Source organism: Stenotrophomonas maltophilia complex sp. Om-AH-Sm3 (genome assembly GCF_059337855.1).
Genome location: NZ_JBYBLQ010000023.1, coordinates 1 through 55,298 on the forward strand (window position 1 = coordinate 1; position 55,298 = coordinate 55,298).

Genomic DNA, 55,298 nt, shown 5'->3' on the forward strand with positions numbered 1-55,298 from the left:
AAAGCCTCCCTGGTGAAATTAGCGCTGTGGAACCACCCGATCCCATCCCGAACTCGGAAGTGAAACGCAGCTGCGCCGATGGTAGTGTGGCTCAAGCCATGCGAGAGTAGGTCATCGCCAGGGTTTACACCCAAAACCCCGCTGCTGACGCAGCGGGGTTTTTCTTATTAAGTGAAGGCATTGCTTTTCTGGATACCTTCCGCCCAAGGGCAAGATCGCGAAGCTGGCGCTGCAAGCGCTGCTGCAACCGTCTCCCTGGTGAAATTAGCGCTGTGGAACCACCCGATCCCATCCCGAACTCGGAAGTGAAACGCAGCTGCGCCGATGGTAGTGTGGCTCAAGCCATGCGAGAGTAGGTCATCGCCAGGGTTTACACCCAAAACCCCGCTGCTCGCGCAGCGGGGTTTTTCTTTGGGCGCAGTAATACAGGTAGTGCCAGCCGCTGGCCTGCAACCCGATGGCGTTACATCGCCCGGTAGATCCACGCCATGCGTGGATGCCGTCCACGAGGAAGCATTGCGCCAACCAAGGTTGGCCGCTACCAATCGATTGCCGGCCAGCGGCCGGCACTACCGGCAGATCCACACCAGTCATGGATCTGCCGCCGACGGTACGCAAAAGAAAAGCGGCGCCCCGTGGGGCGCCGCTCTGCTCTCAAGTGCTCAGTCGAGCATGGCCCGACTTTACTTGGCCGAAGCCTTGTCCTTCATCATCGCGTCGCGGGCCGCCTTGAACGGGTTGCCTGCATACCAGTTCGGCCAACGATCACCACCGGCCAGTTCCTTGCCCACGCCGTACATCAGCTGCAGGTCTTCAACGGTGCCGTCCAGTTTCCAGGTGGCCGCGTCGAACTCGTCCTTCGGGCCATGGTAGCGGTTGGCGCCGTAGTCCGCCGCGGCCTTGCGGCCCGCTTCCACGCCACCCTCGCGCAGGTCCTCGCCGCCATCGGCGTACAGGGCCGGCACACCGGCCTTGGCGAAGTTGAAGTGATCCGAGCGGAAGTAGAAGCCGCTTTGCACCGAGGTCTCACCGTGCAGCGTACGGTCCTGGGCGGCGGCCAACGGCTTGAGGATGTCCTCCAGCTCCGAGCTGCCGAAGCCGGTGACGGTCACGTCCTTGGCACGGCCGGCCACCGACATCGCATCGATGTTGATCACACCGGCGATCTTGTCCAGCGGGAAGGTCGGATGGGCGACGTAGTACTTCGAACCCAGCAGGCCGGATTCTTCCAGGGTCACCGCCAGGAACACCACCGAACGCTCCGGCTTCGGGTCCTGGTGCGCCATGGCTTCGGCCACTTCGAGAATGCCGGCCACGCCGGTCGCGTTGTCGACCGCGCCGTTGTAGATGTTGTCGCCGGTTTCACCCTCATGCTTGCCCAGGTGGTCCCAGTGCGCCATGTACAGCACGGCCTCGTCGGCACGCTTGCTGCCCGGCAGCACGCCGACCACATTGCGGGACTGCTTCTGTGCGATCTGGCTTTTCAGGTCGACCGCTGCGGTGGCCTTCAGCGGTACCGGCTTGAAGCCGCGCTTGCTGGCATCCTTGTAGGCCTGCGCCAGGTCCAGTCCGGCACCGGCAAACAGGGCCTTGGCCGCCTCGGCGCTCAGCCAGCCCTGCACTGGAATGCGGGCTTCCGGGTCATCCTTGGCCGGCAGGTCGTATTGCGGGCCCGCCCAGGAGTTCTTCACCACGTCCCAGCCGTAGGATGCGCCGGCCGTGTCGTGCACGATCAGTGCAGCAGCGGCGCCCTTGCGCGCGGCCTCCTCGAACTTGTAGGTCCAGCGCCCGTAGTAGGTCATGCGCTTGCCGTCGAACAGCTTCTCGTCGTCGACATGGAAGCCCGGGTCGTTGACGAACATGACGACCGTCTTGCCCTTCCAGTCCTGGCCGGCGTAATCGTTCCACTTCTGCTCCGGTGCATCGACGCCGTAGCCGACGAACACCAGGTCGCTGGCATCGACCTTCACCTCGGCCTGGCCGGTACGGGTACCCACCACCATGTCGGTGCCGAACTTCAGCTCGGTGGTCTTGCCGCCCTGGGTGATCTTCAGCACGGTCGATTCGTCGGCCGTGGTCTCGGTCATCGGCACATCCTGGAACCAGCTGTCGCCGTTGCCGGGCTGCAGGCCGATGCGCTGCATCTGGTCGCGGATGTAGTTGACCGTCAGCTCTTCACCCTTGCTGCCCGGGGCGCGGCCTTCGAACTCATCCGAGGCCAGCGTCTTGACCATCTCGGCGAAGTCGCCGGCATTGATCTCCGGGGAGAACGAATGGGCGGCCGGCTTCGCCGCAGCGGTGTCGGTGGCCGGCGCGGCGGCGGGCGTGTTTTCGCCTTTGCAGGCACTGAGCGCGGCCGCGGCGGCCAGGCACAGGAGGAGTTTGCGGGGCATCGTCGATTCCTGGAGAACAAAGGGCGGCCGCACCTGATGCGCGACCGGTAACAGTGAGTATCACCGAACCGGCAGGTCCGGCGGGTTCAGTCCGCCGGGGCGGTTTCGGTGTCGAACGGAATTGGCTCGGCGCCGGTCACCGGGCCGATGCGAGCGGAGCGATGCACGTACAGCACCACTTCGCGCTCGAACTGCAGGGGGCCGGTGACCACCGCATTCGGGCCGATGATCACGCGCGGCTTGCGGCTGGCGGTCAGCGAGACACTGAAGTTCGGCTTGCGCACATGCACACCGCCGTTGACCTGCGAACCGATACCGACGGTGATGTCACCATTGACGGTCTCCACGTCCTTGCCGACGCGGCTCTCGACCAGGCCGATGCCGCCGTTGACGGTCTCGACGCCGCCTTCGATCTGGCTGCCGCGATCAGTGAAGATGCTGCCGTTGACGGTGCTGACGCCGCCACTGGCGATCACTTCACGACCCAGGCGCACACCGCCGTTGACCGTTTCGATCTTGCCGGTGCGCGCGCGGTCGGCGACCTTCACCCCGCCGTTGACGGTGTCGATGCTGCCGGTCTCGACGCCTTCGCCGACGCGGATGCCGCCGTTGACGGTGTCGAGCTTGCCGTAGCGTTGACCGGGTTCGGCGCTGATGCTGCCGTTGACCTTGCTGATGTTCTCCTGCGCACAGACCGGCCCGGTGGCCAGCAGTACGCCCAACAGCAGCGGAATGGAAAGAGTTTTCATGGCGACCTCGATGGATGTGCGGCTGGCAGGCCGCGTGCGGAGATGTCACCATTCCCCGGTAGCCCCCGCAACTGCCTGAAGTCACTGGAAAGCCCTTGCGCGACAACGCCTTCCCATCACGCCGACATCACATCGCCGCTGCCCGCGGCGGTCGCTGCCTGCTGCTGGGGCTGGCGTTGGCGCTGGCCCTGCCGCTGCCCAGCGGTGCGCAGACCACCCGCGAGACCGAGCGCAAGCTGCAGAAACTGCGAACCGAACTGAAGGGCGTGGCGCAGGAGCGACGGCAGATCGAGGGCCAGCGCGGGCAGGCATCGCAACAACTGCGCGAGGCCGACGAGAAGGTAGCCCGCACCGGCCGTGCCCTTGCGCAGACGGAAGCCGCGCTGCGCGAGCAGGGCCGCGCCCTTGCCGAAGCCGAGCAGCGCCGCAGCACGCTGCAGGGCAACCTGGCCCAGCAGCACCGCGAACTGGCCGGGCTGTTGCGCGCGGCATATCAGCTGGGCAACCACGCACCGCTGAAGCTGCTGCTGTCGCAGGACACGGTGGCCGATGCCAACCGCGCCCTGGCCTACCATCGCTACCTGCAGCGCGAGCGTGCGCAGCGGATCACCACGCTGACCGCCGACCTGAAGGAACTGGAAGCGCTGCAGGCGCAGATCGCCGAGCGCAAGCAGAAGCTGCAGGGGACGCAGCAGGACCAGAAACAGCAGGCAGCCGCCCTGGAAGCGGACCGCCGCGATCGCGCAAAGACCGTTGCCTCGCTGGAAGAGCGCTTCAAGGACCAGCGTGAGAAGGAACAGGCACTGGGCCAGGACGCCAAGGCACTGGAAACGCTGCTGGCCAACCTGCGTGCCGCTGCCGCGCGGGCCGAAGCCGAGCGGCGCGCCGCTGCACGCCGGGCCGCCGCCGAGAAAGCCGCTGCCGAGCGCGCCGCACGCCAGGCCGCCGCGCAGGGCCGTCCACCGCCGCCCACCAAGGTTCCACCTGCGGTGGCGTCGGCACCGGCGCCGAAGGTCGGCGGCCTGGGTTGGCCGTTGTCCGGCAACCTGCTGGCCCGCTATGGCGGCAAGCTGCCCGATGGGCGCACCAGCAGCGGTGTGCTGATCGGCGCGCCAGCTGGCAGCACGGTCACGGCCGTGGCCGATGGCACCGTGGTGTTCTCCGACTGGATGACCGGCTACGGCATGATCCTGATCGTCGACCACGGCAACGGCTACATGAGCCTTTACGCGCATAACGACACCCTGCTGAAGGATGCTGGCGCGCGGGTCAGCCGCGGCGATGCGGTGGCCAAGGTCGGCAATTCCGGCGGCCAGGGCGTCACCGCGCTGTACTTCGAGCTGCGCCGTGGCGGGCAGCCGGTCAATCCGGACAGCTGGCTGCAGCGGCGCTGAATCCTGGCCCGCCGGATGCGGGCCGGATTCAACGGGAATTTAGCTGTGCTTCGCGCATAATCGGTGCATGTGCCTTGGGCACCATGCCACCGTCGACAGGAGTGATCCATGCGCGCAGCCCGTACCGCCACCCTCTTGCTGGCCCTGTTGCCAGCGCTGTCCTGGGCGCAGCAGACCGCGCCCGCCCCCAGCCCGGAAACCAGCGGGCAGGCAGCGAACAGCGAGGAGGCGGTGACCTCGAAGGTGCCGCTGGAGGAAATCCGCCGTTTCGTGGCCGTGTACAACGCGGTGCGCGCCGCCTATGTCGACCCGGTCGATGACAAGAAGCTGATGCAGTCAGCCGTGCGTGGCCTGCTGCTCGACCTTGATCCGCACAGCACCTACTTCAACAAGGAAGACGCGCAGGCCTTCGACGAGCAAGCCAACGGTGCCTACGAGGGCATCGGCGTGGAGCTGCAGCAGCAGCCGGACAATGCCAGCATGAAGGTGATCGCGCCGATCGACGACACGCCGGCAGCCAAGGCCGGCATCCTTGCCGGCGATTTGATCATCGCCATCGACGGCAAGCCGATCAGCGCGATCGATGCCAGCGAACCGCTGCGTGGCCCGGCCGGCAGCAAGGTGGTGCTGACCATCGTGCGTGATGGCAAGCCGAAGCCGTTCGATGTCAGCCTGACCCGCCAGACCATCCGCGTGACCAGCGTGCGCAGCCGCCTGCTCGAGCCGGGCTATGGCTATATCCGCCTGAGCACCTTCCAGGCCGATACCGGCTCGGACTTCCAGAAGCATGTGCAGCAGCTGCAGAAGCAGTCCGGTGGCCAGCTCAAGGGCCTGGTGCTGGATCTGCGCAGCAACCCGGGTGGCCTGCTGACGGCCGCCGTGCAGGTCGCCGACGATCTGCTCGACAAGGGCAACATCGTCAGCACCCGTGGCCGCATCAGCATCAGCGATGCCCGATTCGACGCGACCCCGGGCGACCTGCTGAAGGGCGCACCGGTGGTGGTACTGGCCGATGCCGGTTCGGCCAGCGCCTCGGAAGTGCTGGCTGGCGCGCTGCGCGACAACAAGCGCGCCCGCGTGGTGGGCAGCCGCACCTTCGGCAAGGGCTCGGTGCAGACCGTGCTGCCGCTGGACAACGGCGATTCGGTGAAGCTGACCACCGCGCGCTACTACACGCCCAGCGGCAAGTCGATCCAGGCCACCGGCATCGTGCCGGATGTTGAGTTGAAGCCCGCCGCCACTCCGGCGGAGGATGCCCTGCCGGCCAGCCTGAGCGATTACAGCGAAGCGACACTGCCGGGCCATCTGCGCGGCGATGACGAAGGCACCGAGGGCTACCACGCCGGTGCGGTGCTGCCGGGCGACGGCCCGATCAACGACGCGCTGGCCGAGCTGAAGAACCCGGGCTCGGTGGCCGCACGGTTGAAGGCCGAGGCCGCGAAGGCGGATGCCGCCAAGGCCGCGAAGGCCGCTGCGGTGAAGCCCGAAGCCAAGCCGGAGGCGAAGGTCGAACCGAAGGCAGACAGCACGCCGGAAGCCAAGCCCGCTCCTGTGCCGGCCAAGCCTTGATTCCTGGTCTGCGAACGAGCGGGTGAGCGTGGAGCCGGCCAGCGGCCGGCTCTACCTGGATCAGAAGCCGTGGCGCTTGCGCAGGCGGCGCGCGATCGCAGCCCGCACGTAGACCCCGTACACGACGCCGAACACGAAGCCACCGATGTGCGCCCACCAGGCCACCATGCCGAAGCTTGGGCCGATGTGGGCGAACACCACTTGCAGCGCCGCCCAGACGCCGATCAGCAGGTAGGCCGGGGCGCGCACGAACTCCAGGAACAGGCCGAGCGGGATCACCACGCCCAGCCGCGCGCCCGGGAACAGGGCCAGATACGCACCGATCAGGGCCGACACCGCGCCACTGGCGCCGATGATGATCTGGTCCGGGCTGCCCATGGTGTAGATCGCCACCAGGTTCGACACTGCGCCGCCGACCAGGAACAGCAGCAGCAGCCGCCACGGTCCCAGCACCCGCTCGGCGGGCAGGCCGAAGATCAACAGGAACACCAGGTTGCCCAGCAGGTGCGACCAGTCCGCGTGCAGGAACAGGGCGGTGAACAGCCGCAGCACGCTGCCGTCCTGCAGGGTCGCCCACCAGTCCAGCGGGTGGGTCAGACCGGTGGACAGCGCGCCCCAGTCCAGCCAGAGGCTGCCGCGGGCATCGTCCGGACGCGAGATCGACCACAGGAATGCCAGCCACAATGACGCGAACAGCACGGGCGTGGCCCAGCGCAGGGCCGCCTTCTTGCGGGACGGGAGCGAGACGAACATGCCAATAGCCTAGCGTGCGGCCACTTTCGGTGGGGATGGTCCTGTTCAGCTTTTGAGACGAAAAAACCGCCTGCGCTGTTATTGTTTCATTAACAGGTCTGGGTAATACTCGCATACGGCGTCGTATGTCGGGAGGGGAATCCGGCGCGCTCCGATGGGTCCCAGGACCCGGCGGGCGCAGGCGCACTCAGAGCACCATCACCGCTTACCGGAGAGAGAGAACTACGATGCAAACCGCTTCCACCATTGCCCGACTGACCCTGCTGGCCGTCGGCGTTGCCGGTGCGCTGGCCGCCGCCGATGCCAATGCTGCCGCCTTCCAGCTGAAGGAAAACAGCGCCAAGGGCCTGGGCCGCGCGTTCGCCGGCTCCACCTCGACCGAAGGTGACGCCTCGGTCATCGCCACCAACCCGGCCTCCATGCGCCTGCTCGACGGCACCCTGGTCCAGGGCGACGTCAGCGCCATCAGCTTCGGCGCCAAGTTCCGCGGCCAGGGCCAGTACGGCAACGGCGCGCCGATTTCCGGTGGCAACGGCGGCGACGCCGGCATGATCGCCCCGGTTCCGGCCGCGTACTTCCACGTGCCGTTCGGCGAGAACGACAACATGCACTTCGGTGCTTCGCTGACTGTGCCGTTCGGTTTCAAGACCGAATACGACCGCGACTGGGTCGGCCGCTACAACGGCGTCAAGACCGAGCTGCAGGCCATCGACCTGGGCGTGGCGTTCTCCTACGACGTCAACCCGTACCTGTCGTTCGGTGCTTCGGTGTTCGCCGAGCGCCTGAACGTCGACCTGACCAGCGCTGTCGATACCGGCACCGCGATCAACGCCACGGCCCAGCGCACCGCTGCGGCGCGTGTGCTGGCTGCAGGCGGCACCGCAGCCCAGGCTGCGGCGGCGTCGCAGGCCGCTGCACGCCAGGCCGCCCAGCTCGGCTTCTCGCCGGGCACCGCCGATGGCTACCTGCGCATCAAGGGCGACGAAGTGTCGGTCGGCTACACCCTGGGCATGACGGTCACCCCGGTGGAAGGCACCAACATCGCCTTCAGCTACCGCTCGAAGGTCGAGCACAAGATCACCGATGGCAAGGCCGACTTCACCATCCCGCAGAACGCTGCCGCCTTCCTGGCCACTGCTGCCCCGGGTACCTTCATCGACAGCAACGGCCGCGCCACCATCACCCTGCCGGCCAGCGCCACCGTGGGCTTCACCCACCGCGTGAACGACCAGTGGCAGATCATGGCCGAGGTCACGCGCACGGCGTGGAGCAAGTTCGACCAGGTCACCGTCGACTATGACTCCAACCAGCCGGACAGCGTGCTGCCGTTCCACTACCGCGACACCACCTTCGCGTCGATCGGTACCGATTTCCGCGTGAACGACAAGCTGACCCTGCGTGGCGGCCTGGCGTACGACCAGACCCCGACCACCGACGCCCACCGTGACGTGCGCGTGCCGGACACCACCCGCAAGTGGCTGTCGCTGGGCCTGACCTACGCCGCTTCGGACAAGATGGAATACAGCGTGGGTTACACCCACCTGTTCACCAAGGATCCGAACATCACCTCGACCTCGGCCACTGCCAACACCGTGACCGGCAAGTACAAGGTGAGCGGCGACGTGCTGGCGGCGTCGATGCAGTACAAGTTCTGATTCGGGCGATTGCCTGAAGCAGTACGAGGAGAGCCCCGCGCAAGCGGGGCTTTCTTTTTGCGGAGGGTATCCACGCATGGCATGGATCTGCTGGTCCGACGACGCAGGGCGTGGATCTACGCGACAATGGTGCGATGAACCTGTCCGACCCGAACTTCCAGCTGGAGCTGGCCGCCAACATCGCCGTCGCCGGCTCGATCCTGCTGGCTGGTCGCAACAACGTGCACACCTGGTGGCTGGGCATCGTCGGCTGCGCATTGTTTGCGGCCGTGTTCGAGCGCTCGCACCTGTATGCGGACATGGTGCTGCAGTTCTTCTTCATCGCCATCAGCGTGCTGGGCTGGTGGCAGTGGCTGCGCGGCGACCATGGCGCGCCGCTGCCGATCACTGCGCTGCGGCCGCGGGCATGGGCCTGGCTGGCGCCGCTGGCGGTGGTGGCCACGTTCGGCTACGGCTGGATGCTGACCCGACTGACCAACGCCTATGCGCCTTACATCGATTCGGCGGTGCTGGTGCTGAGCGTGATCGCGCAGATCCTGATGATGCGGCGCAAGCTGGAATCGTGGTGGGTGTGGCTGCTGGTGAACACCGTGGCAGTGCCGCTGTACTACAGCCGTGGCCTGCATCTGACCTCGATCCTCTACATCGGTTTCTGGATAAACGCGCTGGTCGCCCTGCGCCATTGGCGCCATCTGATGCGGACCGAGGCCAAGGCAGCCGATGCCGCCGCCTGAGCGCGTCGCGCGCGGCCTGGTGGTGGGCAAGTTCTGCCCGCTGCACCTCGGCCACGAACGCCTGATCGACTTCGCCGCCACGCGCTGCCGGCAGTTGCTGGTGATCGGCTGGTCACAGCCGGGTTTCCCAGGCTACAGCGCCGAGCGTCGCGAGCGCTGGCTGCGAGCGCGCTTCCCGCAGGCGACGGTGGCGGTGCTCGATGATGCGCGGCTGGCGGCATTGTGCACGCAGCACGGTTTGCCCGTGCGCACGCTGCCGCAGGACAGCGACAACGAGCACGTGCAGCGCGAGTTTACCGCCTGGCTGTGCCTGAGCCTGTTCGGCGGGCCGGTGCAGGCGGTGTACACCGGCGAGGACTACGGTGACGGCTTCGCGCAGGCGCTGGCCACGCACTTCGGTGCGCCGGTACGCCATGAGCGGCTCGAACGCGCATTGGACGCCGGGCAGGCGTGCGGCACCCAGCTGCGCGCCGATCCGCATGCGCACCGCCATGGTCTCGCACCGGAGGTGTACGCCGGATACGTGCAGCGCGTGGCCTTCATTGGTGGCGAGTCCAGTGGCAAGACCACGTTGGCGCGGGTGATGGCCGAGCGCCTGCAGACCGCCTGGGTGCCGGAGTATGGCCGCACGCTCTGGGAGCAGCAGGGCGGCGACCTGATGCCGGACGATCTGCTTCGTATCGCGATGACCCAGCCGCGGCATGAAGAAGAGGCTGCGCGGCGGGCACATCGCTGGCTGTTCTGCGATACCACGCCGCTGGTGACGCTGGGCTACAGCGGCTGGATGTCTGGTACGGCGCCGGAGGCACTGCGGCAGGCTGCATTGCGGCCATATGACCTGCTGTTCCTGTGCGCGCCGGATATTCCGTTCGACCAGGACGGCACACGGGTGGGGGAAGCATTCCGTGCGCAGCAGCATGCGTGGTACGTGCGCGAGCTGCAGGCGCGGGGCGTCGACCATGTGCTGCTGGAAGGCGATCTGGAGACGCGCATCGCGCGCGTACAGCGCGAGCTGGCGAAGCGTGCGGACAACCGGTTCAGTGTCGCCCTGCCTCTGTAGCGCCGAGCCCACGCTCGGCCGCGCCGGAAAAGCCGAGCGTGGGCTCGGCGCTACAGGAAGCAACGCATAAAAAAACCCCGCGTTCGCGGGGTTTTTCGTTCACTGCATGAGGCTGACGATCAGTCGCCCAGGGTCAGCAGCGAGGCGTTGCCGCCGGCGGCGGTGGTGTTCACCGTCACCGTCTTTTCGGTGGCAAAGCGCAGCAGGTAGTGCGGGCCGCCGGCCTTCGGGCCGGTGCCGGACAGGCCCTGGCCACCGAACGGCTGCACGCCGACCACTGCACCGATCTGGTTGCGGTTGACGTACACATTGCCGACGTGGACGCCGTTGCTGATGCGGTCAACGGTTTCGTCGATGCGCGAATGCACGCCCAGGGTCAGGCCGTAGCCAGTGGCGTTGATCTGGTCGATCACCGCGTCGAGCTGGTCGCCCTTCCAGCGGATCACGTGCAGGACCGGACCGAAGACTTCCTTGTGCAGCTGGCCCAGGTCCTTCAGTTCATACGCGCGCGGTGCGAAGAAGGTGCCGTTGGCGGTTTCAGCGGACAGCTCGGCGGCGGCGATCAGGCGCGCTTCGCGGTCCATGCGTTCGGCGTGTTCCTGCAGGATCTTCAGCGCGTCGGCGTCGATCACCGGGCCGACGTCGGTAGACAGCAGGCCCGGGTTGCCGACCTTCAGTTCCTTCATCGCACCGGCCAGCATGGTCATCACCTTGTCGGCGATGTCGTCCTGCACGAACAGCACGCGCGCGGCCGAGCAACGCTGGCCGGCGGAGGTGAAGGCCGAACCGATCGCGTCCTTGACCAGCTGTTCCGGCAGTGCCGAGGAGTCGGCGATGAAGGCGTTCTGGCCACCGGTCTCGGCGATCAGCACGCCGATGGCGGCGTCACGCGCGGCCATCGCACGGTTGATCGCACGGGCGGTCTCGGTGGAGCCGGTGAAGGCCACGCCGGCCACGCGTGGGTCGGCGGTCAGCGCCGCACCCACGGTGGCGCCGTCGCCCGGCAGGAACTGCACCACCTCGGCCGGCACGCCGGCATCGTGCAGCAGCTTCACCGCGTAGTAGCCGATCAGGTTGGTCTGCTCGGCCGGCTTGGCGATGACGCTGTTGCCGGCGGCCAGTGCGGCGGCGACCTGGCCCAGGAAGATCGCCAGCGGGAAGTTCCACGGGCTGATGCAGACGAACACGCCGCGGCCGTGCAGCTGCAGCTCGTTGGATTCACCGGTCGGGCTGGGCAGCTTCTCGGCGTGGCTGAACTGCTCGCGCGCCTGCTTGGCGTAGTAGCGCAGGAAATCCACGGCTTCGCGCACTTCGGCGATGCTGTCGGGCAGGCTCTTGCCGGCTTCCTTCACGCACAGCGCCATGAACTCCGGCATGCGCGCTTCCAGCTGGTCGGCGGCGTGTTCGAGGATGGCGGCGCGGCTGGCGGCCGGGGTGCGGTTCCAGGCCGGTTGTGCGGCCACGGCGTTGGCCAGGGCCTTCTGCACGGTGGCGGCATCGGCGGCCAGCCACTGGCCGACCACTTCGCGGGTGTCGGCCGGGTTGGTCACCGGCAGCGCGGCGCCGGCCGGGTTGGCACCCGGTACCAGCGGCGAGGCCTGCCACGGCTTCACGGCGGCGTTGAGCTGCTCGGCCAGGGCGCGCAGTTCGTTGTCGTTGGCGAGGTTGGCGCCCATGGAGTTCTTCCTGTCGTGGTTCTGGCTGCGCAGCAGGTCAACCGGCAGCGGGATCTTGGGATGCGGAATCGATTCGAACGAAGCGACCATCTCGACCGGATCGCGGATCAGGTCGGCGATCGGCACGCGCTCGTCGGTGATGCGGTTGACGAAGCTGGAGTTGGCACCGTTTTCCAGCAGGCGGCGCACCAGGTACGGCAGCAGGTCTTCGTGCGAACCGACCGGGGCGTACACGCGGCAGGGCAGGTTCAAGCGGTCGGCCGGCACCACTTCGGCGTACAGGTCGTCGCCCATGCCGTGCAGCTTCTGGTGCTCGTACACGCCGCCGTTGGCGATGCTGCGCACGGCCGCGATGGTGTGCGCGTTGTGCGTGGCGAACATCGGGTAGATCGCGTCCGCATGGGTGAACAGCCGCTTGGCGCAGGCCAGGTAGGACACATCGGTGTTCTGCTTGCGGGTGAACACCGGGTAGCCCGGGTAGCCTTCGATCTGCGCGCGCTTGATCTCGGCATCCCAGTAGGCGCCCTTGACCAGGCGCACCTGCAGGCGGCGACCGGCACGGCGTGCCATGTCGGCCAGGTGGTCGATCGTGTACGGCGTGCGCTTCTGGTAGGCCTGCACGACCACGCCGAAGCCATCCCAGCCAGCCAGCGAGGCGTCGGAGAACACCTGCTCGATGATGTCCAGCGACAGTTCCAGGCGGTCGGACTCTTCGGCGTCGACGGTGCAGCCGATGCCGTAGCTCTTGGCCAGCTGTGCCAGTTCCAGCACGCCCGGCACCAGGTCCTTCAGCACGCGCTCGCGCTTGGCGTGCTCGTAGCGCGGGTACAGCGCCGACAGCTTGATCGAGATGCCCGGCGCGTTGTTGACGTCGCCGTCCGGACGGCCACCGCGGGCCTTGTGATCGCCGCCGATGGCGTGGATCGCACGACGGTAGTCTTCCAGGTAGCGCAGCGCGTCCTTCATGGTCAGCGCGCCTTCGCCGAGCATGTCGAACGAGTAGCGGTAGCTGGCGTTGTCGCCCTTGTGCGAGCGCGCCAGCGCTTCGCTGATGGTGCGGCCCATGACGAACTGGTGGCCCATGATCTTCATCGCCTGGCGCACGGCCAGGCGCACCACCGGCTCACCGACGCGGCCGACCAGGCGCTTGAATGCGCTGGGCGCATCGGCGCGCGTGGCGTCGTTCATCTGCACCAGCTTGCCGGTCAGCATCAGGCCCCAGGTGGAGGCATTGACCAGCACCGAGTCGCTGCCGCCCAGGTGCTTTTCCCAGTCGGCATCGGCCAGCTTGTCGCGGATCAGCTTGTCGGCGGTGTCCTGGTCCGGAATACGCAGCAGCGCTTCGGCCACGCACATCAGCAGCACGCCTTCCTCGCTGCCCAGGTCGTACTGGCGCATGAAGGCTTCGATCGCGCCCTGGTCCTTGGCACGCACGCGCACGCGGCCGACCAGGTCGGCGGCCAGCGCCTGCACCCTGGCCTGTTCCTCGGCGGGCAGGCGCGCCTGCGCCAGCAGCTCGCGGACGTGGCTGGCCTCGTCCTTCAACCAGGCATCGGTGATGGCCTGGCGGAACGGGTTGGGGGGCGCCGGCAGTTCCGGCGACAGCAGCGCGCCCGGACGCGGGGCGTCGTGGGCGGCAGGGGAGGAGGAAGGTGCGTTCATGCCGGTCCGGCCAGTGGAAAACTTGGCGATTTTAATCATTTTTGAGGCCTTCGGAAGTGCCACGCAGACACCTTCATGAAGGGCTGATAGCCACTAACGGTGGTGGATTCGGCGTGTTCAGCAAACCCGGCGATGTTTGTGCTGAATTCGTCATCCGTGCCGCCGACCGCATGCTGTGTTGCAGCATCGGAAAAAGTGTGAATGCACCCTTGCTACCGGCGAGAGGGCGGGGCTACCATCGAGACGTTTCCCGCGGCAGGAACGCGGTTGCGACATGATCGAGGTGCTTCCAGCTCCGGATGGGTCAGGTACGCAGCTGCGGCTGCGTCCCCCACGGGCGCTCGATGCCCGGCAGTTCGTCCTGTTGTTCACCGTGTTGTCGGGTGCGATGTGGCTGGTGTCCGCCCTCGGGTGGTGGGCCGGCAATGCATTCGCCCCCCTGTTCGCGCTGCTGTACAGCCTGGTGCTGGCGGCGGCGCTGCGTGCCTTGTGGCGCAGCGGTGAACGACAGGAGGAGATCCGGGTAGTGCCGGCGTACGTGGAGGTCATTCCCGTACCCGGTGGATCGCCGGTGTTCCGGGCCCACCCGCATTGGGTGCGCCTGCTCACCGACGATGAGAGGGTCCGGCTGGCATCCAGCGGCCGGCAGGTGGAGGTGGGGAGTTTCCTCGCGCCGGCCGAACGTCAGACGCTCGCAGAGACACTTGAAAGCTTGCTCGCCGCCAGCGATGGCGGCAACCGACGACGCTAAGGGTCTAGGCAATGAAGCAAAGCAGCAGGTGGGGCACGAAGTGCGTGAACGCGGTTGCCGCAGTGCTGGCGACCGGGGGACTGATGCCGGCGTTGGCCTGGGCCCAGGCGGCCGATCCCAAGCCGTGGCAGCTGAACATGGGCAAGGGGGTGACCCAGACCTCGCGCCTGGCCTGGGAATCGAACAACCTTTCGTTGATCATCTGCACGGTGATCGGCGTCATCGTGTTCGGCGCGATGGCCTACGCCATCTTCAAGTTCCGCAAATCCAAGGGCGCGGTCGCCGCCACCTTCAGCCATAACACCAAGGCCGAGATCATCTGGACGGTGATCCCGGTGATCATCCTGATCGTGATGGCGTGGCCGGCCACGGCCAACCTGATCAAGATGTACGACACCCGCGATGCTGAGATGACGGTCAAGGTCACCGGCTACCAGTGGATGTGGAAGTACGAATACCTCGGGGAGAACGTCACCTTCACCAGTCGCCTGGACCGGGAATCCGACCGCGTGCGGCAAAGTGGCATCGTGCCGACCCGCGAAAGTCATCCGCACTACCTGCTGGACGTCGACAACCGGCTGGTGTTGCCGGTCGATACCAAGGTCCGCTTCGTCATCACTTCCGATGATGTGATCCACGCCTGGTGGGTGCCGGCGCTGGGCTGGAAGCAGGACGCGATCCCCGGTTTCATCAATGAAGCCTGGACCAGCATCGAGCAGCCCGGGGTGTATCGCGGCCAGTGCGCCGAGCTGTGCGGCAAGGACCACGGCTTCATGCCGATCGTGGTCGAGGCGGTGTCCAAGGAGGACTTCAAGCAGTGGCTGGCGCAGCGCAAGCCTGCACCGCCGGCCGAGCCCGCCCCCCCTGCGGCACCTGCAGAACCGGCTGCCCCTGCGGGCGAAGCACCGGCGGCACCTGCTGCTGCTGAAGCCGGCAATGCACCTGCGGTTGCGGCCAGCGGCGCGTGATGTAAAGCCCGCGGCCGCTCGCGGCCGTGGTGACAACCGATTCTGAGAGGTGTTTTGCAATGGCGCACTCGGCAGTTGGGCACGACGATCACCATCACCACCAGAGTTTCTTCGAGCGTTGGTTCTTCTCGACCAACCACAAGGACATCGGCACGCTGTACCTGGGTTTCAGCTTCATCATGTTCATCATCGGCGCGGCGATGAGCGTGGTGATCCGCGCCGAGCTGGCGCAGCCGGGCCTGCAGTTCGTCAAGCCCGAGTTCTTCAACCAGATGACGACCGTGCATGCGCTGGTGATGATCTTCGGCGGCGTGATGCCGGCGTTTGTCGGGCTTGCCAACTGGATGATCCCGCTGCAGATCGGTGCGCCGGACATGGCGCTGCCGCGCATGAACAACTGGTCGTTCTGGCTGCTGCCGGTAGCCTTCAGCCTGCTGCTGCTGACGCTGTTCCTGCCCGGTGGTGCACCGGCCGGTGGCTGGACGCTGTATCCGCCGCTGTCGCTGCAGGGCGGCTACAACGTGGCCTTCAGCGTGTTCGCCATCCACGTGGCCGGCATCAGCTCGATCATGGGTGCGATCAACATCATCGCCACCGTGCTCAACATGCGCGCGCCGGGCATCGACCTGCTGAAGATGCCGATCTTCTGCTGGGCGTGGCTGATCACCGCCTTCCTGCTGATCGCGGTGATGCCGGTGCTGGCCGGTGCGGTGACCATGCTGCTGACCGACAAGTTCTTCGGCACCAGCTTCTTCAATGCCGCCGGTGGCGGTGACCCGGTGATGTACCAGCACATCTTCTGGTTCTTCGGCCATCCCGAGGTCTACATCATGATCCTGCCCGCCTTCGGCGTGGTCAGCGAGATCATCCCGACCTTCAGCCGCAAGCCGCTGTTCGGCTACCAGGCGATGGTGTACGCCACCGCCGCGATCGCGTTCCTGTCGTTCATCGTCTGGGCCCACCACATGTTCACCGTGGGCATGCCGCTGGGCGGCGAGATCTACTTCATGTTCGCCACCATGCTGATCTCGATCCCGACCGGGGTGAAGGTGTTCAACTGGGTCAGCACCATGTGGCGGGGCTCGCTGACGTTCGAGGCGCCGATGCTGTGGTCGGTGGCCTTCGTCATCCTGTTCACCATCGGTGGCTTCTCCGGCCTGATGCTGGCCATCGTGGCGGCCGACTTCCAGTACCACGACACCTACTTCGTGGTTGCGCATTTCCACTACGTGCTGGTGACCGGCGCGGTGTTCGCGCTGATTGCAGCGGTGTACTACTGGTGGCCGAAGTGGACGGGGCGGATGTACAGCGAGAAGTGGGCCAAGGTGCACTTCTGGTGGTCGATCGTGTTCGTCAACCTGCTGTTCTTCCCGCAGCACTTCCTCGGCCTGGCCGGCATGCCGCGCCGCATTCCGGACTACAGCGTAGCGTTTGCCGACTGGAACCTGATCAGCTCGATCGGTGCGTTCGGCATGTTCGTCACGCCGTTCATGATGGCCGCGATCCTGCTGTCGTCGCTGCGCAACGGCGAGAAGGCCGAAGCACGCAGCTGGGAAGGTGCACGCGGGCTGGAGTGGACGCTGCCATCGCCGGCACCGGCGCACACCTTCACCACGCCGCCGACCATCCGTCCGGGGGATCTGGCGCATGACGACATCACGCATTGAGGTGGGGCATGCATAACGAGAGCCCACTGCAGACCTGTAGAGCCGAGCCATGCTCGGCTGACGGCGTGCTGGCCAACGGTAGAGTCGACTGTCAGTCGACTCGCGAAGTGCAGCCGACTAGCAGTCGGCTCTACCAGAACCAAAGCCAGAGCGAAGCCCAACACCACGGCATCGAACAGCAACGCCAGCGTGCCCGGCGCACGGCGATGTGGGTCGGCGCCATCGCGGTGCTGGTCTACGTCGGCTTCATCCTCAGCGGGGTGATCGGCCGATGAGCGAGGCACCGGCCAGCACGCGGTCACCCAGTGCCGGGCTGCCGCGCCTGATCGGCGTGGCAGTGGCGGTGTTCCTGCTGACCTTCTCGCTGGTGCCGCTGTACCGCATTGCCTGCGAGAAGGTATTCGGCGTGCGCCTGGAACGCGGCCCGGGTGGTGAAGCCAGTACGGGTGCTGCAGCTGGCAAGCGCACCGTGCGGGTGGAGTTCGATGGCGGCGTCAATTCGCGCCTGCCGTGGTCGTTCCATCCCGAGCAGCTGACCATGGATGTGGTGCCCGGCGAACTCAACGAGGCGCTGTACTTCGCCCGCAACGACAGCCAGCAGGCGGTGGTCGGCAGTGCGGTGCCTTCGGTGGCGCCGGCGCGTGCCTCGGGCTTCTTCAGCAAGACCGAATGTTTCTGTTTCACCGCGCAGACGCTGCAGGCCGGCGAGAAGCGCGACATGCCGGTGCGTTTCATCGTCGATCCGGACCTGCCGCCGGAGATCAAGACGATCACCTTGTCCTACACCTTCTACCGCAACGACGCGCTGTCCGATCGGCTGGCCCCGGCCGCCACCTCGGACGGCGCGCACGCCGCACCCTGACCCGGATACCGACATGGCCCAGACACCGACCGACGCCAACGTGTACTTCGTCCCGGCCCAGAGCAAATGGCCCTTCGTGGGGTCCATCGCGATGATGGTGACCATGGTGGGCGTGGCCAGCTGGCTCAACGATGCCAGCTGGGGGCGCTGGACGTTCTACATCGGCATCGCGATGCTGGTGTTGACCCTGTTCTGGTGGTTCAGCGACGTGGTGCGCGAATCGCAGGCCGGCAGCTACAACCACCAGGTCGATGGCTCGTTCCGGATGGGGATGATCTGGTTCATCTTCTCCGAGGTGATGTTCTTCGGCGCCTTCTTCGGCGCGCTGTTCTACACCCGCAACCTGGGCCTGTCGTGGCTCAGTGGCGAAGGCCGCGGGGTGATGACCAACGAGCTGCTCTGGCAGGGCTACTCCGCCGGATGGCCGACCAATGGCCCGGCGGCGATCGGTGGTGCCTTCCAGACCATCCCGGCGTGGGGCCTGCCGCTGATCAATACGCTGATCCTGCTCACCTCAGGCGTGACCCTGACCATCGCCCATCACGCGTTGAAGGCCGGCAACCGCCGCCAGCTGCTGATCTGGCTGGGCCTGACCGTGGTGCTCGGCCTCGGTTTCCTGACCCTGCAGGCGGAGGAGTACATCCACGCCTACAAGGAGCTGAACCTGACGCTGGGCTCGGGCATCTACGGTTCGACGTTCTTCATGCTGACCGGCTTCCACGGTGCGCACGTGCTGCTGGGCACGATCATGTTGATCGTGATGTGGCTGCGTTCGGCCAAGGGACACTTCACCCGCGACAACCATTTCGGTTTTGAAGCGGCCGCGTGGTACTGGCACTTCGTCGACGTGGTGTGGCTGATGCTGTTCCTGTTCGTCTACGTGCTTTGACCACGCACGCATCGGTGGCCTCAGCCGCCGACGCCGTGCGGCTTGATCCAGCCCATGTAGATGCTCACGATCACCAGTACGATCAACGCCACCGACACCGCGATGCGACGTGTCAGTGCGTTGACCGTGCGCTTGGTCTGGCCGCGGTCGACCAGCAGGTAATACAGGCCGGCGCCCAGGTTCCAGACGATGACGATCAGAAACGCGATTACCAGCAGGGTCTTCAGCGAATCACTCATGCGCGGCTCGAGGGCAGGGTGGATGCGCCTATCTGACCGCGTTTGTGCGGACTTGTCATGATGCGCCAGCACACACGCGTGCTCGGATGGTTGCTGGCCGTGCTGGCGATGGCCGGTTTCACTGCATTGGGGCTGTGGCAGCTGCAGCGCATGCATGCCAAACAGTCAATGTTGGATGCGCAGGGGCCAGCGGTGGCACAGGCGCTGCCGCTGGCCCAGGCTCTGGCAGCCCCCGGTGCGTTGCACGGTGTGGCCGATCACGGTCGCTTCCTGCCTGGCGTGGTGCTGCTGGACAACCAGACCCGGCATGGCCGTGCCGGCGTAAAGATCTATCGCCCGTTCCGCAGTGACGAAGGCAGCGTGCTGCTGGTCGATCTTGGCTGGCGCGCGCTGCCGCCGGATCGCACGCTGCCGGACATACCGGCGCCGCCTTCGCCGGTGGTGGTGCGCGGGTTGCTGGCGCCACCGCCTTCGGCGGGGCTGGTACTGGGTCCGCCGTTCTCCGCCACCGGTGAGGCGGGGCGCTGGCTGGCCAGCCGCTTGCCGGCCGAGGGCCTCGCCGCAGCGCTGGGCCTGCCAACACTGCCCGAGCGGGTCCTGCGACTGGACCCGGCGCTGCCCTTCGGCGACGAGCGTGACATGGACCTGCTGCCAAATACGCTGCCACCGCAGCGACACCTGGGCTACGCCGTGCAGTGGTTCGGCCTGGCCCTGACCGTGCTGGTGGTGGCGCTGGTGCTGGAGCGGCGCAGGAGACGGCCCATCGCCGGGTAGTGCCGGCCGCTGGCCGGCACGCACTCGGATTCCTGGATGCCGGCCAGCGGCCGGCACTACCGGCATCGTTTACCCAACCATGAGAAAATGCCCCACATGAACACTGCTACGTCCCCGCAGGCGCGCGGCTCCGGCCGCCGGACCCTGGTGCTGCTGTTTGCCGTGTTCTTCGGGGCGATGGCGCTGGCCGCGGTATTGCGCTTCTCCGGCTGGCAGCCCACCGGCCACCGCAATGCGGGACAGCTGCTGAAGCCGCCGGTCGATCTGCGCCTGCAGACGCCGACCCTGGCCAGTGGCCAGCCCTATCCTTGGAACCCCGAGGCCCGCACCTGGCGCCTGCTGGTGGCACCGGCCGGTGCCTGCGACGCGCAGTGCGTCACTTTGTCGCAGGGACTGGGCAAGGTGTGGCAGCTGTTCGGCCATAACGCCGATAATGTCGAGATCCTGTGGCTGGGTACGCCACCGGCGTCGATCGCCTCGCTGCCCGCGCTGCGGCCGCTGGCTCCGTCGCCAGCCCTGCGCGCGGCGTTGCCGGGCGTCGATGATCCGGCGGGACTGCCGGTCTACGTGATCGATCCGAACGGCTTCGTGATCATGCGCCATGCCCCGGGTTCCGACCTGGGTGGCCTGCGCAAGGACATGGCCACGTTGCTGAAACTGAAGTGAGTCCCGTTTGATGAGCCTTTCCGCGCGTCCGGCGCTGCACCGCAATTTCCACCGCCTGGCGTGGTTCGCCATGATCATGACCGCGAGCACGATCATGTTCGGCGCGTTCGTACGCCTGTCCGATGCCGGCCTGAGCTGTCCGGACTGGCCGACCTGCTATGGCCAGGCCACCTGGCCGCAGCACGTGGAAGAGACCATCGGCCACCCGGCGGCGGAGATCCGCCCGCTGGAGACCCACAAGGCCTGGCGTGAGCAGGTGCACCGCTTCCTGGCCGGCGCGCTGGGCATCGAGATCCTGACCCTGGCCCTGCTGGCCACGCGCAAGCGCCGCTTTGGAACCACGGCAGTGGTGACCGCCTGCGTGCTGGTGGCCGCTGGCATACCGCTGTACATGATGGGCTGGCATGGCACCGCCAGCGCATTGGCTCTGGTCGGCGAGGCGATCCTGCTGATCGCCGCGCTGCGCTGGAGCAACATCGACCTGGCACGCGCTGCACTGCTGACCCTGGCGGTGGTGATCTTCCAGGCCCTGCTGGGCATGTGGACGGTGACCCTGCTGCTCAAGCCCATCGTGGTGATGGGCCATCTGCTGGGCGGCATGCTGATGTTCGCGCTGCTGGCCTGGATGGCCTGGCGTGCGACGCACATGCCGATCACTCTGGCCGAGGCACCGAAGCTGAAGTGGCTGCTGCGCATCGGCCTGGCGGTGCTGGTCACCCAGATCGCACTCGGCGGCTGGGTCAGTGCCAACTACGCGGCGCTGGCCTGCGGCGGCGGCAGTGCATCGCTGGACAACTTCCCGCGCTGTGCCAACCAGTGGTGGCCGCAGCACAACTTCGTCGAAGGCTTCACCCTGTGGCGTGGCATCGGCGTGGACTACGAAGGCGGCGTGCTGGATGGCGCCTCGCGTATCGCCATCCAGATGGCGCACCGCCTGTTCGCGGCGGTGGTGGCCATCTACCTGCTGTGGCTGGGCGTGCGCCTGTTCCGGTTGCCGAGCATGCGCGGCTGGGCCAGCGCGCTGATCGCGCTGCTGGTGCTGCAGGTCACCCTCGGCATCCTCAATGTGAAGCTGGCGCTGCCACTGGAAGTGGCCGTGGCCCACAACGGCGTGGCCGTTGCCCTGTTGTTCGTGCTGGTCAGCCTGCTGGCCCGCCTGCGCGCCCCGGACTGATTCCATGTTTTCCAACTACCGCCAGTACTGGGACCTGACCAAGCCCAAGGTCGTCGCCCTCATTGTCTTCACTGCCCTGGTCGGCATGGTCCTGGCTGTCCCGGGCGTGCCCAGCTGGGAGCAGGTGCGCGCCGGCCTGCTCGGCTTCCTCGGCATCTGGCTGGCCGCTTCGGCGGCCGCTGCGATCAACCAGTTGCTGGATGCGCACATCGATGCGCAGATGGCACGCACGTCGTGGCGCCCGCTGGTGGTCGGCAAGGTCAAGCCATGGCAGGTGCTGGTGTTCGCCGGCGTGCTGATCGTGCTGTCGATGACCATCCTGGTGCTGTGGGTGAACCTGATCACTGCGGTGCTGACCTTCGCCTCGCTGATCGGCTACGCGGTGATCTACACCGTGTACCTGAAGCGTGCGACCTCGCAGAACATCGTCATCGGTGGCCTGGCCGGCGCGATGCCGCCGATGCTGGGCTGGGCTGCGGTGACCGGCATGCAGGGCTCGTCGGACTGGGCATACTCGTCGCTGCTGGTGCTGATCATCTTCATCTGGACGCCACCGCATTTCTGGGCGCTGGCGATCTTCCGCCGCGAGGACTATGCCAAGGCGGAGATCCCGATGCTGCCGGTGACCCACGGCGTGGCGCACACCCGCAAGCAGATCATGGTGTATTCGGTGGTGCTGGCGCTGGTCTGCCTGTTGCCCTACCTGGTGGGCATGAGCGGTGCGTTCTACCTGGGCGGCGCGATCGTGCTCAATGCCGTGTTCCTCTGGTACGCCTGGCGCATGCTCGACCCACCGGATGAGCTGTTCTCGATGAAGATGTTCTATTACTCCATCGTGTACCTGATGGCGCTGTTCGCCTTCCTGCTGGTCGACCACTGGATCCTGCCCTGGTTGTGAAGCACCACCTGTAGAGCCGAGCCCATGCTCGGCTGAGGGGAGATTGGAAGAGCAGCCGAGCGTGGGCTCGGCTCTACACTTGATCTCTTCCAGCGGCGTCGCCATTGCTGTTCCTGACCGCAAAGGAAAGGAAGGCGCAGGGATGCATTCGATCTTCCGTTGGACCGCTGCGCTGCTGCTGGCGCTGGGTGTGGCCCTCACCGCGCATGCCGATGACACCGCCGCGCAGATCCGCCAGCATGCCGGTGAGCACCGCCTGCTGGTACTGGGCGAATTCCACGGCACCCGCGAGACCCCATTGCTGGTACGCCAGCTGGTGGACGACTACAGCCGCAACGGCCCGGTCCTGCTGGCGCTGGAACTGCCACGCGCCGAGAACCCTGTGCTGCGCGGCTATCTGGAATCCGATGGCGGGGCCACGGCGCGCCGGCACCTGCGCGGGCGCGCGTTCTGGACCGTGCGCGATGACCAGCATGATGGTCGCCGCAGCCGTGACATGCTGGCGATGATCGAAGGCCTGCGTGTGCTGAAGGCGCAGGGGCGCGTGATAGAAGTGGTTGGCTATGACGTCAATGCCAGCAGTGGCGGCAACCAGGCGCGCGATGACTTCATGGCAGCCGAGTTGCGACGGCTCTATCGAGGGTTGCCAGACAATGCACGCATGCTGGTGCTGACTGGCAATGTCCACGCCATGCTGCGGCGGCCGGAAGGTATGCCGCCGGAAATGCAGAGGCGGCCGATGGCCTCCCAGCTGCGGGACCTGGATATCTACAGCGTGCGGTTGGGTGCGCAACGTGGTCAGACGTGGGGATGCGCGGGCGGTTGCATGGCGCGGCCACTTCGAGAGCAGGTTGCCACGGGGCCGCGGGTCGCTGCAGGGGCGGAACGGCCGTACGACCTGTGGGTATGGATGCCGGAACTGAGCGTCGGGACGCTGGTGGATCCGTAGCGTCAGGCAACCATCCACGCATGGCGTGGATCTACTCCGGATCACAGGTGTCAGCCGGGCGCGGGCTCGGCTCTACAACAGATCCACGCCATGCGTGGATGTCCTCCCGTCGGGTCAGGGCGCGCGCTTCGCGTACCGCTGCGCGATCACGCCGCAGACGATGAGCTGGATCTGGTGGTAGATCATCACCGGCAGCACGATGGCGCCGAGGCTGCCGCCGGCGAACAGCACCTTGGCAATCGGCACGCCGGTGGCCAGGCTCTTCTTCGAGCCGCAGAACACGATGGCGATCTCGTCCTCGCGGTTGAAGCGCAGGCGGCGGGCGATGAAGGTGATCAGCGGCATGGCGATGCCGAGCAGCACGGCGGCCACGACCGCCACGGCCAGCAACGACAGCAGCGGCGTTTTGCTCCACAGGCCTTCAGTCACCGCTTCACCGAACGCTGAATACACCACCAGCAGGATCGTGCCCTGGTCGGTGTAACGCAGCAGCGCGCGCTGCTTTTCCACCCAACCGGCAATCCACGGCCGCAGCAGGTGGCCGGCCACGAACGGCACCAGCAGCTGCAGCATGATGCCGCCGATCGCATGCAGCGGGTCGTGCACGCCGCCGGAGGTGCCGGCCAGTGCGGTCAGCAGCAGCGGGGTCAGGAATACGCCGAGAATGCTCGACAACGAGGCACTGCACACCGCTGCGGGCACGTTGCCATGCGCCATCGAGGTGAACGCGATGGACGACTGCACGGTGGAGGGCAGGGTGCACAGGAACAGCACGCCCAGGTACAGCTCCGGGGTCAGCAGCCAGCCCGATAGCGGCTTGAACATCAGCCCGAGCAGCGGGAACAGGAGGAAGGTGCAGGCGAGGATGGTCAGGTGCAGCCGCCAGTGCAGCATGCCGCCAATGATCGACTCACGTGGCAGGCGCGCGCCATGCAGGAAGAACAGTGCAGCGATGGCGACGGTGGTGACATCGTCCAGGACGATGGCGGCGGCGCCCTTCATCGGCAGCAGGGAGGCCAGGCCGACGGTGCACAGCAGGGCGAGGGTGAAGTTGTCCGGTCGCAGGCGCGACCACCAGCGGGTCATGGTGGGCAGAGTCCTTGGTGCGGAGGGTTCAGGGCGAGGTGACCGGCGTGGCCAGGCGTTGGCGGGTGGCGGCTTCCAGCGAGGTCAGGCCAGCACGCTGGCCCAGCTGAAGGGCCTGTTCGGGGCTGGCATGTTCGTAGCGTGCGTTGACCAGGCCGAGCACGGCGCCGGCGCGGTTGCCGGACGCACAGTGCAGCAGCACCGGCCCCTGGCTCTGCCGCAGGGCCTGGTGCACGGCGCGCACGTTGGCGGCATCGAGCCCCTCGGCACCGGCCACCGGAATGCGCACGTAGCGCAGGCCCAATGATTCGGCAACGCGCGTTTCGTCGAAACCCCGGTCCTCGCCGGGCTGGCGCAGGTCGATCACGGTGCGCACGCCCTGCGCGGCAAGTTCGCGCAGTTGTGCGGCGGAGGGCTGGCCACCGGCATACAGGCCCGGGCGGACTTCATTGAGCGGGCCATCTGCGGCCAGGGCCGCCAGTGGCAGGCAGAGCGACAACAACAGCAGGCAGGTCAGGCGCAGCAGCATGGTCCTCTCCGTGAAAACGTTCTGCCGCTACAGGCGCAGCCCGGCGCGGGCCTTCAGCAGCTCGCGCAGTTCGTATTTGTCAGTATCATCCAGGCCCTGCTGGCGCTGCTTTGCCAACAACTCTTCCAGACGTTGCACCAGCAGCTGTTTCTCCAGCTGTGCCACCGCGTCGTGCAGTTCCTGGGTCCAGCTGGCCTCGGTGCCGGGCAGGGTCTGTGCCGCCAGGGTGTGCAGCGACGCCTGTTCCTCGCGGCCGTCGAAGTGTTCCAGCAGGGCGCCGGTGCTGATGTCCGGGCGCTGTTCGACCAGCCCCAGCAGTTCCAGCAGCAGCTCCACGCCCGGCAGTCGCAGGCCCTGGAAGTGATGCTTTCCGCCCAGGGTCAGCGCCAGCGACGGCTGCTGCAGCAGCACGGCGATCGCGCCGCGCACCAGGCTGCGCTTGGCCACCGGCTGGATCGTCCGCTGTGGCTGGCGTTGCGGCATCGGCGCGCGCGTGGCCTGGGCAGTGCCGCCCAGGCCGGTCAGCTGCGCCAGCTGCTGCTTCATCAGGTCGCCGAAGGCACCGTCGGGAATCTGCGCCAGCATCGGCTTTGCGCGTTCGGCCAGGCGTGCCTTGCCGTCCAGCGTGCCCAGGTTGATCTCGCGGGTCAGTTCATCGAAGAAAAACTGCGACAGCGGCGTGGCCTGCTTCAGGCGCTCGTTGAAGGCCTCGGCGCCTTCCTTGCGCACGATGCTGTCCGGGTCCTCGCCATCGGGCAGGAACAGGAAGAACGCCTGGCGGCCATCCTTCATGCGCGGCAGCACCGACTCCAGGGCCTTCCAGCCGGCGCGGCGGCCGGCGGCATCGCCGTCGAAGCAGAAGAACACGTCCGGCGCGTTGCGGAACAGCAGCTCGGCGTGGTCCGGCGTGGTCGCCGTGCCCAGCGTCGCCACCGCCTGGGTGACCCCGAACTGGAACAGCGAGACCACGTCCATGTAGCCTTCGACCACGATCAACCGCTCGATCTTCTGGTTGGCCTGGCGCACCTGCCACAGGCCGTACAGTTCGCGGCCCTTGTGGAACAGCGCGGTCTCGGGCGAGTTGAGGTACTTGGGGCCGTCGTCCTTCTCGAACACGCGGCCGCCGAAGGCGATCACCCGGCCACGACGGTCGAAGATCGGGAACATCACCCGGTCGCGGAACTTGTCGTAGACGTGGCCGCGATCGTTCTTGGAGAACAGGCCGGCGCGGTCGAGCAGCTTCATGCGGCGCTCGTCCTTGCCCAGCGCATCGCGCAGGCCGCTGTAGCCATCCGGTGCGTAGCCGATCTGGAAGCGCGCGCGGTTCGCTTCGTCCACGCCACGGCTTTCCAGATACGCGCGTGCCTTCTCGCTGCCTTCCAGATTCTTCTGGAAGAACCTGGTGGCGGCGTCCAGCGCCGAGTACAGCTCGCGGCTGTCGTCCTGCTGCTGGGGGCTGCGCGGATTCTCGTTGCGCGGCACTTCCATGCCGGCGCGCTTGGCCAGTTCATCCACCGCGTCGAGGAACTCGAGGCGGTCGTAGTTCATCAGGAAGCTGATCGCGGTGCCGTGCGCGCCGCAGCCGAAGCAGTGATAGAACTGCTTGGTGGGCGAGACCGTGAACGAGGCCGAGCGCTCGTCATGGAACGGGCAGCGTGCGGCGTATTCCTTGCCCTGGCGCTTCAACGGCACGCGGCTGCCCACCACCTCGACGATGTCGGTGCGGGCCAGCAGGTCGTCGATGAAAGCGTCGGGGATACGGGCCATGGGCAACAGGGCAGGGCGCGGTACAGGACCACGCGACGGAACCGGGGGCGGTTGCCCTAGTTTACCCCCTGTCGGGCACCTGGCTGGCGGTGGCCGGATCGATGCCGGCGGCGGCCAGGTGATGGCGCGCGCGCAGGCGCTCATCGATCACCGCGGTCATCAGCGCGCCAACGAAGAAGACCACGGTCGCGTAATAGATCCAGACCAGTGAGATCACCAGCGCGCCCATCGAGCCGTAGGCACTGCCGGGGGCCACGGTGGCGATGTAGACGCCGATGCCGTAGCGGCCCAGTGCGAACAGTGCCGAGGTGATGACGCCGCCGATGAAGGCCTGGCGCCATGCCACGCGGCGGTCGGGCAGGTAGTGGTACATGAAGGCGAACCCCACCGCGTACAGCAGCAGGCTGGTGACGTACCCCAGCGCGGGGAGGATCGAGGGCAGTTGCGCGAAGGCCACCTGCAGTACCGTGGTGGCCGTCATCGACAGGATCAGCAGGAAGCCCAGGGCCAGCACCACGCCGAACGAGAACACACGCTTGCGCAGCCAGGCCTTGATGCCCTCCAGGCGCTCGCCACTGGTGCGGAAGATCAGGTTGAGCGCGTTCTGCAGCTGCGCGAACACGGCGGTGGCGCCGACGAACAGCAGCAGCGTGCTCCACAGCCCCGCCAACGAGCCGACGTCGGGCTGGTTGTCGGCGTTCTTCAAGACGGTTTCGGCCACCGTAGCCGCGCTGCTGCCAGCCACCGAGCTGATCTGGTCGATCAGCGCCTGCTGTGCCGGCGGGTACAGCGAAGCGGTCAACCACAGCAGCAGCACCAGCAGCGGGGCCATCGACAGCAGGGCGTAGAAGGAAACGGAGGCGGCCTGGGTCAGCACGTCGACGTCGATGAAGCGCTTGGCCACCGCCATCGGAAAGCTGTCCTGCAGGCGCTTGAGGTACTTGTGCAGGGACACGGGAACGTTGGGCTCGGGTTCAACCATGGGTGTGGTTGTAGCAGGCGGCCAACGAAGGCGCGGTGAAGCGGGTGCATCAATGGGGTCAGAGCCCTTTCGCGTTGCGAAAGGGATCCGACTCCGGTACCGGATTACGCCAGCTGCTGCTTGACCAGCTTGGACACCAGGCCCATGTCGGCCTGGCCAGCGAGCTTGGGCTTCAGTGCGCCCATCAGCTTGCCCATGTCGGCCGGGCCGGAGGCGCCGGTCTCGGCGATGGCGGCCTGGATGGCGGCCACGATCTCGGCTTCGCCCATCTTGGCCGGCAGATAGGCTTCGATGACCACGATCTCGGCGCGCTCGATCTCGGCCAGGTCTTCGCGGTTGGCCGCTTCGTACTGGCTGACCGAGTCCTTGCGCTGCTTGACCATCTTGTCGAGCACGGCGATCACGGCGGTGTCATCCAGCTCGATGCGCTCGTCCACTTCGCGCTGCTTGATGGCGGCATTGATCAGGCGGATCACGCCCAGCTTGTGCTTCTCGCCCGCCTTCATGGCGGCCTTCATGTCTTCGGTGAGCTGCTGCTTCATGCTCATGAGGAACCTCGTGGTGGTAGGTGGGGCGGGGCGGATGCCCGAACCCGGAAACGCAAAAAGCCGGCGACGCTCGCGCGTGCCGGCTTCGGCTCCATCGCGACGGGCAGGCCCGCCGCAATGAAGATGCGTCCGATCAGTACAGGCGCTGACGCTTGGTGACGTCGCGCGACGAGCGGCGCAGCTGACGCTTCACAGCAGCGGCGGCCTTGCGCTTGCGCTCCTGGGTCGGCTTTTCGTAGAACTCGCGCTTGCGGGTTTCGGCCAGCACACCGGCCTTTTCGCAAGTGCGCTTGAAGCGGCGAAGAGCAAACTCGAAGGGCTCGTTCTCGCGGACTTTGACGCTGGGCATGGAATCTCCGGGACACAGTAGAACCGGGTCACGCCCGGCGAGCCGCACATTATAGCGGCGAATCGACAAACTGCAAGCGGCCAACCCTGAATACGGGCCGGCGGTTCGAAAGCAGTGAGATCTGCACGTCCCCCGAGGGGGCGGCAGGGGCGTCATAATAGCAGGCATGCGAGTCCTTGGCATCGAATCTTCCTGTGATGAGACCGGCGTGGCGGTGTATGACACCGACCTGGCCGGCAGCGCGGCCCTGCGCGCCCATGCGGTCTACAGCCAGATCGCCCTGCACGCCGAATACGGTGGCGTGGTGCCCGAACTGGCCAGCCGCGACCACGTCCGCAAGCTGCTGCCACTGGTACGCCAGACCCTGGCCGACGCCGGTCTGGGTGTAGGCGATATCGATGGCGTCGCCTATACGGCCGGTCCCGGTCTGGTCGGCGCGTTGCTGGTCGGCGCCGGCGTGGCCCGATCGCTGGCCTGGGCGCTGGAGGTACCGGCCGTCGGCGTACACCATATGGAAGGCCACCTGCTGGCTCCGCTGATGGAAGACGACCCGCCGGAAGCGCCGTTCGTGGCGCTGCTGGTGTCCGGTGGCCATACCCAGCTGGTGGCGGTGGACGCGATCGGCCAATACCGCCTGCTGGGCGAAACCCTGGACGATGCGGCTGGCGAGGCCTTCGACAAGACCGCCAAGCTGATGGGCCTGCCGTACCCGGGCGGCTCGCAGCTGGCCAGGCTGGCCGAGCAGGGCACGCCGGGCGCGTACCGCTTCGCGCGGCCGATGACCGACCGCCCGGGGCTGGATTTCAGCTTCTCCGGCCTGAAGACCCAGGTCCTGATGGCCTGGCGCGACAGCGACCAGAGCGAGCAGACCCGCGCCAACATTGCCCGGGGCTTTGAGGACGCGGTGGTCGAGACCCTGTCAATCAAGTGCGAGCGCGCGCTGGAAGCGGCCGGGACCAACGTGATCGTGGTTGCCGGCGGTGTAGGTGCCAACAAGCGCCTGCGCGCCCGCCTGCAGCAGATGGCCGAGCGCCTCGGCGGCCGCGCCTGCTTCCCGCGGCCTGCACTGTGCACCGACAACGGCGCGATGATCGCCTTCGCTGGCGCACTGCGGCTGCAGGCTGGCCAGCACAGCCCGCCGAAGGTGGATGTGACCCCGCGCTGGGACATGGCGACCCTGCCGGCGGTCTGAGCCGGTAGCGCCGGGCCACGCCCGGCGGACGCTTTACGGACGCCCGGCCAACGGCGACGCCGCCCATACCGTCGTCGCCCGCTCATGGCGCTGCAGCCAGCCCAGCGTGTGTGGGCAGCGGGCATGGATCAGCCGCCCGATCGCGGCCAGGTCGGCGCCGATGTCGCGCTCGAGGATGGGCTCGTGATGGGCGATGCGGTTGCGCAGGTGGCGGATGCGGTCGAGGTCGGCATGGATGGACCGACGAAGGACGGACAGCGGCACCGAGGGTGCGTGTGGCAGCGCCAGGCCCATGGTCCCGGCCCAGATCGAATGCTCGAACCGTCGAGCGAACAATTGCTGCCAGAAGCCGAATCGCAGTTTGGCGATGACCTCCGGTACATCCCGCGGAACTCCGGCGCTGCCGCGGACTTTGCATAGCGAGGCAAGGGCGCCTTCGGCAGGAAGGCTGCGCAGCAGCGCTGGATGCCAGGGCCAGCATCGACCATAACGATGCACCAGCGCCGTAGCGGCTGCATTGCGGATCACAACTTCACAGATGTGCAACGGTGGCAGGAGAGCAGCACACATCTGCATGTTCCAGGCATAGAGCGTGGCGGGATCGGATACGCAACGAGAAGCGATGCGCTCGTAGGTCGACCATCTCTGCCGGGATAGTGCTGCCTGCAGGATCCTGCTTTTCTTCATCAACTCACTCCCAGGGAACGTGGTTTCACGTTGACCCTGGGAACGAGGCAGGAACATCAGAAAACGGCATCATGATCGTCAGTGTTATTTCGTGGATCGGCTCGGTTTTTCGGCCGGTCGTCTGCCGTGACGCATTTGCCAATTGACTGGTCTGGGGTGCACTCCTAACCTTGCGGCGTGTGCTCCGGGACTCGCGGCTGGATTCCAGCTTCCCCTGGGGACGTTGAGAGGTACCAAAGGGCCCCGCTAGCAGGGCCCTTTGTCTTTTGAGACACCGGCACAGTCGTAATCGCCTCTTGATCAGCAGGCCTGACCTGCTTCAATTTCAAAGCCTGCGCCACCGGACCCGCGGCTGTTCAACAGCTCCCCCCGGGGACAAACGGTAGTACCAAAGGGCCCTGCTAGTGGGGCCCTTTGTCTTTTCTGGAGCCGCGTCCCTGCCGGCCGCCCACCGCCCGTTCCGGGCAGGCTCACCGCCGTGCCGTTACCATGGCCGCCTGTATTCGTGCCGGTAAGCGCAATGGACAAGGTTTTCATCGAAGGGCTGACGATCGACGCCCTGATCGGTATCTACGATTGGGAACGACGGATCCGCCAGGACCTGGTGTTCGACCTGGAAATGGGCTTCGACAACCGTCGCCCCGCGGCCACCGATGACATCGCCCACACCCTGAACTACAAGGCGGTGAGCAAGCGCCTGGAGCAGTTCGTGCGCGAGTCGGAGTTCGGCCTGGTCGAGACACTGGCCGAGCGCTGCGCGCAGATCGTGCTGGACGAATTCGACGTGAAGTGGCTGCGCCTGAAGCTGAGCAAGCCCGGCGCGGTGCGCGGCGCGCGCGCGGTGGGCGTGATCATCGAACGCTCGCGGGACTGACCCGGTAAATCCGGCCGCCGGCCGGAAACCCCGGTAGTGCCGGCCGCTGGCCGGCAACCTTGGCAACAACGAAACAGACAGGAGACAACTGATGGTGGATGCGGTGGTGGCGGTACAGTGGCTGGGACGGCTGCAGAACACACTGGAACCCTATCCCGGCGCCTACCTGGCGTTGATGATCTCGGCGCTGCTGATCGCCGCCGGCCTGGCCAACTGGGTGACCAAGCGCATCCTGCTGCGTGGCCTGCGGCGCCTGTTGCAGCGCCTGCCAGGTGCCGAGTCCGGCCGCGGCAGCCACTTGATGCGGGTGATTTCGCGCCTGTCCAACGTGGTGCCCAGCCAGGTGATCGCTTCGGGCATCACCCTCATCCCCGACCTGCCGCCCAGCCTGGTCAACGTCATCATCAAGCTGTGCATCGTGTGGGCCGTACTGACGGTGTCGATGGCGTTCTCGCATGCGCTGGACGCGGCCAACAGCCTGTACGAGCGCAAGCCCGATGCGCGCAACAAGCCGATCAAGGGCTACCTGCAGGTGGTCAAGATCGTGGTGTTCGTGGCCGCCGGCCTGTCCATCGTCGCCACCCTGCTTGGGGTGAAGCTGGGCCCGCTGGTGACCGGCCTTGGCGCCGCCACGGCGGTGCTGATGTTGATCTTCCAGGACACCATCCTGTCGCTGGTGGCCAGCGTGCAGATCAGTGGCGATGGCCGCGTGCGCATCGGCGACTGGATCGAGATGCCCAGCCAGAACGCCGACGGTGACGTCATCGACATCGCCCTGCACACCATCACCGTGCAGAACTTCGACAAGACCATCACCACCATCCCGACCAAGAAGCTGGTGACCGAGTCGTTCAAGAACTGGCGCGGCATGCAGGAGGCCGGTGGCCGCCGGATCAAGCGCGCGCTGTACCTGGACCAGCACAGCGTCGGCTTCCTGGACGAGGGCGACCTGGCCTTCCTCGGCGAATTCGCGCTGCTGCGCGACTACCTGCGTGAGAAGGAACAGGAGCTGGGGCAGTGGAACGGGCGCCTGCGCGAGCAGGGCGTGGCCGAGGTCAACAGCCGCCGCGTGACCAACCTGGGCACCTTCCGCGCCTACGTGGAGCGCTACCTGCGCAGCCACCCGGGCATCCATACCGACATGACCCTGCTGGTGCGGCAGCTGCAGCCCACCACCGAAGGCCTGCCGCTGGAGCTGTACTGCTTCACCCGCAGCACCGCCTGGAGCGAGTACGAGGCCGTGCAGTCGGACATCTTCGACCACCTGCTGGCGATTCTGCCGGCGTTCGGCTTGCGGGTGTTCCAGGCCTCCAGCGATGCCATGTTGATGGCCGGGCAGCGCCAGATGGCCGGCTCGGAGTAAGCTGCGGTGCTCCCGGTGGGACCATACGGGCCCCGCTGTTGGCTGAAACTGAACGAAGAAACCTCTCGCCAAATGGCTCGGGATCGCTAGAATGCCGGGCTTGTAAACGTTTTCATCAAGGACTGCCGGTGGCCTCCGATCGCATCGAATCCCTCATTGCCCAGATGACCGTCGAGGAAAAGGTCGGCCAGCTGGGTGTCTTCGCGGACATGGTCCGCCCGTTCGCCCCGGACGTGAACCCGGAAGCCAACGTGCGCAATGCCGACCAGGTGCTGCAGCAGGTGCGCGAGGGCAAGGTCGGCTCGCTGTTCAATGGCGTGGGCGCCGAGCTGGGCCGCCGCATCCAGCAGGTCGCCACCGAGGAGAGCCGCCTGGGCATCCCGGTGATCCTGGCCGCCGACGTCATCCACGGCATGCGTACCGTGTTCCCGATTCCGTTGGGCGAGGCCGCCAGCTTCGAGCCGGACCTGGCCGAGCGCACCGCGCGCGCCACCGCCATCGAAGCCACCGCTGCCGGCCTGCACTGGACCTATGCCCCGGCCGTGGACATCGCCCGCGACCAGCGCTGGGGCCGGGGTGCCGAAGGTGCCGGTGAGGACGTGGTGCTGGGTTGTGCGTTCGCCGCCGCCCGCGTGCGTGGCTTCCAGGGCAGCGACCTGCGCGCCGCCGATTCGCTGCTGGCCACGCCGAAGCACTTCGCCGCCTACGGCGCGGTGATGGCCGGCATGGAATACAACATGGTGGACATCTCGCCGCAGACCCTGCGCGATGTGCATCTGCCGCCGTTCAAGGCCGCCTTCGAGGCCGGCGCGATCACCGTGATGTCCTCGTTCAATGACATCAACGGCGTGCCGGCCAGTGCCAACGCTGAACTGCTGACCGACATCCTGCGCGGCGAATGGAAGTTCCCGGGCGTGGTGATCTCCGACTACACCGCCGACATGGAGCTGGTCGCCCACGGCTATGCCGCCGACGACCGCGATGCCACCGCCAAGGCGTTCACCGCCGGCCTGGACCTGAGCATGCAGAGCGGCTTCTACGCCGAGCACCTGCCGGGCCTGGTCGAGAGCGGCGAAGTGCCGATGGCGGTGCTGGATGAAGGCGTGCGCCGCATCCTGTGGCTGAAGGAAACCATCGGCCTGTTCGACGACCCGTACCGTTCGCTGGACCCGGCGCGCGAAGCGGATACCTCGCATATCGCTGCGCATGATGAACTGTCGCGCGATGCCGCGCGCCGTTCGATCGTGCTGCTGAACAACCGCGACAACGTGCTGCCGCTGCAGAAGACCGGGCAGAAGATCGCGCTGATCGGCCCGTTCGTGCAGGACCGCGAAAACATCGAAGGCTGCTGGACGCTGTTCGGCGACAAGCAGCGTTACGTCGACCTGGAAACCGGCGTGCGTGCCGCCATCGGCGACGAAGCGCTGCTGGAAATCGTGCCGGGCTGCGAACTGGAAGCGGCCATTCCGGGCGGTACCGAAGCGGCGGTGGCTGCCGCGCTGCGCGCCGATGTGGTGGTGCTGGCGCTGGGCGAACCGCAGCGTTACAGCGGTGAAGCGCAATCGCGCGTGGAGATCACCCTGCCGCCGGCACAGCAGGCACTGGCCGAGGCCGTGGCGATGACCGGCAAGCCGCTGGTGGTGCTGCTGCGCAATGGCCGCGCGCTGGCGTTGCAGGGCGCGGTGCGCAATGCGCAGGCCGTGGCGGTGACCTGGTACCTGGGTACGCAGACCGGCCACGCCGTGGCCGATGTGCTGTTCGGCGACTACAGCCCGTCCGGCCGCCTGCCGGTCAGCTTCCCGCAGGTGTCCGGCCAGCAGCCGTACTTCTACAACCACCCGCGCACCGGTCGACCGGAGCTGCCGACCATGTCGGAGTTCAAGGCCCGCTGGCGCGAGATTCCGAACGAGCCGCTGTACCCGTTCGGCCACGGCATCGGCTACACCACCTTCGCCTACGGCGTGCCGCAGCTGAGTGCTGTGCAGCTTGGCTGGGACGACACCCTGACCATCACCACCACGCTGACCAACAGCGGTGATGTGGCCGGGGAGGAAGTGGTGCAGCTGTACATCCACGACCGCGTGGCCAGCCGTGTGCGTCCGGTGCGCGAACTGAAGGACTTCCGCAAGGTGGCACTGCAGCCGGGCGAGTCGACCGACGTGGTGTTCACCCTGACCCGCGAGCAGTTGGCGTTCACCGGCCGCGATGGCGTGCTGCGTGCCGAGCCGGGCCAGTTCGACCTGTGGGTCTGCGCCTCGTCGGCCGCCGGCGAAGCCGTGCAGTTCGAACTGCTGAAGGCCTGATCAGAAAAAGGGGACGGAGGGGATCAAGTCGTTTGTGCCACTAACGACTTGATCCCCTCCGTCCCCTTTTTGTTGCCGTCACTGCGGCGGCGCTACCATCGGGCTTCCTGTTTCGATGGAGTGCGCGTATGCGCCGGATGGCCTACCTGATTCCCGCTCTGCTGCTGGCGGCCTGTTCGCAGCCTGAGCCGCCGGCGCAGCCTGCGGCGGATGCGCCGCCGCCGATGGAAGCGAACGCGGCAGCGACGCCTGCCGCTGAACCGGCGGCACCGGCTGCCGAACCTGCCGCCGCCGCACCGGCCGCACCGGCCGCGGAGGCGCCCGACGAGGACGCGCGTGCGCGCATCGAATCGCTGCTCGGCGATGCCGCGCAGTTCGAGAAGGTCTTCAACGCGTTCAAGACCGCCGTGGTCGGCGGTGATCGTGCCGCGGTGGTCGAGCAAGTGCGCTTCCCGTTGAACATCAGCGACGGAAAGAAGATCACTGGCCCCGGTGAGTTCCAGCGGAACTACGAGAAGATCATTACCCCGGCGGTGGTCAAGGCAGTGTCCGAGCAGGACTTCGGCAAGGTCTTCGTCAACCAGCAGGGCGTGATGATTGGCGATGGACAGGTGTGGTTGAACGGAACGTGCCTGGACAAGGCCTGCACGCAGACCGAGGTGAAGGTCATCACCATCCAGTGAACGCAGACGGCCCCGCACGCGGGGCCGTCGCGGAGAAACGTGCCGGCCAGAGGCCGGCGGCACCTCATGCCTTCGGCGTCAGCTTCAGCAGGCGCGCCTTGCTGCCGTCTTCCAGCAGCCACAGGGCGCCATCCGGGCCCTGTTCCACTTCGCGGATGCGCTCGCCCATGTTGAAGCGTTCGGCTTCGCGCGCGCTGTCGCCATCAAAGGCCACGCGCACCAGCGAGGTGGACGACAGGCCGCCGATGAAGCCGCTGCCCTTCCACTGCGGGAACAGGCTGCCGCTGTAGATCACGAAGCCGGCCGGCGAGATCACCGGCGTCCAGGTCACCTTCGGGGCGGCGAATTCCGGGCGGGTGTCGTGGTCGGGAATCGGACGGCCGTCGTAGTGGTCACCGTTGGAAACGATCGGGTAGCCGTAGTTGGCGCCACGCACGATCAGGTTCAACTCGTCGCCACCGGCGGGTCCCATCTCATGCGCCCACAGCTTGCCGTTGGCGTCGAAGGCCATGCCCAGGATGTTGCGATGGCCCAGCGACCACACCTGTGCGGCAACCCCGCCCTGTGAGGCGAACGGGTTGTCGGCGGGCAGGCTGCCATCGTCGTTGAGGCGGATGATCTTGCCGAGGTTGCCGCCCATGTCCTGGGCCGGATCGAACTTCTGGCGCTCGCTGGAACTGATCCACAGCTTGCCGTCCGGGCCGAACGCGAGGCGATGCCCGTAGTGGCCCTCACCGCTGACCTTGGGGCTCTGCCGCCAGATCACTTTCAGGTTCTTCAGCTGGCCACCCCCGTCGGCATCCAGTGCCAGCGTGGCCCGGGCCACCGCGGCACCGCGGGTGTCGAGCGTGCCTTCCTCGGCGTAGCTGACGTAAACAACATGATTCCGGGCGAAGTCCGGGTGCAGGATGATGTCGCCGAAGCCACCCTGGCCACCATAGGCGACCTTGGGAACGCCGGTGATTTCGTGCTTCTGCCCGTTGGCCGGGTTCAGGTGCTGCAGCGTGCCGCGCTTTTCGGTGACCAGCAGGCTGCCGTCGGGCAGGAAGGTCATCGCCCAGGGCTGGTCGAAGCGGCTGACTTCGGTGGCGGTGAACGGCCGCTGGTCGGTGGCGGTGGCTGCAGGCGCTGTGGCCTGGGCGGTACCCGAAGCCGGATCGGCGGCGTTGCAGGCGGAGGTGGCGAGGATCGGCACGAGGCCGAGGGCGAGCAGCAGGGGCGTACGGGTCATGGGTATCTCCAGGGCGGGGATGCGGATGGCCGGGCTGCCCCTTGTATACCACCGCAGCCGTTACCGTCGTGGCCCGAAGGTCCTGCGCCCCCCTGTGCGGCAGCGGCGGGATCGTCTAGGGTGGGCACGCCCGGGCAAAGCATGCCCGTCTGCCTGCCAAGGACCTGCAATGAATACTGCCATGCCTCACAAGCCCTCCACCGCCTTCATCGCCGCCTCGTGGGTGGCCCTGCTGCTGGGTGCGGCGGCGTACCTGATCGGCCTGTTCAATGCCACGATGGCGCTCAACGAGAAGGGCTACTACCTGACCCTGCTGCTGTTCGGCCTGTTCGCGGCGGTGTCGCTGCAGAAGAGCGTGCGCGACCGCGTCGAAGGCATTCCGGTCAGCGGCCTGTATTACGCGCTGTGCTGGTTCGCGTTGCTGTCGGCACTGATGCTGCTGCTGGTCGGCCTGTGGAACGCCATGCTGGCACCGAGCGAGAAGGGCTTCTACGGCATGGCGTATGCGCTGTCGTTGTTCGGTGCGGTGGCTGTGCAGAAGAACACCCGCGACCTGATCGCCGCCGGTGGTGGCGAGAGCAAGCGCAGCGCGATCGTTCCGCCGCTGCCGGAACAGGAGTGATCGATCCGGTGTAGAGCCGGGCCATGCTCGGCTCAGTCGAGCGTGGCTCGACGTTACAGACGTGGTGCGAGAGCCGAGCGTAGGCTCGGCTCTGCAGAAGCCTGGCGCTATCGTGCCAGCCGCGGATCCGCCAGTTGTGCGTCTTCCCAGCCACGACGCACCGCATTGCGTGCCTGCGTCCATTCCAGGCGGCTGTGGCCACGCTCGTTGGCCCAGCGCGATTCCAGCTCGGCTTCGACCTGCTCGTAGGCGCGGATCATGTCCTGCGCGCGCGCGGCGTGGCCGATCCGGTAGGCCGGCTCGTAGTCCTCGAAGAACAGCTGGTCGTCGTAGTACGGTTCGGCGGTGTAGCGTTCGCGCCAGTAGTTGCTGACCGCATCGCGCGGCGTGCTGTCGTCCGGTACGCGGCCGGGAATCTGGTACTCGGTCATGGAAGGCTCCGTTATGGACGAAGCCCGATCGTGCCTGCGTGGCGGTTAACCGCCCGGTCCGGCAGCGTGATCGCCAAGTCAATCCCCCCGGCGTGGCCCGGCCCCATCGATCACCCGGCGCTGGCATCCTTGCGCGGCAGCCTGTAGATCACCGCGCCGATCGCAAACGCCACCAGTGCAGCGGCGATGTTCTGCCAGCTGGCACTGGCGAACAGGGCCAGGCACAGCAGCAGCGCCAGCACCGGAATCAGCGGTCCACCGGGCAGCTTCAACGCGCCTGGGCGATCCGCGTAGCGCTTGGCCAGCACCAAGACGGCGGCAGCGGTGCCGATGTAGGCGAACAACCGCGTGGTCATCGACAGCAGGGCGAGCTGCACGAACGAACCGGACAGCGCCAGTCCGAGCGCGATCAGGCCCTGGCACAGGATCGACGCGGCCGGGGTGTGGAAGCGTGGATGCACCTGCGCCAGGATCTTCGGCCCGTAGCCATCGCGGGCCAGCGCGAACAGGAAACGCGGGCCCATCATCATCGTGTTGCTGTTGGTACCGAGGATGGAGATGGTCGCGCCGATGGTCAGGATCAGCGCCAGCGCCTCGCCGCCGAAACCGGCGGCGGCATCGGCCAGCGGCGTGGCCGAGCTGGCCAGGCCGGCCAGCGTACCCTGCGCCACCACCTGCACCGCGCCATAGATGACGGTGACGGTGATGATCATGGTGATCAGCGCGAACGGAATATCGCGGCGCGGATTGCGGTACTCGCCGGCGGCGGCCGGGATGTTCTCGAAGCCGGCGTAGGCGTACAGCAGCAGCAAGGCGGCCTCGCCCATCCGTTGCAGATCATGCGGGTCCGGGCGCTGGCCGGAGAAGGCCAGCTGTGGGTCGATATAGAACGCGCCGATGGCCACGAACAGCAGCAACGGCAGCATCTTGCCGATCACCAGCACCACGCCGGTGCGCGCGGCCGAGCGCACGCCGATGATGTTGACGCCGGTCAGGAAGCCCAGCGACACCACGATCACCGCGATGCGGCCCATGCCGACGCCGGCCCATGGCCAGAAGCGCGCGACCGCATCGGCCAGCGCGTTGCTGAGTGCGGCCGCCGAGCTGATGCGGGTCAGCCAGATCATCCAGCCGATCTCGAATCCGGCGAAGCGGCCGAAGGCCTCGCGTGCGTAGAGGTAGCTGCCACCGGGTTCATCGAAGTAGCTGGCGGCCTGCGCGTAGCACAGCACCAGCAGCGCGACGACGATGCCAGCGGCGACCACGCCCCACAGGCTGAAGGGGCCGAGCAGGGCGACGGTGGCGGCCGGCAGCAGGTAGATGCCGCTACCGATCACATCGTTGATCGACAGGCCGACGATCTGCCAGCGGCTGACCGCGCGCTGCAGCTGTGGTTCGTCCTGCGCGCTCAACGGGCGCCTCCGCTCAGCGCGGGCAGCTGCCACTGCACCTGCAGCCGCTGGTACTCGGTGCGCGGCAGCAGCACGAAGCGCGGCATATCCTGCGGCCGGAGCCAGTCCAGCAGCGCCTGCATGCGTGCTTGTGGCATGGCGGTACAGCCGGCGGTGGCCTCGCCGGGCGTGCGCCACAGATGGGCGAAGATGCAGCTGCCCTTGCCAGGCTGGTTGTCCGGGTTGTGGGCGATGACGAAGCCCTCCCGGTAGCGCACGTCGCCCTTGTTGTGCAGATCCAGCCGCATCGGCTCGGTGGAGCCCTTGACCGCTGCGCTGCCGACCTTCTTTTCATCAACGATGCGGTTATAGAACGGCGAGCTGGGCACGTCCATGCAGTAACTGCTGTCCAGCATCGGTTGGTAGGGCATCGCGGTGCCGGGGCGTGTGACCGCATAGCCGAACGCAGTGCCGAGCGCGAATATGCCGGCCGGGCTGCGGCCATCGCCTTCCTGCTTCTGCGGGCCATCGGCCTGTGCCGGATGCAGGCCCAGGCCCCAGGCGCTGCCGGTACGGCCCAGTGCCACCGGGAACGCCTGTCCATGCGCGTGCCAGCCCTTGCCGTCGCGCACATAGGCCTGCAGCTGCCCCTGGGTACTGTCCCAGCCATCGCTGGTGACCACGATCAGCTGGCGCGCGCCATCCAGCGGCGCCGCGTGAACGGACACCGTCGCAGCAAGCAGCAGCGCAGCGGTAGCAAGGCGAACCAGCGATTTCATCAACAGGTGCTCCGGTCAGGAATCCAGCAGGTGGTCGATCCGCTCCAGGTTCACCGCCAGCTGCTGCCGGCGGTCCGGATTGGTGTGGCAGAGCAGCACGAACAGGAAATCGAGCAGGGCGTGCATGGCGCTACGGTACAGCAGCTGCGCGACCTGCGGCGTGCGGTCGTGCGCGCAGACCGCCAGTGCCGCATCAGCATGCGCGCGCAGCGGGTTGGCAGTGTGGCGGGTAATGGAAATCACCTTGCCCCCCATGTCCTGGAACTGCCGCGACAGCTGCGAAAGCTGTGGCAGGTTGCCGAATTCGGAGAACACCAGCAGCGCATCGCCGGGACGGGCGGCCGACAGGTTGGCCAGCATCAGGATCGGGTCGGTGTGCGGCACGACCAGCAGGCCGAGCAGCGACAGCCGCATGGCGAACTCGCGGGCGAACAGGCCGTCGTCACCCAGGCCATGGACGAACAGCTTGGGTGCGCCGTCGAGCAGCTGCACGATGCGCTCGATCTCCTCGCGTGGATTGGCCTGGCGTGTTTCCTCCTCGGCTTGGGCCTTGCTGCGGCGCAGGGCCTCGCCCAGGCGCAGGTAGTCATCGCCGCCGTCGGGTTCGCTGGGCGCCTGCTGCGGGTCGGTACCGGCGCGGGCCACGTCCTGGCCGATGGAGTACTTCAGGTCCGGGTAGCCCTTGAAACCGAGCTTCTGGCTGAACTTCACCACGCTGGACTGGCTGATGCCCAACGCGCTGGCCAGCTGCTGCGACGAGTAGTCGCGCAGCAGGTGGGCGTTGTCGAGGATGAAGTCGGCGATGCGGCGCTCGATGGCCGACATCTGCCCACGCTCGGTGCGGATCTTCAGCAGGGGCGGCATGCGGGGTGTCCGGGCATGTGTGGGCGTGTTGCGGCTGGCTGCGTAGAGCGTGTCATGGAATGGGTCGAGCGGGTTCCAGCCTCGAAGAGGTTACGGAGCGCAGTTGTTGCTTTTGACGTTGAGTCCGCCTTCAAGCGAGCCGAGCACCGCAGGTCCGGCGAGGGCGAAGAGGCGCGGGCGTCTGAGCGTAGCGAGTTCCCGCGCCGTCCCTCGACGGGCCGAGGAGCGCAGGGAACCGGTGCGTAGCACCGGCGCGCGGTCGGCGGAGCGTTTCTTTTGGTTACTTTTCTTTTCGCGAAAAGAAAAGTAACGCCCGACCCAACGTCAGTGGCACGCCAGGCCAACCGCAAGGCAGAAATCACCCCAGCATCTCCAGCCCACGCACTTCGGTGATACCCAGCCCCGGCACGTCGCTGATGCTGATCTCCGATTCGTTGAAATGCACGCCGCCGCTGACCGGATCGAACTGGCCCAGCGAGGGACCGTCGAGGTCGACCTTGGTGATCACATCGCTCTTGGCCACGGCCAGGTGCACGGCCGCGGCCACGCTGATGCTCGATTCGATCATGCAGCCGATCATGCACGGCACGCCGTAGATGCCGGCGATGTCGGCGATGCGGATCGCGTTGGACAGGCCGCCGGTCTTCATCAGCTTGATGTTGATGATGTCGGCCGCGCGCTGCTGGATCAGGTCCATCACCTGGCTCGGGCTGAACACGCTCTCGTCGGCCATGACCGGCGTGTTGACGCGGTCGGTGACGTACTTCAGGCCGCTGATGTCGGCGGCCTTCACCGGCTGCTCCAGCAGCTCCAGTACCACGCCGGCTTCCTCCAGCGTGCGCATCGCATGCACCGCCTGCTTGGCGGTCCAGCCCTGGTTGGCGTCCAGGCGCAGCAGGGCGCGGCCCTCCACGGCGGCGTGGATGGCCTTGACCCGTTCGATGTCCAGTCCGATGTCCTTGCCGACCTTGATCTTCAACGACTCGAAGCCGCGTTCGATCGCCGACAACGAATCGGCCACCATCTTGTCGATGTAGTCCACGCTGATGGTGATGTCAGTGGTGATCACCGGGTCGCCGCCACCGAGCATCTGGTACAGCGGGGCACCGTGCAGCTGCGCCCACAGGTCGTACAGCGCGATCTCCACCGCGGCCTTGGCGCTGGTGTTGCGCTCCATCGCGGTCTGCACCAGCGTGCACAGGTGGTTGAGGTTGACCATGTCCTGGCCGATCAGGCGCGGGGCGATGAAGTGGCGGATCGCTTCGATGATCGAGCCGTGCGTATCGCCGGTGATCACCGCTGTAGCCGGTGCCTCGCCGTAACCGGTGTGACCGGTGTCGGTGCGGATCAGCACCACCAAGTCTTCCACGGTCTCCACCGTGCGCAGCGCGGTCTTGAACGGTGTCTTCAACGGCACGCGCAGCATGCCCAGTTCGATGGCGGTGATCTTCATTCAGGAGTCTTGGCCCGCAGGCGCTGGATGTTGGTGATGCGGTCGATGTAGCGGACGGTGTCGCTGGCCATCATCGGCTCCAGCGGCGTGACCGAAACACCATTGAGATGGGCCTGCACACGTCTGCCGTCGGCACCGAACCAGCTGCCGCCCGCCGTATCGTGGATCACCCAGGTGCGGCCGTCGACGTGGCCGATGGCCATCATCACATGACCGGGAATGTAGACCAGGTCGCCCACCTGCAGGCGGGTGACGGCACGGTCGCGCACCGCCTTGCCGTCCTTGCCGGTGAACGGCAGGCGATCCAGCGCCGGACTGACCGCCTGCGCGCTGGTATTGCGTGGCAGCAGCACGCCGAAGCTGCGGTAGATCTCGGAGACGAAACCGCTGCAGTCGCGGGTGTCGTAGTCGTGACCCCAGCCGTAGCGCTCGCCCAGGAACTTGAAGGCCTGCTGCAGCAGCAGGCGCGGGGTCAGCGGCAGGTAATCGGCGGCGGTGTCCTGCGAGCGCGGCAGCAGCGCCGGCACCAGCTTCAATCGACCATCGGCTTCGCGTACCGGCAACTGCACCACCCACGAGGCGTGGGCCTGCTGGCCGTTCACCGGTTCGGCGGCGGGCCAGTCGGCCAGCACCGGCAGGCGCACGCCCATGTCCAGCTGCAGGCGCGAGACGCGCGGCTCCTCCGGGGTATAGGCGGTCTGCGCGGTGGCACCGGTGACGATCCGGTACGGTCCCTTCGCGCCGTAGCCGAGCACCGTGGCCTTGTCGCCGCGGGCAATGGCGTCGGCTTCGATCCACGCGCTGTAGCGCTCGCTGTGCACGAACAGCCAGCGGCCGTCGGCACTGCGATGGACCACGGCGACCTTGTCACCGGGGAACAGTGCCGATTCCTGGAAGCGGTCGATGTCGGTGTCACCGACGCTGCTGAAGACGCGCACGCGGGTGGGGAAGGTGCGCAGCGCGGCACGCTTCACCACCAGCCCATACTGCGCTGCCACCTGTGTGGGAATCGCATCGAGGCCGAGGTTGGCTTCGATCGCGCTGCGCAGCGCGGGTGCGATCGCCTGGCCCTTGTCGTTGTAGAGAGCGCGGGTGGGCCAGCTCGACAGCGCGGCGATGCTGGCACGCACCGCCGCCGCATCAAGCTGGGCGGGCAGTGCGGCGATGTCCTGGATGTGGCTGTCCTGCGCCCGCATCCGCGCGTTCTGTGCTTCGATCTGCGCGCGATCCAGAATCGGCGCGTCGGCGTTGTCCAGGCGCGCGGCCCAGTACTGCGGGGTCAGATAGGCCTCGTGCAGGCCGATCACATAGGGCAGCGGCGCACCCGGGTCGGGCGGTGGGGCCGCCTGTGCAAAGGCCGGGGCGGCCAGCAGGCACAGGGCCAGGGTCAAGCGGCGCGGCCAATGCCGGCGCCGTTCGCGGAAAGCCAGGCTCATGCGGTGCACACCCTCCTCGAATGCCTGTTGGAATATTTATTCCTTTTGGCCCCGAAAGCAAGAATAAATTATTGACCAACATCCCGGCCCGTGTTACACAGCCGTTACCACCCGCGCTGGGGAAGTGTCGCTGTGGATCCTGCCGTTCGCAAACCGCGTCTGACTGCCGCCGCCGGCCTGGGTGCCGTGTTGCTGCTGTGGATGTCGGCCACGCACGCAGCAGGCGAGCGCAGCAGCCAGCAGCAGGCGCGTCAGGCGCAGGTGATCGACCTGATCGACAGCGGCCGTTTCCGCGACGCCGACGCGCTGCTGGCCACTACACCCGCCGCCACTGACGAAGCGTTCCAGCGCGAGCGCATGCGCCGCATCCGCCTGGATTTCGCCCTCGACGAAAACGCCGCCAAGGACGCCGTACGGCGCGGCATTCCCGATCTGACCGACGAGGAATTTGCGCGCTGGGACCAACTCGGCCTGATCGAGCATCTCGATATCGATGGCGAGCGTTGGTACTTCAAGCGCGCACCCTCCAACCTGTTCCTGCTCAGCGACGAAGCACGCGCGCGCCGCCGCACGGATGCACCGGTGCCGCCTCCGGGCCCCAACGAAGTGCTCAATGCCCACCACGCAGGCGTGGTTGCTGCGGCCGAACAGAGTGGCCAGGCGTCGGTTCTGCCGCAGCGCTATGAATTCACCCAGTCGCTCACGGTGAAAGCCGATGTGGTGCCTGCCGGTGAAACGATCCGCGCGTGGATTCCGTACCCGCGCGAGATCCCCGGCCAGCAGGAGCAGGTGCAATGGCTGGGCAGCACCCCGGGCAAGGCGCGCGTGGCTCCGGCCCATACCCAGCAACGCACCGCCTACCTCGAAGCCAAAGTGGTTGCCGGGCAGCCGACCCGCTTCGAGATCCGCTACGCGGTCACGATCTTCGCCCGGCATACCGCGATCGATCCGGCCAGGGTGCAAGCCACACCGGAAGATTCCTCGTTGAAGCCCTATCTGGCCGAGCAGCTGCCGCATGTGCGCTTCACCCCTGCGCTGAAGCTGTTCTCCGACCAGGTGCTGCAGGGTGAAACGCGCCCGTATGAAGTGGTGCGCAGGCTGTTTGCTGCAGTCGATCGCATTCCCTGGGCCGGTGCGCGCGAATATTCCACGCTCAGCAACATCAGCGATTACGCGCTGCGGGCCGGCCATGCCGACTGCGGGCAGCAGACCCTGCTGCTGATCGCGCTGCTGCGCCTGAACGGCATTCCCGCGCGCTGGCAGTCGGGCATGGTGTTCTCCGGCGACGGCAGCGGCTACAACAACCTGCATGACTGGGGGCAGGTCTACCTGGCGCCGTATGGCTGGCTGCCGATGGACGTGACCACCGGCGCACTGGCCAGTGATGTGCCGGCCCTCCGTGACTTCTACCTGGGTGGCCTCGACGGCTACCGCATCGCATTCAACGACGATTTCGGCCAGCCCTTCGTGCCGGCCAAGCAGCACTTCCGCTCGGAAACGGTCGACTCGCAGCGCGGCGAGGCCGAGTGGGCAGGCGGCAACCTGTACTTCGACCAATGGAGCTACGACTTCCAGTGGCGGGTACTGCCAGCCAGGCAACGCTAGCGCGACACATCGCATTCCACACCATTCAATTCTTGCAGGAGAGAGCAGGGGATGAAGGCTTACAGCATCAAGCGGGCGGCGTTGTGCGTCGCCCTTGGGGCGTGTCTGGGCATGATCGCGCCCAACGCATTCGCACAGGATGGTTCGGTGGTCGGTCGGCTGGTCAGCGATGCCGGCCAGGTACCGGCCGGTGCCACGGTGACCGTACGCAATCCGGCAACGGGCTTCGTGCGCTCCGTGCAGGCCGAAGCCAACGGCAGCTACCGCATTCCGTTGCTGCCGGTCGGCACCTATGAGATGGAGGTGAGCCTGCCCGGCGGAGGGGCCAGCCGCGTCGGCCAGGTAACGGTCAGTCTCGGCAGCGCAACTACGGTGAACGTGCCGCTCGGCGCGGTCAGCACGCTGGGCACGGTTGAAGTACGGGCACCGCAGGTAGTGTCGATGGTGGATGTGAAGTCCACCGAGTCGGCCACCAACATCACCCGCGAGGAACTCTCGCGCCTGCCGGTGGACCGTGACATCACCGCCGTGGCGCTGCTGGCGCCGGGTGCGGTGAAGGGCAAGGGCTCGCTGGGTGGCCAAGGCATTTCCTTCGGGGGTTCGTCGGTGGCCGAGAACACCGTCTACATCAATGGCCTGAACGTCACCGACTTCTACAACCGGGTCGGCTTCTCGTCGGTACCGTTCTCGTTCTATCAGGAATTCCAGGTCAAGACCGGCGGCTACTCGGTGGAGTTCGGGCGCAGCACCGGCGGTGTCATCAACGCGGTGACCCGCTCGGGCAGCAATGATTTCAAGGCCGGTGCCGAGCTGGTGTTCGAGCCGCGCGCGTGGCAGTCGCAGGCCCGCGACCGATACGACGGCAACGGCAGCCGCTACATCACCGCCAGCCGCGACGACTACAGCCGCAGCGCGCTGAATGTGTTCGCTTCCGGTGCGCTGGTGCAGGATCGACTGTTCTTCTTCGGAATGTACGAGGCGCGCGACTACCGCCCGACCTCGACCAACGACGCCGGTACGCGCCTGAGCCAGGGCAAGGCTGATGATCCGTTCTGGGGCGGCAAGATCGACTGGCAGATCACCGACAACCAGATGCTGTCGCTGTTCGGTTTCTCGGACAAGAGCAAGACGCTCACCGATGTCTACGCCTACGACTACGCCACTGGGCAGACCGTGGGCGAGCGCAGCAACCAGATCTACAACACGGTGGGCGGCAAGAACTGGTCCGGCACCTACAGCTGGCAGGTGAACAACGACCTGACCATGAAACTGATGTATGGCGAGAACAAGCGCAACCGTGTGCAGAGCTCGTTGATGGACCAGAACTGCAACCGCGTGTTCGACAACCGAACCGCCAGCCAGGGCGTGCCGCCCTCGCTGCAGGGTGACCGCAGCTGCACCAGCAGTTCGCAGCTCGAATCCGCATTGGACACCCGCAAGGCCGCGCGCGCCGATTTCGAATGGACGCTGGGCAACCACCTGCTTCGCTTCGGCCTGGATCGGGAGGAGAACACGTCCGACTACAGTCGCGCCTATCCCGGGCCGGGCGGCCTGCGCTACGACGTCTACGCCCGCACGCCCGGCAGCTCGCTCAACGGCGGTGTCGTGCCGGCCAGCGGCCTGGTGGCGCGCACCCGTCGCTATGAAGTGGAGGGTGCATTCGAGACGATCAACTCGGCCTACTACCTGGAAGACAACTGGCAAGTGACGCCGAACCTCCTGCTGAACATGGGTCTGCGCCTGGAAGCCTTTAACAACAAGGGTGGCGATGGCAGCAGCTACATCAAGATCGACGACATGCTGGCCCCGCGCCTGGGCTTCTCCTGGGACGTGCGCGGCGATGGCACGACCAAGGTCTTCGGCAACCTGGGCCGCTACTTCCTGCCGGTGGCCAACGTCATCAACATCAAGCAGGCCGGTGGCTTCCTCGACGAGCGGACCTGGTATGAGTTCCTCGGCTACAGCGGCGCAGCCAACAACATCCCGAACCTGGGCGCGCAGATCGGCCCGGTGGACAACTCGCAGGGCGACGGCAGCGTGCCGGACCTGCGTGCCGAAGTGAACCGGGACATGGACCCGGTGTACCAGGACGAGGCGATCCTCGGCTTCCAGCAGATGATCAACGAAGCCTGGTCGGTCGGTGCCAGCGTGACCTATCGCCGGCTGCACAACGCCATCGATGACATGAACATCACCGCGACCGGGCAATGTGGTGCCATCGACGGGGTGTGGATCATGGGCAATCCGGGCCGCACCAACACCGTATGGGGTGACACCAACTGTGACGGCAGCAACGATGGCTGGATCAGCATCGATACGTCGAAGGAAGGCTGGGCGCTGTACGACGACAATGGCAACTACGTCGGCCAGCGCGGCTGGGTGAAGCCCAAGCGTGACTACAAGGCACTGGAGCTGCAAGTCGACCGGGCCTGGGACGGCAAGTGGGGCTTCAACGCGTCCTACACCCTCGCATACGGCCGCGGCAATGCAGAAGGCCCGGTCAACTCCGATACCGACTTCGCCGATGCCGGGCGTACCGAGAACTTCGACAATCCGTGGGTGAACTACCGCGGCTACGGCTATCTGGCCAACGACCGCCGACACCAGTTCAAGTTCCGTGGCAGCTATGCATTGACCGAGAACCTGAGCGTAGCCGCTACGCTGGGCGTGCAGTCGGGCAGCCCGATCACGCGCTTCGGCGCCGGTAATCCATTCGACGCCACCGATTTCCACAGCTACTACGTGTGCGTGTCCAACTGCCAGGCCACGGTGCCCTCCGAACGCGTGTTCGTGCATTCCCCGCGCGGTGGCGATGGCCGCACGCCGTGGACCTACGACCTGGACGTGAGCGTGTCGTACAAGGTGCCGATCCCCACCGACCTGCGTCTCAAGCTGGCGGTGTACAACGTGCTCAACCAGCAGCGCGTGGTGACCGTGGATCAGGACTACGAACCGCAGGACAGCATCGGTACGCCGAATCCGCTGTACCGCTACGGTACCGGGTTCCAGTCGCCGCGTTATGCGCAGCTGACCGTCACATGGGCCTACTGAGACCCGCCCAGCACGCTCGACGCTGCATCTGCGTGGCCGTGTTGGCGGTGTTTCCGGTTGCGGCGGCGCAGACCAGCGCGACCGCCTCGATCGATGCCGACGTCGCCGCCGTGGTCCAGCACGAGCACCTGCCCGGGCTGGCCATGGCGGTGGTCGAGCAGGGGCGTGTGGTGTACCAGCATGCCGAGGGCGCGCGCGGCGACGGCGGCCGCATCGACCAGGACACGCTGTTCAAGATCGCCTCCAACAGCAAGGCGATGACCGCCGCGCTACTGGCGCGGCTGGTGCAGCAGGGCAAGCTGCGCTGGGAGGATCCGGTGCGGCGGCATCTACCGGGCTTCCGCATGCACGATGCGTGGGTGGGCGAGCAGATGCAGGTGCGCGACCTGCTGATCCACAACAGCGGTCTCGGCCTGGGCGCCGGTGACCTGATGCTGTGGCCGGAGCCGAACGCGTTCACCCGTGCCGACATCATCGCGGGGCTGGCGCACCTGAAGCCGGTCAGCAGTTTCCGCAGCCGCTACGCCTACGACAACCTGATGTACGTGGTGGCCGGCGAACTGGCCGCTGCGACGGGTGGCAAACCGTATGACCAGTTGATGCGCGAGCAGGTGTTCGAGCCGCTGGGCATGACCCGCTGCCAAGTGGGGACGTGGTCGGTGAAGCGGGTCGGCAACGTGGCGCAGCCACATGCCTGGCGTGGCGACCACAATACGGTGGTGAACGCCGATGGTGCGATCAGCCCGGACCTGCCGTCGATGGCCGCCGGCGGCATCCGTTGTTCGCTGCGCGACATGACGCGCTGGATGCAGGTGCTGCTCGATCCCGCCCTGGCACCTGGCTGGTTGGATGCTGAGCAGCGCCGTACGCTGTGGACCCTGCACATGCCGATGCCGCTGGGTGAACGCCAGCGGCGTTGGGACAACGCGCATTTCTACGGTTATGGGTATGGCTGGCGGGTGTCGGACATGGACGGGCAGTGGAAGGTGGCGCACACCGGCACCCTGTCGGGCATGTACTCGTCGCTGGCGCTGCTGCCTGACCGCAAGGTGGGCGTGGTGATGCTGATCAACGGTGAAGGCGAGGATGCGCGCACCGCATTGATGCAGGCCGCGCTGAAGCGCTTCACCGCCCCCGATGAGGCGCGTCCGGCACTGGCGTACCTGGCCGAACTGAAGGCAGACCAGGCTACGCGCGCGGCAAGCGGCCATCAGCGGCCGGCGACGTCGGAGGCACGGCCGACATCGGACGCCGATCTGCCGCGCTGGCAGGGCCGCTACACCGATCCGTGGCTGGGGCCGGCCTCGCTGTGCCCGGGCAAGGACGGCCTGCGCTTCAGCGTGGACAAGTCGCCCCGGCTGGAAGGGGCTGTGCTGCAGCTGCAGGGGCGCTGGCTGCTGCGCTGGGATACGCTGGGCGAAGACGCGCAGGCGTGGCTGCAGCCGGGTGAAGGCCTGGCACCGACACTGGACCTGCGCGCCATCGATCCGGACATCGACTTCAGCTATGACTTCCAGGACCTGCATTTCACTCGTACTGGCGATTGCCCTGGCAGCGACCACCAGCGCCGCTGAGCCACCGCGCGTTTCACCGGCCACCGACGCGGCCAGCGCCGGGCTGGTGGAGATCCGTACGTTGTCGCCGCGCATCGACCTGGACATCCGCTATGCGGGCGCCAACAACTTCACCGGCGCGCGCGTGCCCGGCTACGAGGCGCCTTCGTGCTACCTGCTGGCGCCGGTGGCGAAGGCGCTGGCCGAGGTGGAACAGGACCTGCGCGCCGATGGCTTCGGCCTGCGCCTCTACGACTGCTACCGGCCGGTGCGTTCGGTGCAGGCCTTCATGGCCTGGGTGAACGATCCGCGCGAGCTCTCGCGCAAGGCACAGCAGTATCCGGACCTGGACAAGCCGCGCCTGCTGGCCGATGGCTACATCGCCGAACGCTCCGGCCACAGCCGCGGTGCCACGGTGGATCTGGGCCTGCTGGATTGCCGAAGCGGTGCATGTGCGCCGTTGGACATGGGCACTGACTTCGACTTCTTCGGGCCACGTGCGCATACGCAGACGAGCGGGCTGAGTGAGACGCAGCAGGCGAACCGGCGGCAACTGGTGCAGGCAATGGCACGGCGTGGTTTCGTGAACTATCCGCAGGAGTGGTGGCACTACACGTTCCAGCCGGAACCGGATCCCGGCTCCGCGTACGACGTCCCGGTACGGTAGGGGTATCGGCAGGGCTGCGCCCTGCACCCGCAGTAGTGCCGGCCGCTGGCCGGCAACATCAGACGCAACAGCAACAGCGTGCGTTCCGTGGGTTGGCTGGGCGGTGCCGGAGTGCGGGGACGCCGTAAATCCGTCCATGGAGGCTTGGCAGCCGCATCCATGCGGCTGACACCCCGCACTCCGGCACCGCCCAGCCTCTGACAGTTTCCCGCGCGGTCCGTTGTAGGGCCGAGCCCATGCTCGGCTGCTCCTTGTTCAATCGTCGAATTATTCGATCTCGATGGAGACTCATCCACGCACGGCGTGGATCTACCGTGGCTGCCGGATTGGGTCCGAAGCAGATCCCTTACACTGGCCGCCTCTTCATCCCTGCCAACCCGATGAACCTTCCCCTGCACTTCGGCCTGCTCGGTACCCTGGAAGCCGGCGCCATCGCCATGCTGGTTGGGCTGCTGGTGTACTTCCTGTGGTCGCAGCTGTGCCGCCTGCTGCGGTGGTCGATGGGGCACGCGATCGGCTGGTCCTGCGTCATCGCCGTGATCATCGCCGCCGGCATCGATGCGTGGAAGCTGTTCTACATGGGCATCGTGCGGCTGGAATCGCCGCTGTACGCGCGCATCTTCCTGGCCACCATCCACGATCCGAACGAACTTGGCAGCCGTGTGGTGCTGGAAATCGCCGGTGCGCTCGCCGGTGTTGCTCTTGCATGGGTGTTGTTCAGTTCGCGGTCATCGGAAAAAACCGTCGACTGACGCAGGTTTTTCGTTGCCTGCCGGTTAAATGCAGAGGCGCTGAATGCGCATCTTATGAGCCACTCACTTCACCCTAACCACCGCGCTAAAGCATGCGTGGAGGCGAGTGGTTAATCGCATGTGTGCGGGCCGGTCGCGACGCAAAATCGATTCAGAAACGCGGTGGCAGGGTAGGTGCCGTGCGGAATCAACACGCCGCGCAACACCACCCAATTGGCAGGAGACACCCCTGATGACTATTCGCAACCGCAAGCCCCTGATCGCCCTGATCGTCGCCGCCGGCAGCGTGCTGGCCATCCCGGCGATGGCCCAGTCGGCCAAGCAGCAGGCCGCGCAGGCACAGAACGAGGCCGCCCAGGCGCAGCAGGCAGCGGCACAGGCGGGCCAGGCGGCTGACCAGGCAACCAATGCGGCCGCAGCGGCCTCGGCCCAGGCCAACGGCGGTGGCCAGACCTGGGCCAGCATCGATACCGATGGCAACGGCACCATCAGCAAGACCGAGGCGCAGGTGAACGCCGGCCTGGCCCAGGTGTTCGACCAGGCCGATACCAACAAGGACGGTGAGCTGAGCGCCGATGAGTACAAGGCCTATGTGGCCGCCCAGCAGGCCGGCGCCGGCGGCGCAGCGCAGGGTGCGCAGGGCAGGTAAGACCCGTATCGGGGCGTATGGGAACCCGGGCGGCTTCGGCCGCCCGGGTTTTTTTCGTCACCACGGCCCCTGTATCCTTGCGCGATGAACACCTCCACGCCTGCGCCGTCGAGCGCCATCGGCCTGGTCGGTTTTGACGGTGACGATACGCTGTGGAAGAGCGAGGACTACTACCGCAAGGCCGAGCAGGATTATCTTGACCTGCTGTCGCGCTACGTCGACGTGCATGACACCCAGACCGCGCGCCACCTGCTGGAAGTGCAGCAGCGCCACCTGGGCACCTTCGGCTACGGCGTCAAGAGCATGACCCTGTCGATGATCGAAGCGGCCATCGACATCACCGGCCAGCGCATCGAGGCCAAGGACATCCAGCGCATCCTGGAGATTGGCCACGACACCCTGCGCCACCCGGTCGAGCTGATCGACGGTGTGCGCGAAGCGGTGGCGGCCATCGCCGAGCACTACCCGGTGGTGCTGATCACCAAGGGCGACCTGTTCCACCAGGAAGCCAAGATCAAGGTCGCCAACCTGGCCGAGCTGTTCCCGCGCATCGAGATCGTTTCCGAGAAGGACCCGGAGACCTACGCCCGCGTGCTGGCCGAATTCGACCTGCCGATGGAGCGCTTCGTGATGGTCGGCAACTCGCTGCGCTCGGACATCGAGCCGGTGGTGACGCTGGGTGGCTGGGGCGTGCATACCCCATACGCAGTGACCTGGGCGCACGAGACCCAGCATGGCGTGGCCGACGACGAGCCGCGCATGGTCACCGCCGATACCGCCCACGACTGGCCGGCCGCACTGGCGGCGATCGAGGCAAAGGCCGCTGCGGCCTGACAGGGCCCGTCGGCTGCGGCAGAATCGGGGCATGAACCACCGACTGCGCGCGCTGATGTTGTTCCTGTTGCTGGCGCCGGCCACCGTGCTGGCCCAGCAGACCGCCGAGCGCTCAAGCGCCTACGACGTGGACACCGGCGACAGCTGGGTCGATGCCCAGCTGCAGGACATCAACCATTACGCCGAACGCTACCCCGACGCCTTCCTCGACGAAGTATCGCGCTATGCCGACGTGCCGCGCGGCTACATCAGCGCGCTGTTCACCACCCACGGCTGGCAGGCCGGAGACATCTATTTCGCCTGCTTCTGGGCCAAGGCCAGTGGCCAGACCTGCCGCGACAGCGTGCGTGCCTTCAGCCAGGACCCGGAGGGCGGCTGGGAGGCGGTGGTCAAGCGCATGCCCACCAAGCCGGACAATCTGCACTACCGGGCTGTGCGCCATGCCATCGTGGCCAGCTACCAGCACTGGGACCGGCCGATCACCCTGGATGCCACGCTGAAGCGCCAGTTGAAGCGGTAGTGCCGGCCGCTGGCCGGCAATTGCATCCTTTCCAGGCATCCGGGGTTGCCGGCCAGCGGCCGGCACTACCCGGTCATGTTGCTCTGCGTATCGCCGCCGCCGGGCGCTCCGGCGACAATACGGGTCCGAGCTGTTCCCCGTTCCCGTAATCGAGTGACTGATGAGCGCCTCTTTCGTTTCGCCTGATGTGATCCGCCGCCTGTTCGCGCAGGCCATGTCCCGCATGTACCGCACCGAAGTGCCGCTGTACGGCACGCTGGTGGAACTGGTGGAGCGGATCAACGCGCAGGTGCTTGCCCAGGACCCGGCGCTGGCCGCGCAGCTGCAGCGCAACGACGAGCGTGCGCGCCTGGATGAAGAGCGTCATGGCGCGATCCGCGTCGGTACCGTGCAGGAGCTGGCCACGCTGCGCCGCCTGTTCGCGGTGATGGGCATGTACCCGGTCGGCTACTACGACCTGTCGGTGGCCGGCGTGCCGGTGCACTCCACCGCGTTCCGCCCGCTGACCGGCGCGTCGCTGGCGCAGAATCCGTTCCGCGTGTTCACCTCGCTGCTGCGCCTGGAGCTGATCGAAGACGAAGCGCTGCGTGCCGAGTCGGCGAAGATCCTGGCACGCCGCCGCATCTTCACCGACGGCGCGCTGGCACTGATCGACCAGGCCGAGCGGGACGGTGGCCTGTCGCAGGCCGATGCCGAGCGCTTCGTCGATGAAGCACTGGAAACCTTCCGCTGGCATGGTGACGCCACGGTCGACCTGCCGACCTACCGCGCGCTGCACAACGCGCACCGGCTGGTGGCTGACGTGGTCAGTTTCCGCGGCCCGCACATCAACCACCTGACCCCGCGCACGCTGGACATCGACGCTGCACAGGCGGCAATGATCGAGCATGGCATGGCGGCCAAGGCCGTGATCGAAGGCCCGCCGCGCCGTGCCTGCCCGATCCTGCTGCGCCAGACCAGCTTCAAGGCGCTGGAAGAAGCCGTGCATTTCCCGGATGCCGAAGGTGGTGATGCCGGCACCCATACCGCGCGCTTCGGCGAGATCGAACAACGCGGCCTGGCGCTGACCCCGAAGGGCCGCGCGCTGTACGACCAGCTGTTGTCGCAGGCCCGCGACGCCGGTGGTGAAGGCAGCACCGGCGGCGACTACGGCCAGCGCCTGCAGGCGGTGTTCGCCAGCTTCCCGGATGACCATGACACCCTGCGCCAGGAAGGCCTGGGGTATTACCGCTACCAGCTGACCGACGCTGGCCGCGCCGCGCCGGAGCGCGTGGCCGATCTGCCCGCTGAAGTGCTGGTGGCCGCCGGCCTGGCCACGGCTGACCCGATCGTCTACGAGGATTTCCTGCCGGTCAGTGCCGCGGGCATCTTCCAGTCGAACCTGGGCGGCGAAGAACAGCGCGCCTATGCCGCGCATGCCAACCGCGAAGCCTTCGAGCAGGCCTTGGGCGTGGCGGTGAACGACGAGTTCGAGATCTACGAGCGGCTGCAGGCCGAATCGCTGGCGGCGTTGCGCGGGTAAACCGCTTGCCGTGGAGCCGAGCGTGGGCTCGGCTCTACAGGGATTCTGCGGAGCGGCCCCTTTGTAGAGCCGGCCGCTGGCCGGCTGTTGGGG

General features: G+C 66.8%; 50 protein-coding genes and 2 rRNA genes. 33 read left to right on the plus strand and 19 right to left on the minus strand.

Translation table 11 applies throughout. The annotated features are described in order from the left end of the window. The first annotated feature begins 8 nt into the window (after positions 1-8). Together rrf (AC10QF_RS18795) and rrf (AC10QF_RS18800) are read left to right on the plus strand one after the other, a co-directional pair. Positions 9-123, plus strand: a 5S ribosomal RNA gene (gene rrf / locus AC10QF_RS18795). 131 nt (positions 124-254) lie between these two features. Continuing rightward, positions 255-369 (plus strand): 5S ribosomal RNA (gene rrf / locus AC10QF_RS18800). A 314-nt stretch (positions 370-683) separates the two neighbouring features. Here rrf (AC10QF_RS18800) and AC10QF_RS18805 read toward each other — a convergent pair. Together AC10QF_RS18805 and AC10QF_RS18810 are read right to left on the minus strand one after the other, a co-directional pair. Continuing rightward, positions 684-2,393: a M28 family metallopeptidase gene (locus tag AC10QF_RS18805; protein WP_069140026.1), complete on the minus strand. Its 1,710-nt coding sequence runs from the start codon at positions 2,391-2,393 to the stop codon at positions 684-686. An 86-nt stretch (positions 2,394-2,479) separates the two neighbouring features. Beyond that, the gene (locus AC10QF_RS18810) at positions 2,480-3,142 is read right to left on the minus strand and encodes a DUF4097 family beta strand repeat-containing protein (protein ID WP_494542676.1); all 663 of its coding nucleotides are present in this window, start codon (positions 3,140-3,142) and stop codon (positions 2,480-2,482) included. A gap of 95 nt (positions 3,143-3,237) precedes the next feature. Here AC10QF_RS18810 and AC10QF_RS18815 point away from each other — a divergent pair, with 95 nt between their 5' ends. Beyond that, entirely contained in the window at positions 3,238-4,536 is a 1,299-nt protein-coding gene (locus AC10QF_RS18815; protein WP_033834985.1) for a murein hydrolase activator EnvC family protein, read from the plus strand. Positions 4,537-4,644: 108 nt separating this feature from the next. Then, positions 4,645-6,105: a S41 family peptidase gene (locus AC10QF_RS18820; RefSeq protein WP_065197303.1), complete on the plus strand. Its 1,461-nt coding sequence runs from the start codon at positions 4,645-4,647 to the stop codon at positions 6,103-6,105. Between the two features lie 60 nt (positions 6,106-6,165). Here the strand turns inward: AC10QF_RS18820 and AC10QF_RS18825 are convergent, their stop codons facing one another. Further along, the gene (locus tag AC10QF_RS18825) at positions 6,166-6,858 is read right to left on the minus strand and encodes a rhomboid family intramembrane serine protease (RefSeq protein WP_053498727.1); all 693 of its coding nucleotides are present in this window, start codon (positions 6,856-6,858) and stop codon (positions 6,166-6,168) included. 227 nt (positions 6,859-7,085) lie between these two features. On the opposite strand from AC10QF_RS18825, the gene AC10QF_RS18830 reads away from it, so the two are divergent. The 3 genes from AC10QF_RS18830 to AC10QF_RS18840 all read left to right on the plus strand — a co-directional run bounded on the left by AC10QF_RS18830 (position 7,086) and on the right by AC10QF_RS18840 (position 10,307). Next, entirely contained in the window at positions 7,086-8,513 is a 1,428-nt protein-coding gene (locus AC10QF_RS18830; protein ID WP_005414995.1) for an outer membrane protein transport protein, read from the plus strand. Between the two features lie 134 nt (positions 8,514-8,647). Further along, positions 8,648-9,247, plus strand: coding sequence for a nicotinamide riboside transporter PnuC (gene pnuC, locus AC10QF_RS18835; protein WP_061480368.1), 600 nt, complete (start codon positions 8,648-8,650; stop codon positions 9,245-9,247). Further along, complete coding sequence (locus AC10QF_RS18840) at positions 9,234-10,307, plus strand: AAA family ATPase (RefSeq protein WP_494542677.1); 1,074 nt, start codon at positions 9,234-9,236, stop codon at positions 10,305-10,307. The genes pnuC and AC10QF_RS18840 overlap by 14 nt, the downstream gene beginning before the upstream one ends. 119 nt (positions 10,308-10,426) lie before the next feature. Here the strand turns inward: AC10QF_RS18840 and putA are convergent, their stop codons facing one another. Next, complete coding sequence (gene putA, locus AC10QF_RS18845) at positions 10,427-13,645, minus strand: bifunctional proline dehydrogenase/L-glutamate gamma-semialdehyde dehydrogenase PutA (protein WP_065186705.1); 3,219 nt, start codon at positions 13,643-13,645, stop codon at positions 10,427-10,429. A gap of 274 nt (positions 13,646-13,919) precedes the next feature. Between putA and AC10QF_RS18850 the strand changes: the two genes are divergently transcribed. The 6 genes from AC10QF_RS18850 to AC10QF_RS18875 are packed head-to-tail and all read left to right on the plus strand — an operon-like array spanning position 13,920 to position 18,782. Further along, positions 13,920-14,396, plus strand: a complete 477-nt coding sequence (locus AC10QF_RS18850; RefSeq protein ID WP_021202927.1) for a DUF2244 domain-containing protein — start codon at positions 13,920-13,922, stop codon at positions 14,394-14,396. A gap of 11 nt (positions 14,397-14,407) precedes the next feature. Continuing rightward, on the plus strand, positions 14,408-15,364 hold the full coding sequence (gene coxB / locus AC10QF_RS18855; protein ID WP_053498721.1) for a cytochrome c oxidase subunit II: 957 nt from the start codon (positions 14,408-14,410) through the stop codon (positions 15,362-15,364). Positions 15,365-15,423: 59 nt separating this feature from the next. After that, a complete protein-coding gene (gene ctaD / locus AC10QF_RS18860; protein ID WP_005407790.1) occupies positions 15,424-17,031 on the plus strand; it encodes a cytochrome c oxidase subunit I in 1,608 nt (535 codons plus the stop codon). Between the two features lie 8 nt (positions 17,032-17,039). Then, positions 17,040-17,306 carry a hypothetical protein gene (locus tag AC10QF_RS18865; RefSeq protein ID WP_111177578.1) on the plus strand — a complete coding sequence of 89 codons (267 nt, stop codon included), beginning with the start codon at positions 17,040-17,042 and terminating at the stop codon, positions 17,304-17,306. Beyond that, a complete protein-coding gene (locus AC10QF_RS18870) occupies positions 17,303-17,893 on the plus strand; it encodes a cytochrome c oxidase assembly protein (protein WP_053498717.1) in 591 nt (196 codons plus the stop codon). Before AC10QF_RS18865 ends, AC10QF_RS18870 begins: the two co-directional genes overlap by 4 nt. A 13-nt stretch (positions 17,894-17,906) precedes the next feature. Beyond that, the gene (locus tag AC10QF_RS18875) at positions 17,907-18,782 is read left to right on the plus strand and encodes a cytochrome c oxidase subunit 3 (protein ID WP_119706025.1); all 876 of its coding nucleotides are present in this window, start codon (positions 17,907-17,909) and stop codon (positions 18,780-18,782) included. Between the two features lie 20 nt (positions 18,783-18,802). Here AC10QF_RS18875 and AC10QF_RS18880 read toward each other — a convergent pair whose 3' ends face one another. Then, positions 18,803-19,021 carry a twin transmembrane helix small protein gene (locus AC10QF_RS18880; protein WP_049416782.1) on the minus strand — a complete coding sequence of 73 codons (219 nt, stop codon included), beginning with the start codon at positions 19,019-19,021 and terminating at the stop codon, positions 18,803-18,805. A 57-nt stretch (positions 19,022-19,078) separates the two neighbouring features. On the opposite strand from AC10QF_RS18880, the gene AC10QF_RS18885 reads away from it, so the two are divergent. The 5 genes from AC10QF_RS18885 (at position 19,079) to AC10QF_RS18905 (ending at position 23,482) form a co-directional block, all read left to right on the plus strand. Beyond that, positions 19,079-19,795 carry an SURF1 family protein gene (locus AC10QF_RS18885; RefSeq protein ID WP_065179435.1) on the plus strand — a complete coding sequence of 239 codons (717 nt, stop codon included), beginning with the start codon at positions 19,079-19,081 and terminating at the stop codon, positions 19,793-19,795. Positions 19,796-19,891: 96 nt separating this feature from the next. Beyond that, a complete protein-coding gene (locus AC10QF_RS18890; RefSeq protein ID WP_494542678.1) occupies positions 19,892-20,461 on the plus strand; it encodes a redox-active disulfide-containing membrane protein in 570 nt (189 codons plus the stop codon). A 10-nt stretch (positions 20,462-20,471) separates the two neighbouring features. Beyond that, positions 20,472-21,635, plus strand: a complete 1,164-nt coding sequence (locus tag AC10QF_RS18895) for a COX15/CtaA family protein (protein WP_065179434.1) — start codon at positions 20,472-20,474, stop codon at positions 21,633-21,635. Positions 21,636-21,639: 4 nt separating this feature from the next. After that, on the plus strand, positions 21,640-22,533 hold the full coding sequence (gene cyoE, locus AC10QF_RS18900) for a heme o synthase (RefSeq protein ID WP_053498710.1): 894 nt from the start codon (positions 21,640-21,642) through the stop codon (positions 22,531-22,533). A 142-nt stretch (positions 22,534-22,675) separates the two neighbouring features. Beyond that, complete coding sequence (locus AC10QF_RS18905; RefSeq protein WP_111098418.1) at positions 22,676-23,482, plus strand: calcium-binding protein; 807 nt, start codon at positions 22,676-22,678, stop codon at positions 23,480-23,482. Between the two features lie 114 nt (positions 23,483-23,596). Here the strand turns inward: AC10QF_RS18905 and AC10QF_RS18910 are convergent, their stop codons facing one another. The 6 genes from AC10QF_RS18910 to rpsU form a co-directional block, all read right to left on the minus strand. Then, entirely contained in the window at positions 23,597-24,568 is a 972-nt protein-coding gene (locus AC10QF_RS18910) for a bile acid:sodium symporter family protein (RefSeq protein ID WP_065179432.1), read from the minus strand. A gap of 28 nt (positions 24,569-24,596) precedes the next feature. Next, positions 24,597-25,097, minus strand: coding sequence for a protein tyrosine phosphatase family protein (locus tag AC10QF_RS18915; protein WP_005415010.1), 501 nt, complete (start codon positions 25,095-25,097; stop codon positions 24,597-24,599). Positions 25,098-25,124: 27 nt separating this feature from the next. Then, positions 25,125-26,864, minus strand: coding sequence for a DNA primase (gene dnaG, locus AC10QF_RS18920; RefSeq protein WP_111177586.1), 1,740 nt, complete (start codon positions 26,862-26,864; stop codon positions 25,125-25,127). Between the two features lie 61 nt (positions 26,865-26,925). Further along, positions 26,926-27,846 carry a YihY/virulence factor BrkB family protein gene (locus AC10QF_RS18925; RefSeq protein ID WP_005415012.1) on the minus strand — a complete coding sequence of 307 codons (921 nt, stop codon included), beginning with the start codon at positions 27,844-27,846 and terminating at the stop codon, positions 26,926-26,928. 104 nt (positions 27,847-27,950) lie between these two features. After that, the gene (locus AC10QF_RS18930; RefSeq protein WP_005415013.1) at positions 27,951-28,394 is read right to left on the minus strand and encodes a GatB/YqeY domain-containing protein; all 444 of its coding nucleotides are present in this window, start codon (positions 28,392-28,394) and stop codon (positions 27,951-27,953) included. Between the two features lie 133 nt (positions 28,395-28,527). Continuing rightward, positions 28,528-28,743 carry a 30S ribosomal protein S21 gene (gene rpsU, locus AC10QF_RS18935; RefSeq protein WP_002808376.1) on the minus strand — a complete coding sequence of 72 codons (216 nt, stop codon included), beginning with the start codon at positions 28,741-28,743 and terminating at the stop codon, positions 28,528-28,530. 166 nt (positions 28,744-28,909) lie between these two features. On the opposite strand from rpsU, the gene tsaD reads away from it, so the two are divergent. Then, positions 28,910-29,935, plus strand: a complete 1,026-nt coding sequence (gene tsaD / locus AC10QF_RS18940) for a tRNA (adenosine(37)-N6)-threonylcarbamoyltransferase complex transferase subunit TsaD (protein WP_494542679.1) — start codon at positions 28,910-28,912, stop codon at positions 29,933-29,935. A gap of 33 nt (positions 29,936-29,968) precedes the next feature. On the opposite strand, the gene AC10QF_RS18945 is transcribed toward tsaD, so the two are convergent. Next, positions 29,969-30,622, minus strand: coding sequence for a hypothetical protein (locus AC10QF_RS18945; protein WP_494542680.1), 654 nt, complete (start codon positions 30,620-30,622; stop codon positions 29,969-29,971). Between the two features lie 520 nt (positions 30,623-31,142). Here AC10QF_RS18945 and folB point away from each other — a divergent pair. From folB to AC10QF_RS18965, 4 genes are all read left to right on the plus strand, one after another. Next, complete coding sequence (folB, locus tag AC10QF_RS18950; protein WP_005415016.1) at positions 31,143-31,496, plus strand: dihydroneopterin aldolase; 354 nt, start codon at positions 31,143-31,145, stop codon at positions 31,494-31,496. Positions 31,497-31,587: 91 nt separating this feature from the next. Next, positions 31,588-32,859, plus strand: a complete 1,272-nt coding sequence (locus AC10QF_RS18955; RefSeq protein WP_494542681.1) for a mechanosensitive ion channel family protein — start codon at positions 31,588-31,590, stop codon at positions 32,857-32,859. Positions 32,860-32,987: 128 nt separating this feature from the next. Continuing rightward, positions 32,988-35,162, plus strand: coding sequence for a glycoside hydrolase family 3 N-terminal domain-containing protein (locus tag AC10QF_RS18960; protein WP_053498698.1), 2,175 nt, complete (start codon positions 32,988-32,990; stop codon positions 35,160-35,162). Positions 35,163-35,290: 128 nt separating this feature from the next. Next, a complete protein-coding gene (locus tag AC10QF_RS18965; protein ID WP_494542682.1) occupies positions 35,291-35,845 on the plus strand; it encodes a hypothetical protein in 555 nt (184 codons plus the stop codon). A 64-nt stretch (positions 35,846-35,909) separates the two neighbouring features. Here the strand turns inward: AC10QF_RS18965 and AC10QF_RS18970 are convergent, their stop codons facing one another. Further along, complete coding sequence (locus tag AC10QF_RS18970) at positions 35,910-37,076, minus strand: PQQ-dependent sugar dehydrogenase (RefSeq protein WP_494542683.1); 1,167 nt, start codon at positions 37,074-37,076, stop codon at positions 35,910-35,912. Positions 37,077-37,245: 169 nt separating this feature from the next. On the opposite strand from AC10QF_RS18970, the gene yiaA reads away from it, so the two are divergent. Beyond that, complete coding sequence (gene yiaA / locus AC10QF_RS18975; protein ID WP_346601763.1) at positions 37,246-37,698, plus strand: inner membrane protein YiaA; 453 nt, start codon at positions 37,246-37,248, stop codon at positions 37,696-37,698. A gap of 107 nt (positions 37,699-37,805) precedes the next feature. Here the strand turns inward: yiaA and AC10QF_RS18980 are convergent, their stop codons facing one another. The 6 genes from AC10QF_RS18980 to AC10QF_RS19005 all read right to left on the minus strand — a co-directional run bounded on the left by AC10QF_RS18980 (position 37,806) and on the right by AC10QF_RS19005 (position 44,052). After that, a complete protein-coding gene (locus tag AC10QF_RS18980; protein ID WP_049411344.1) occupies positions 37,806-38,129 on the minus strand; it encodes a hypothetical protein in 324 nt (107 codons plus the stop codon). A gap of 110 nt (positions 38,130-38,239) precedes the next feature. Beyond that, complete coding sequence (locus tag AC10QF_RS18985; protein ID WP_099495491.1) at positions 38,240-39,541, minus strand: APC family permease; 1,302 nt, start codon at positions 39,539-39,541, stop codon at positions 38,240-38,242. Next, the gene (locus tag AC10QF_RS18990) at positions 39,538-40,299 is read right to left on the minus strand and encodes a L,D-transpeptidase family protein (RefSeq protein ID WP_478483843.1); all 762 of its coding nucleotides are present in this window, start codon (positions 40,297-40,299) and stop codon (positions 39,538-39,540) included. Before AC10QF_RS18990 ends, AC10QF_RS18985 begins: the two co-directional genes overlap by 4 nt. Before the next feature lie 15 nt (positions 40,300-40,314). Further along, positions 40,315-41,163 (minus strand): MurR/RpiR family transcriptional regulator, encoded by an 849-nt coding sequence (locus AC10QF_RS18995; RefSeq protein ID WP_494542684.1) that lies wholly within the window; start codon positions 41,161-41,163, stop codon positions 40,315-40,317. Positions 41,164-41,521: 358 nt separating this feature from the next. After that, a complete protein-coding gene (locus tag AC10QF_RS19000) occupies positions 41,522-42,616 on the minus strand; it encodes a dipeptide epimerase (RefSeq protein WP_494542685.1) in 1,095 nt (364 codons plus the stop codon). Then, on the minus strand, positions 42,613-44,052 hold the full coding sequence (locus AC10QF_RS19005) for a C40 family peptidase (RefSeq protein WP_494542686.1): 1,440 nt from the start codon (positions 44,050-44,052) through the stop codon (positions 42,613-42,615). Before AC10QF_RS19005 ends, AC10QF_RS19000 begins: the two co-directional genes overlap by 4 nt. A gap of 132 nt (positions 44,053-44,184) precedes the next feature. Here AC10QF_RS19005 and AC10QF_RS19010 point away from each other — a divergent pair, with 132 nt between their 5' ends. The 9 genes from AC10QF_RS19010 (at position 44,185) to hglS (ending at position 55,205) form a co-directional block, all read left to right on the plus strand. Beyond that, positions 44,185-45,657: a transglutaminase-like domain-containing protein gene (locus AC10QF_RS19010; protein ID WP_494542687.1), complete on the plus strand. Its 1,473-nt coding sequence runs from the start codon at positions 44,185-44,187 to the stop codon at positions 45,655-45,657. Positions 45,658-45,708: 51 nt separating this feature from the next. Continuing rightward, positions 45,709-48,708: a TonB-dependent receptor gene (locus AC10QF_RS19015; protein WP_494542688.1), complete on the plus strand. Its 3,000-nt coding sequence runs from the start codon at positions 45,709-45,711 to the stop codon at positions 48,706-48,708. Continuing rightward, entirely contained in the window at positions 48,696-50,282 is a 1,587-nt protein-coding gene (locus AC10QF_RS19020) for a serine hydrolase domain-containing protein (protein WP_494542689.1), read from the plus strand. Before AC10QF_RS19015 ends, AC10QF_RS19020 begins: the two co-directional genes overlap by 13 nt. Then, complete coding sequence (locus tag AC10QF_RS19025) at positions 50,215-50,928, plus strand: M15 family metallopeptidase (protein WP_216655045.1); 714 nt, start codon at positions 50,215-50,217, stop codon at positions 50,926-50,928. The genes AC10QF_RS19020 and AC10QF_RS19025 overlap by 68 nt, the downstream gene beginning before the upstream one ends. 380 nt (positions 50,929-51,308) lie before the next feature. Further along, positions 51,309-51,680, plus strand: a complete 372-nt coding sequence (locus AC10QF_RS19030) for a hypothetical protein (RefSeq protein WP_065186625.1) — start codon at positions 51,309-51,311, stop codon at positions 51,678-51,680. Positions 51,681-51,912: 232 nt separating this feature from the next. After that, positions 51,913-52,329: an EF-hand domain-containing protein gene (locus tag AC10QF_RS19035; protein ID WP_019662197.1), complete on the plus strand. Its 417-nt coding sequence runs from the start codon at positions 51,913-51,915 to the stop codon at positions 52,327-52,329. An 84-nt stretch (positions 52,330-52,413) separates the two neighbouring features. Beyond that, positions 52,414-53,163: an HAD family hydrolase gene (locus AC10QF_RS19040; RefSeq protein WP_494542690.1), complete on the plus strand. Its 750-nt coding sequence runs from the start codon at positions 52,414-52,416 to the stop codon at positions 53,161-53,163. Positions 53,164-53,194: 31 nt separating this feature from the next. Beyond that, the gene (locus AC10QF_RS19045) at positions 53,195-53,683 is read left to right on the plus strand and encodes a hypothetical protein (protein ID WP_065197237.1); all 489 of its coding nucleotides are present in this window, start codon (positions 53,195-53,197) and stop codon (positions 53,681-53,683) included. 160 nt (positions 53,684-53,843) lie between these two features. After that, positions 53,844-55,205: a 2-oxoadipate dioxygenase/decarboxylase HglS gene (gene hglS / locus AC10QF_RS19050; RefSeq protein WP_494542691.1), complete on the plus strand. Its 1,362-nt coding sequence runs from the start codon at positions 53,844-53,846 to the stop codon at positions 55,203-55,205. Positions 55,206-55,298: the final 93 nt, after the last annotated feature.

Coding starts and splice junctions, on each gene's coding strand:
- AC10QF_RS18805 (WP_069140026.1), bottom strand. CDS start 2,393: ATGCCCCGCAAACTCCTCCTGTGCCTGGCCGCCGCGGCCGCGCTCAGT.
- AC10QF_RS18810 (WP_494542676.1), bottom strand. CDS start 3,142: ATGAAAACTCTTTCCATTCCGCTGCTGTTGGGCGTACTGCTGGCCACC.
- AC10QF_RS18820 (WP_065197303.1), top strand. CDS start 4,645: ATGCGCGCAGCCCGTACCGCCACCCTCTTGCTGGCCCTGTTGCCAGCG.
- AC10QF_RS18825 (WP_053498727.1), bottom strand. CDS start 6,858: ATGTTCGTCTCGCTCCCGTCCCGCAAGAAGGCGGCCCTGCGCTGGGCC.
- AC10QF_RS18830 (WP_005414995.1), top strand. CDS start 7,086: ATGCAAACCGCTTCCACCATTGCCCGACTGACCCTGCTGGCCGTCGGC.
- pnuC (WP_061480368.1), top strand. CDS start 8,648: ATGAACCTGTCCGACCCGAACTTCCAGCTGGAGCTGGCCGCCAACATC.
- AC10QF_RS18840 (WP_494542677.1), top strand. CDS start 9,234: ATGCCGCCGCCTGAGCGCGTCGCGCGCGGCCTGGTGGTGGGCAAGTTC.
- putA (WP_065186705.1), bottom strand. CDS start 13,645: ATGAACGCACCTTCCTCCTCCCCTGCCGCCCACGACGCCCCGCGTCCG.
- AC10QF_RS18850 (WP_021202927.1), top strand. CDS start 13,920: ATGATCGAGGTGCTTCCAGCTCCGGATGGGTCAGGTACGCAGCTGCGG.
- coxB (WP_053498721.1), top strand. CDS start 14,408: ATGAAGCAAAGCAGCAGGTGGGGCACGAAGTGCGTGAACGCGGTTGCC.
- ctaD (WP_005407790.1), top strand. CDS start 15,424: ATGGCGCACTCGGCAGTTGGGCACGACGATCACCATCACCACCAGAGT.
- AC10QF_RS18865 (WP_111177578.1), top strand. CDS start 17,040: ATGCATAACGAGAGCCCACTGCAGACCTGTAGAGCCGAGCCATGCTCG.
- AC10QF_RS18870 (WP_053498717.1), top strand. CDS start 17,303: ATGAGCGAGGCACCGGCCAGCACGCGGTCACCCAGTGCCGGGCTGCCG.
- AC10QF_RS18875 (WP_119706025.1), top strand. CDS start 17,907: ATGGCCCAGACACCGACCGACGCCAACGTGTACTTCGTCCCGGCCCAG.
- AC10QF_RS18880 (WP_049416782.1), bottom strand. CDS start 19,021: ATGAGTGATTCGCTGAAGACCCTGCTGGTAATCGCGTTTCTGATCGTC.
- AC10QF_RS18885 (WP_065179435.1), top strand. CDS start 19,079: ATGATGCGCCAGCACACACGCGTGCTCGGATGGTTGCTGGCCGTGCTG.
- AC10QF_RS18890 (WP_494542678.1), top strand. CDS start 19,892: ATGAACACTGCTACGTCCCCGCAGGCGCGCGGCTCCGGCCGCCGGACC.
- AC10QF_RS18895 (WP_065179434.1), top strand. CDS start 20,472: ATGAGCCTTTCCGCGCGTCCGGCGCTGCACCGCAATTTCCACCGCCTG.
- cyoE (WP_053498710.1), top strand. CDS start 21,640: ATGTTTTCCAACTACCGCCAGTACTGGGACCTGACCAAGCCCAAGGTC.
- AC10QF_RS18905 (WP_111098418.1), top strand. CDS start 22,676: ATGCATTCGATCTTCCGTTGGACCGCTGCGCTGCTGCTGGCGCTGGGT.
- AC10QF_RS18910 (WP_065179432.1), bottom strand. CDS start 24,568: ATGACCCGCTGGTGGTCGCGCCTGCGACCGGACAACTTCACCCTCGCC.
- AC10QF_RS18915 (WP_005415010.1), bottom strand. CDS start 25,097: ATGCTGCTGCGCCTGACCTGCCTGCTGTTGTTGTCGCTCTGCCTGCCA.
- dnaG (WP_111177586.1), bottom strand. CDS start 26,864: ATGGCCCGTATCCCCGACGCTTTCATCGACGACCTGCTGGCCCGCACC.
- AC10QF_RS18925 (WP_005415012.1), bottom strand. CDS start 27,846: ATGGTTGAACCCGAGCCCAACGTTCCCGTGTCCCTGCACAAGTACCTC.
- AC10QF_RS18930 (WP_005415013.1), bottom strand. CDS start 28,394: ATGAGCATGAAGCAGCAGCTCACCGAAGACATGAAGGCCGCCATGAAG.
- rpsU (WP_002808376.1), bottom strand. CDS start 28,743: ATGCCCAGCGTCAAAGTCCGCGAGAACGAGCCCTTCGAGTTTGCTCTT.
- tsaD (WP_494542679.1), top strand. CDS start 28,910: ATGCGAGTCCTTGGCATCGAATCTTCCTGTGATGAGACCGGCGTGGCG.
- AC10QF_RS18945 (WP_494542680.1), bottom strand. CDS start 30,622: ATGAAGAAAAGCAGGATCCTGCAGGCAGCACTATCCCGGCAGAGATGG.
- folB (WP_005415016.1), top strand. CDS start 31,143: ATGGACAAGGTTTTCATCGAAGGGCTGACGATCGACGCCCTGATCGGT.
- AC10QF_RS18955 (WP_494542681.1), top strand. CDS start 31,588: ATGGTGGATGCGGTGGTGGCGGTACAGTGGCTGGGACGGCTGCAGAAC.
- AC10QF_RS18965 (WP_494542682.1), top strand. CDS start 35,291: ATGCGCCGGATGGCCTACCTGATTCCCGCTCTGCTGCTGGCGGCCTGT.
- AC10QF_RS18970 (WP_494542683.1), bottom strand. CDS start 37,076: ATGACCCGTACGCCCCTGCTGCTCGCCCTCGGCCTCGTGCCGATCCTC.
- yiaA (WP_346601763.1), top strand. CDS start 37,246: ATGAATACTGCCATGCCTCACAAGCCCTCCACCGCCTTCATCGCCGCC.
- AC10QF_RS18980 (WP_049411344.1), bottom strand. CDS start 38,129: ATGACCGAGTACCAGATTCCCGGCCGCGTACCGGACGACAGCACGCCG.
- AC10QF_RS18990 (WP_478483843.1), bottom strand. CDS start 40,299: ATGAAATCGCTGGTTCGCCTTGCTACCGCTGCGCTGCTGCTTGCTGCG.
- AC10QF_RS18995 (WP_494542684.1), bottom strand. CDS start 41,163: ATGCCGCCCCTGCTGAAGATCCGCACCGAGCGTGGGCAGATGTCGGCC.
- AC10QF_RS19000 (WP_494542685.1), bottom strand. CDS start 42,616: ATGAAGATCACCGCCATCGAACTGGGCATGCTGCGCGTGCCGTTGAAG.
- AC10QF_RS19005 (WP_494542686.1), bottom strand. CDS start 44,052: ATGAGCCTGGCTTTCCGCGAACGGCGCCGGCATTGGCCGCGCCGCTTG.
- AC10QF_RS19015 (WP_494542688.1), top strand. CDS start 45,709: ATGAAGGCTTACAGCATCAAGCGGGCGGCGTTGTGCGTCGCCCTTGGG.
- AC10QF_RS19020 (WP_494542689.1), top strand. CDS start 48,696: ATGGGCCTACTGAGACCCGCCCAGCACGCTCGACGCTGCATCTGCGTG.
- AC10QF_RS19025 (WP_216655045.1), top strand. CDS start 50,215: ATGACTTCCAGGACCTGCATTTCACTCGTACTGGCGATTGCCCTGGCA.
- AC10QF_RS19030 (WP_065186625.1), top strand. CDS start 51,309: ATGAACCTTCCCCTGCACTTCGGCCTGCTCGGTACCCTGGAAGCCGGC.
- AC10QF_RS19035 (WP_019662197.1), top strand. CDS start 51,913: ATGACTATTCGCAACCGCAAGCCCCTGATCGCCCTGATCGTCGCCGCC.
- AC10QF_RS19040 (WP_494542690.1), top strand. CDS start 52,414: ATGAACACCTCCACGCCTGCGCCGTCGAGCGCCATCGGCCTGGTCGGT.
- AC10QF_RS19045 (WP_065197237.1), top strand. CDS start 53,195: ATGAACCACCGACTGCGCGCGCTGATGTTGTTCCTGTTGCTGGCGCCG.
- hglS (WP_494542691.1), top strand. CDS start 53,844: ATGAGCGCCTCTTTCGTTTCGCCTGATGTGATCCGCCGCCTGTTCGCG.